Genomic DNA, 55,556 nt, shown 5'->3' with positions numbered 1-55,556 from the left:
ACAGGGTGTAGCTAAAGCAATAAGTGTGTATAATCATTTACGTCCACATGGTAGTATTAGTTACAAAACACCTATAGAATTACATAATCATAATGAACCGGTTGAAAGGAAATGGAAGAACTATTATGTAAAAAAGGAACTATTAAAAGTTGGAGTTGCTGAGGAAACATACCGATGAAAAAAATATTTCTATAGCTGAGATGGGCTATAAAATATTTTTTTCATCTGCAACCTTAACTTTGAATAGTAAACCAATGGCAGGACTAAAAACAAATCGTAAACCTGTCGTAGGATTAAATCAAAAAAACTGTCAACTATTTTTAGGACGATACACACAGTTGCAAACGAAACGACTTTTGACAGCAACAGAATTAGCAGACAAATTTTCGGTTAGTGTTCGCACCATTTACAGAGACATCAGAGTATTGGAACAAGCAGGAGTGCCTATTTTGACAGATGAAGGGAAAGGATATTCTTTAATGGAAGGTTACAAAATTCCACCCATAATGTTTTCGGAAAGTGAAGCAAATGCCTTGATTACAGTAGAACAATTAGTACTTAAAAACAGAGACAGTTCGCTTATCAAGGAATATACAGAAGCTATAAATAAAATAAAGGCAGTTTTGCGATATTCCACAAAAGAAAAAACAGAATTACTATCAAAACGAGTTGCTGTTAGTCCCGCAATATCAGACATAAATACTAGTAATTCACTAATGCTAATTCAAAATGCTTTGACAAACTTTCAAGTTCTTAATGTTAGATATAAAAGCGAAGAAAGAAACGAAAAAACGGAAAGACTGATAGAGCCTTTTGCATTGTATTACAGCTTACAAGAAAATTGGACACTTATTGCCTTTTGCAGATTGAGAAAAGATTACAGAATGTTTCGGTTGGACAGAATACTAAAAATTCAACAAACAGAATTAAAATTCACGCCTCACAAAATGACCTTACAAGAGTATTTAGCGGAAAAAGTAAAAAAGTTTAAGACCCCTGACATACTGTTGTCATAACGTGAAATTAGTTTTGTGCCATAATTTAAAAAACTTAAAATGAATTTAGTATCAATTCGCATCATTACAGCCGACATAAACAGCTTGGTAAAATTTTACGAGCAAATAACAGGTGTTTCGGTAGCACAATATACACCTGACTTTGCCGAACTACAAACAAATACAGCAACCTTAGCGATTGGGAGCACGAAAACATTGCAGTTTTTCGGTGGGGAGAGTGTTGCACAGGCTTCACAAAACCGCAGTGCCATTATTGAATTTTTGGTGGAAGACGTAGAAAAAGACTATGAAAGATTAGCTGATTTTTTACAGCCTTACATTGTTCAGAAACCTACAACAATGCCTTGGGGAAATAAATCGCTTTTATTCCGTGACCCTGACGGTAATTTGGTTAATTTTTTTACACCCGTATCAGAACAAGCAATTAAAAAATTTGAAAATAAAAAATAAGCACTAACTGCCAACATCGGTTTTGCGTCAGGGGGGGTGACGTGCTTCTATTGACTATTTTGTGTATAATTGAAGTGCGGTTCTTCGTATCGAGTGCAGTACTAAAAAACCTGCCCGAACGCAAAGCCTGAAACCGTTGGTGCAAAACTGTATGGACTCATTAAAATTGACTGTTGTGTTTCTTTTAATAAATCTTACATGCATTGGACAGAAAAGCTATGTTGAAAGCTATTATAATAAATATCGGGGAATAACATTTGTTCTCAAGCCTGACTCAACATTTGACTACAATGCAAAAGTCAACATTGGATCAATTATCTCAAAAGGAAAGGACGGAAGTGCAATTGTTATCAGTGCTGACAATTATAGGTTTGTAGACAGCAGCAAGGGAACTTACAGGATTGTCAATGATACGGTTTTTCTGTACTATGCGACAGAAGAATTGAAGGGTGATTTTAACGGCTACAATATTCGACCGAAAAAACTATTTCAGCACGGAAAATTATTATATACTATTGATCCGCAAACTGGTGAAGTTCTAAAAAATCAACGATATTATAAAATGTTGCATTGAGAATGAGTAACAGAAGTATCATGTTCAGACTGGACAGACAATAAACAGGTTTTAATAATACTCAACGCGCATAACAAAAGGCTTGGCGAAAAAACTGGCTGATGCACATGTGCAGAACATTTATAATTCTAATTATCTTTAGTTCTATATTTCAGCTTGACGAGTTTCATTTTCAGTTCTTCGCCAAGCCTCGAACGTAAGCAGCCACTATAAACAGCATAACTATAAGACAACGACAATAAAATACAATGGTATTATTTAACATAGACAATAAAGATCAGCTTTGCCATATTAAAGAACTGCCCTTCAAACTTGAAAAGGAAATTCAGACCATAACAGAACAAAATTTGACGACTATTTTCGGACTAGACTTTGTGCGCTCTGAATTTTCGCTTGGCAATTTTCGCATTGACACTTTAGCGTTTGACAAAGACACGTCTAGCTTTGTAATTATTGAATATAAACGGGACAAAAATTTTAGTGTCATTGATCAAGGCTATGCTTATTTGTCGCTAATGCTTAATAATAAAGCTGACTTTATTCTTGAATACAACGAAAACAATAATAGTACATTGAAACGCGATGATGTTGACTGGTCGCAATCGCGAGTTATTTTTATATCACCAAGTTTTACGACATATCAAAAAGAAGCAATAAACTTCAAAGATTTGCCAATTGAGCTTTGGGAAGTAAAACGATACGAAAACAAGACAATTAGCTACAATCAAATTCAAACATCAGGGTCACAAGAAAGCGTTAAGACAATCAGTCGAAAAGACGATGCCATTGAAAAAGTTACACAAGAAATAAAGGTATTTACAGAAGAAGAACACCTTGAGGGAATGCCAGACGAAATTAAGGAGCTATACGAGAAATTTAAAAACGCAATTCTTAATCTTGACAGTTTAGAAGTTAAGCCAAAAAAACTTTATATAGCTTTTGTGGCTAGTACAAATGTGGTAGACATTCGTTTGCAGAAAAATGGACTTAAAATGTGGCTTAATTTGGAACGTGGGCATCTCGATGATCCGAAAGGAATTTGTAGAGATGTTTCACAAACAGGTCATTGGGGAAATGGCGACTATGAGCTGCAAGTAAACTCTGACGACAACTTAGAATACATTTTAAGCTTAATAAGACAATCGTTAAAACGAAATAAAAAATAGCGGCTGCTAACATGGGTTTTGCCTCAGGCGGGGCGACGTGTAAACATGAAGCTTTGTGCTTCTATTCAAGTTCAGTGCTGATTAACAGATTTGTGCTTCTAAACCCGCCCGAACGAAAAACCTGAACGCTAGCAGTTAGCTTAGGACAACAGAAATCAACCAGAATTTCAATAAGAAATGACGATAATGCAACAGACAATTGAAATAGTAAAATATTCCGAAAAATATCGTGTACAGTTGTTAGACGTTTGGGAAAAATCTGTTTTAGAAACACACCACTTTTTATCTGCGACCGACTTTCACGAAATAAAAGAAATTGTTACTGCCATTGATTTTAGCGCATTTGATGTTTATTGCTTACTTGAAAGAAATAATGTAATTGGATTTTTAGGAATAGCAAACCAAAAAATTGAAATGTTATTTTTGTCGCCAGAGCAAATAGGAAAAGGACTTGGGAAGAAATTATTAAACTTTGCAATTCACTACCTAAACGCAAACAAAGTTGACGTAAACGAACAGAACACAAATGCTGTAAAGTTTTATTCAAAATTTGGTTTTAAGACATACGAACGAACAGCCAAAGACGAACAAGGGAAAAATTATCCATTATTACGAATGGAACTTAAAAAATAAAAGCCAATCTGCTAACAGCCGCTTACCTTAATTGGTGCTGACGTGCAAAATTGAAAGTTTGTGCTTTTATTTAGTATCGATGCAGGTTAACAATTTAATGTTTCTAAACCCCACATTGCTGCAAGTGACAAACCGTTGTGCATCACCATCTATGCGACTTCTAAAATCCATAACACTTTTGTTTTTTTGGACACAGTCATTTTCCCAAGATAATGGCTTAATCAAGCTTGTCTTCAATGACAAGTCTAATTTCGACATAACGACGCTGTTAGAAAACAAAATGCCAACTGTTTTCTATGTAATGAACAAAACTGACACATGGAATACTTGCCGCTTTCATATTGACCAAGACCTGTCATCCGAGGCTGTGAGAAAGGAGTTGGAAGGTGACGAACATTCGCCTTATACTTACTGCTACATATTCAAGGATACAGCAGTTAACAAGCTCTTCAATGATAGTGAAAGACAGCAATTATACCTATTTTCGAAATCAATAAAGCCAAGATTACTTGTTGATACATTTAAAGTATTCAAGCTGATTAAATCATATGAAAAGGCAAAGAATGGCTTTTTCTTTTCTGTGACTGACCCAATCTTTACCACAGACAATGAATTTGCATTTCTTGATATTACTACTTTTAAAAAAGACAAAGACACAAAGGAACTGAGATTTGCCTATTTTGGACACACTTTTTTAATTTATCAGAACTTAAAGGGGAAAGGTTGGACAAGGATTAAAAAGATAGATTACTTAGTGTTGTAAAGGCTAACGCACAACAATCGGTTTACTGTCTTGCTGGATGACCTAGTGACAATCAGCTGCAGTTCTTTATCAGTTTCAGTTTCGGCTTGACATTCATTATTCAGCTTTAGTAGTTAACTTAGTAATCATTGATTATATTCGGCTTTGGCTCTAAGCTGGACAAGCAATGAATACCAGCTCAGCAGCAAGTCCTACTCGTTGAGTGTCATTTTAATGTTAGACAGAAGCACAAAATTTTATGAAAAGAATATTGACAATTTTAATCTTTATACTCTTGACAAATTTCACATTCGGTCAGAAAGAGACAGTAACATATAAAACTGTTGCAGACAACTTTGAAGCAGACTATAATTCTGGCAACTTTGAAGCAATTTTCGCAAACTTTTCATCAGAAATGCAAACTGCATTACCGCTTGACAAAACAAAAGATTTTTTAAGTGGATTAAAGCTTCAAGCAGGAAAAATAACTAAACGTGAGTTTGTAAAATATGAACAAACTTATGCTTCTTATAAGACAACTTTTGAAAGAGGATTATTTGCAGTAAATATTTCTATTGACAATAATTCTAAAATCAATGGTTTGTTTATTAAGTTGTTCAAAGCCGATAATCTTCCAAAACTTCAAAGGAATATCACCAAGCTTATACTACCTTTCAATGAAGAATGGATAGTAGTTTGGGGTGGCGATACTAAAGAGCTAAATTATCACGTAGATAACGAAGCACAAAGAAATGCCTTTGACTTTATTATTACTGACGAAAAAGGAAAGTCATTTAAAACTAATGGAAAAACCAATGAAGATTATTATGCTTTTGGTAAAGAAGTAATTGCACCTTGCAATGGTGAAGTTGTTTTGGTTGTTGATGGAGTTAAAGACAATATGCCCGGAACATTAAACCCAATTTATGTTCCGGGAAATACTGTAATCATAAAAACTGCTAATAATGAATACTTGTTTTTTGCACATTTTAAACAACACTCAATAGTTGTAAAGCAAGGACAAAAAGTTACACAAGGACAACTTCTTGGACTTTGCGGAAATTCAGGAAACTCTTCTGAGCCGCATTTACATTTTCACATTCAAAACGTTGAAGATATAAATATAGCAACAGGGGTAAAATGCTACTTCGACATCATTCAAGTAAATGGACAAACAAAAAATGATTATTCGCCTATTCAAAAAGATAAAATAAAAAATATTAAATAAAAACGGCACACAACATTGTTAACAATAAGCGGGCTGAACAGCTTCATGTCAATAGAAGTGCAAAATTCAACTTTTGTTATTCGATTAAAGCTATGTGCTAAAAAATGTCCACCGCCAATAAACAATACCTTACAAGTAATTTAATAAAACCTCTAACTTTAAAAAAATGATTAGATGATAAATATGAAATATTTTTTAATTGCGATTTTTTTATTGTTTTGCAATATTAGTTTTAGCCAGTCTAGTAAAGCACTACACCAAATAAAGCCTAAATGGAAATTAGGTGATGTTAAAAAGATTCATGCAGAATCTTATAGTAAAGTGTTTATAAAAGACAGTCTTTTTAATAATACTGAAGCAAAGGCAGACTATTACATGAAAGTTACTGACACCACTAAAAATTATACAATACTATACTATAGTGAGCCAAACACTTTAGATATTAAAACGAATACTGCTATTACTAAAGTTGATTCAGCTGTCAATATCTTTACCAAGATTTTTAAAAATATAGAAAAAGAAACAAAATATTTTCAATATGAATTGTTAGTTGACAAGAATACAGGACAAGCTTTTAAAGTAAAAAACAGTGATAAATTATTGGAATTGATTGAAAAAGTTACATCAACAATAATTGATGAATTTGGACAAAAGATTGGAAAGACAAGCATTCAAATTGATAGTATGAAACAAAAATTAGTCAGTAATTTCAAAACAAACGAGCCAAAGATTTTAGAAACAATTATTAATGAATACAACTATGTAATGGGGGCATACTCTTTAACTTTTCCTTACAACTCATCAGTTTCTCAAAATGTAATGGTGTATGATGTAAATGCAATGAGTGAATTTGGTGATATTGAAATGCCTGCTGTGATTACAACCAGTTCAAAAAAAAATGATGATAATTTGATTGTTAACACTGATATAGATTATGATAAAGAATTTTTATTAGAACAGATAAAGAAGAAGTACAAAAACATGAATGACCTAACTACTGATGACATTTTTTTGAGTGAAAAAACTGAAACTTCATTTACAACTACAACGAATTGGATTATTTCTCAGAAATCAGATGTTGTATTTAAAACAAAAGAAGTGAAAGTGATTAATGCGACAAGTGTTACGTTTCAATAAATGAGTATTAACATAAAAATATTAATTTAAGATGTGATTTGCACATAAAATAAAAATACAATATTCCATTTCTTGCAATTCGTGCATGAGATTGTAAATATTAACTTAAGTTAGTAATTACACATTAGTTTCACCAGGACTTTATACATTTGGCTTATGAATAAAACATCATCAATTTTGCAAATATTAAATTTCAGGTTTAGCCTGAGGTATTGCTAATTCCCAACTTACACAAAGCCTAATTCGCTATCAGCAACTCAAAACACCCTTTATTATACTATTATATTAAATTTATAATGAGACTTGCTATTATGACTAAAAAAACATTAATTACGCTCTTAATTATTTTGTCGTTTTCAAAATTTACATTAGGACAAATTTCAATAAAATCTGTTTTGTTAGGTGGGCAAGTTGGCTATTACAATTCGTACATCGACTATGCTGGTATCCATCCAAATGAAAAAAAGAAAACTGCTGCATTTAATATATCAATAGGAAAAGCTTTGAAGGAAAATTCTGTGTATGGTTTAAATTTAACCTACTCCCCATCCCAAGCTGATAATTTTTATTACGGAACAAATTATATTAATCTAAAAATATACCAGTACAACTTTGGTATATTTTATAGGAAGTATAAAAAATTGGCTACTGACTTTTATTTTTTTACAGAACTTGGCGCATCTTACATAAATGCAAAGCAAACAAATACTGATACCATGGGGGCAAAATTGGAAACAATTAAACAGTTAGGTGGGCAACTATTTTTGACACCCGGACTTTCTTACAAAGTTTTAAATAAACTACATTTAGAAATTATTATTCCCAATATTGTAACAATTCAATATATTGTAACTAAAGACGAAACTTCAACTCAACAAACAAAACAAAGACAATTTTTATTTAATTCAAGTTTAAACTCTTCAGGCAATGGTTTGACATTTATAGGTGTTGGTTTTCACTTTATTCTTTAATATATACAGATCGGCAGCAAGCAATCAAAGTATTTGCAAAAGCATAGTTGGACAGTTTAATGCCAACTATCTGCTAGCATCTCAGCAGATCATGTTCCCCACGTTCGTTGTTCAGCTTTATTTCTTAACTTCAGTAATATATTTTCAAATTAGCATTTCTAAGGGTTGGGTAATCAATAAATTCCGTGTCTTTGAAAATATTTGAAAGTTTTGTGCTATACTTTTCAATTGTTTTAAATAATAAATCACTATTAAATGAAAAAAAATTAAGATTATTCAATTTTGTTTTAGTATTCCTGATTATTGGTTGTAATAACAAAGTAATACCACTGAAAAATAGCTATCAATCAACTGCTTATGAATTTTCTACAGCCTTAGACAAAGATGAAACATGGAGTGCACTAATTGATTTATTTACAACAAAAGGACTGCCCATTAAGACAATTGATAAAGCTGATGGAGTAATTACCACCGATTATGTTTCTTTCTTAAACTCGTATACATGGGAAAATAAGGATGGTAGTTTGATTAATCCTAACGCATTTGTTGTTTGTAGCAAATTTAGAGGTCCCTTCACTCTTACAACTTCTTTTACACCAACAACGCTTACTGGTCAATGGTTGGTTAGAATTAAACAAGTATCCGGCAAGACCGTTGTGAATATAAAGTTAGCGAATGCTAAAGGCACAATTGGTAGTGGTGATATTAATTCACAGGGCGATTTGACGTCAGTAACACCATATGATTTGCAAGTAGAAAGTACGGGCATATTTGAAAAGTCAGTACAGGATAAATTAAAATAAACTGATAACGCACAATATTTGCATTTATGTAAGGCTGGGAGTAATGCTAAAATTGAATATTGGTAAATTTTTCAGCAGCAGTTGCGGGCAGCAGAATCTTTATTGAACGATAGGAATGAACATAGATTTTTATTTATAAATAGGCAACGATTCCGGTACAAGTAATTCTAATTCCAGTCTTGCATATATTCGTGGTTGTTTTGTGTAACCCTTATGATAAATTGGCTTACAGAATAGGAACAGAAAAATGAAGGAATAATTTCAAGGATTCAGCAAAATTAAAAGAGCTGAATTTCTGTGCAGAATGCCGATTCAAAACAGAAGATTTGCATTTGCTAAAAACGATTTTGAATGAATGATGTTCAAATTAAAATACTTAAAGGACAACTCTGTCCATATTGTAATTGTGAAACTAAATTAGTTTCAGGTGAAGTGGTGTATCCAAATTGGGCAAATGAAAGTCCTAGGCCAAAATTTGTTGATAAAAAATATTATATGTGTGTCATGAATTCTGACCATTACGTTGGAACCTATTCAGGCAATAAAACTTCATTGGGAAGAGTTGCAGATAAGGAACTGCGTAAACTTAAAAACAAAGGACATAATACCTTTGACCCACTATGGCGAAACAAAACACATTTTAAAAATCAAAAAGAGGCCTACAACTGGCTTTCTAAAAGAATGAACATCCCTCTAGAATTTACCCATTTTGGCATGTTCACTATTGAACAATGCAAAGAAGCGATTCAACATTGTATAAATTTAATAAATGAAGAAGATGGGCGTATTTAATAATTTATTTGATGGAGAAATAAAGTAAATGAAGTTTACATCATCAATGGTGATGTTGCCCAAATGGTTTTAGATTTTGTTGATCATATGAGTCAAATTTTCTCACCTGAATTGAAACTTGACTACTAACAAAGAGTATCTGTAGTTTACTTATTAATTAAGCAATCAAGAAAGAAAGGGAATGGCGCTAGCGCTGCCGAAAATGAAATAATGGCTAAAGGTTCATATGTTGGAGTAGTAATAAAAATGAAATTATGTAGAAAAATGGATTAAGCATGAACAAACGGGAATTCCAAAAGATGCGCTAATTATAGTGTTGTATTACAATTTTTTTAACGGTGCTGCTATCTAATCGATTTGACTTGTTTTAAATTTTTTGATCACGACTCTCAATATACCCTAACTGTGTTTTATGATGTGGATAAAACAAAAATGATTTGATTTAATTTAATATTAAATTTATGTTATAATACAATTAATTAATAAATTTAGAATTTTTATATAGTGAACATATAAAGTAAAGCATAAGGGTAGCTACAACAGGTACTTGAGGACAATGACGGGTTAGGTGGTTAATTAAACATTTTGCCTCGTATTATTATTTTGGTGCATTGACAGTTTATTATTCAAAAATTCGCTACTACGCCTAGCGACAAACCGTTAGTATTTACGCCAAAAAACAATAGAATCCAGAAACTACAGAAAAACGGTGCATAACAGAAAAGCCATACAAGTATTACTATAAAAAGAAATAAAATGAATACAACAAACAAAATTTCGATTTTTTTTGTGCTGTTTTTCTTAGCATTAGGCTGCAGAATTGAGTCAAACGCTTGCACAAGGGTAGTTTACAAAGGACCAAATAACAAGATTATAACAGGCAGGTCAATGGATTTTTCAATAGAAATTCCTGCTAATCAATGGATATTTCCTCGTGGTGTGAAAAGAAGTGGTGAAGTTGGCAAAAACTCCATTGAATGGGTTTCTAAATATGGTAGCATAGGTATTAGCACATGGGATATCGCCATAGCTGATGGAATGAATGAAAAAGGATTGGTTGCAAACTTACTCTGGTTGGTTGAGTCAGAATATCCAAGCTTCAATAAAGAAGGCGGCAAGAAAGGAATGGCCATATCATTATGGGCACAATATGTATTGGACAATTTTGCAACTGTTGCAGAAGCTGTTGATGAATTAAGTAAGGAATCATTCGCTATAGTTTCTGATTTTATCCCCGGCACAGATAAATTCACCACAGTGCATTTATCCATTTCAGATGCCACCGGCGATAATGCAATTTTTGAATATATCAAAGGAAAATTGGTAATCCACCATGACCCATCATACACTGTAATGACGAATGATCCTCCATATGAACAACAATTGGCTATAGCTAAATATTGGCAAAATATTCCGGGTAAGATTTTCCTTCCCGGTTCAGTTACCGCAGCTGACCGTTTCGTTAGGGCATCATTTTTTATAAATGCCATACCGCAAACGGATAACACAAGAGTAGCCATTGCCGGTGTTTTTAGTGTTATTAGAAATGTATCGGTGCCTTATGGTTTCGCAATTGAAGGTTTTCCAAATTTATCCACTACACGTTGGCGTTCTGTTGCTGATCAAAAAGACTTGGTATATTACTTTGAAACAGCACTTACACCAAATACTTTTTGGGTTGACCTTAAAAAAATTGATTTCAGTGAAAAAGCAGGTGTAAGAAAACTGGATTTATCAAACAACAAAACTTATTCAGGTGAAGTATCAGCAGCTTTTAAAAAGTCTAAACCTTTTCAATTTTTAGGATTATGAGCCAAATTGTTCTTCATAACAAACCGAATAGATGCAGCAGCTGCCACAGCCCGTTTGTTTCATGTAGGAATGGCATATAAAATTGAAAGTTTGTGCTGATATTCAGCTTCGCTTTTGGTTGACAGCATAGTGCCGCCAAATTGTTAACTAGGAAGAGAGGCAAACCTTTAACGGTAAGCTTAAATACATTTCAATATGAAAAAAAACATATCGATATTTTTAGCACTAATCGTATGGTTTACAGTTTTGACGCAATATTGGTTAATGATAGAAAATCGAAGCGCATCCATTGGTGAAACAACACTGCGTTTTTTTAGTTTTTTCACAATTTTGACAAATTCACTTGTTGCCATATACTTCACATTAATTGTTTTTAAAAACAAAAAAGGTTTCTTCGCAATCATAGATAAGCCAGGCACTTTAACAGCAATTACAGTATATATTTCTATTGTTGGACTAATTTACCAAATTCTCCTTCGACATACATGGAAGCCGACAGGTATTCAAATGATTGTGGACGAACTGCTTCACACTTTTATTCCTATCATGGTAATTGTTTACTGGTATTTCTATGAAAACAAATCATTAATAACATACAAACAAATACCAAAATGGTTAGCATACCCCTTAATTTATCTAGTTTACATTTTGATAAGGGGAAAGATCTCTAATTTTTATCCTTATTACTTTGTTAATGCAGGAAATCTTGGATTGCCAAAAGTTTTAATAAATGCAGTTGGAATAGCTGCTTTATTCTATGCACTTTCAGCTTTGTTTATTAGAGTGGGAAAAGCCATGAAAAACAGGTCATAAAGAAGGAGCTCGCCAACATCAACTTTTTGTAAGCAGGCTACAACGCTTCAATTGATATTTTTTAGTATAATAAGTCTGTTTTTCCAAATAAACGGTATGGTCGGTAAGCTCGCCCGTGGCAAGCAGCGAAACGTTAGGTGTATGTTTTTGCTTTGATATCTCCTTATCCATTATTACTTGCAATTGTTTATTAAAGTTACTTCAGTAAATAAATAATATTAATAAATTACAATATGCAAATAGTAAATTTTATAGCTTTTATTCAAAAAAGGCAATACCTGATTTAATTAAGTTTATTTGAATTTTATTTCTTGAAGAAAGTTTTTTAAATTCAACAACAGCATCAAGTATTGAACGCTGTTAATCAATATCAAGTTTCATCCCATTAAAAGGATAATTCAATTTAATAATATTATATAAATATTCTTCATATGAAAAAATTTACTGCATCACTATTTCTTATAATAATTGTTATGCCCGGTTTTGCTCAAGTAAATCAAGATACATCCAAGCATCTTTCATTCAAAGGAGTACCTATTGATGGAACACTTAATGAATTTGTTTTAAAAATGGAAAACAATGGCTTTACACAAATCAGCATGAATGATGGAGTTGCAATTTTGCAAGGCGATTTTGCGTTATATAAATCTTGTATTGTTGAAGTGTCTACTCTTAAAACTAAAGATTTGGTTGCTAAAATAGCTGTGCAGTTTCCCTTTAGCAACACATGGGCCAATCTTTCAAATAGTTATTTTAATTTGAAAGAAATGCTGTCTGAAAAATATGGAAACTTTTCAGACAGTAGTGAGACTTTTCAATCGAGTTTTCAGCCTGAAAGCGACTTTCTGAAAATGTCTTTTGTAAAATCAGACAAATGCAAATATTATGCAACTTACAAAACTGATAAGGGTACTATACGTTTATCAATAGAACACGACCCATTGCTACGAAGTTTTGTTAAGTTAGTTTATTCTGATAAAATCAACAGTGAAACTGTTAAAAAACTGGCTTTAGAAGACTTATGAACACTTTTATTATTAAATTTTAAAATATTTTAAGTTGAGGTAATATTATAATATTTTATACTGCTGTTTCCCTTTCTTCATTGTTTCTACAAATTCATTTCATCATTTATATTATCAATCAACAACAGTAACTACCGTTGGTTTAAGTTCTCGCCTTGCGGAATGCTGTCATAGCAACATTTGCATTGCTGTTATGTTAGCCGGAATATAAACTTATTAAATGAAATATTCTTTCAATGAAATACTTACTGATGTTGATAAAAGTCTTCTCAGAACAAATACTGAAAGTGATAACATTTTCGATATTGGAACAAGAGGCTTTTATGAAAATCCTTTTACTGGAATTTTTGCTTATATCATTTCTTTAAAAATTCAATATAATCATCGTAATAAATTCATTCAATCGTTTCTATAAAGCAATAATATTTTATTGCAAGAAATAATCGAAAGTTTTTTGTATGATATTAAAGTTTTAACGCAACATAAAATGTTGGCAGGGAAGTATATTGGCCATATAATTCATAATTCAAAATACATCTTAGTTTTTGAGCACAAATTAGAACATTGGTTTGCTAATCCTATTGATGATTATGAAAAGGATATTAAGTGTTGATTTGCTCATTTAATGCCTTATTTTTTTGTTTTCATATAATCTGGTTGATACCCCTTAACATTGGACAAATGTTTGGCTAAAGTTTCGCTTAAAAATAATTTATCAAAAGATTTTATTGACAAATGAGATTTTTTTTTGTTGACGATTTTCTCAATTGTTATGTACCAGAAACATCAACAATGATGACGTAAGAGGAGTTTGACTTTTACACAAATAACTTTTCATAAAAGTTGCTGCAAAAAAACAAGTAAATCAATTTTTTTCAGAAGTTTTAAACAGCATAAAATCAATATTTCCAATCAATACTCTAAAACGAACAGTTCAACATTCCGTTTGGGGTGAGGATACAAAAAAAGCTGTAAGGCTTTATCCTTTCATTACTTATGACAATGTTGTTATTGTTTTTCGAAGTGATGGTAAATTTTCCGTTACAATTTCTTATTACAAAAATCCACAACCCCATCTTTCTAAACTACACAAAGGGTAGTGCAGACAAACTATAGAAATTGGAAGGAGAGAACATTTGGTTGTTTCGCCGGGATATATGGGAAAGAATTTAATACTGTAGAAGAATAAGTTAAAGAATGCTCAAAGCAATTGTCGATTATGTTGAACTACAATAATTAACTAAAATATTTTCAAAAACAATTCTTTACAATTGAATATCAGCATTGGTTAAGCATCAGTATCGGTTCGGGCTCAACGTTCAGATCTGCTTTTTAATTTCACCAACATATTTTTATATGACCATTTCTATAGCCGAAAATCATGGAATTTTCTCTATTGTAAAAGGTCAATACTCAGATGCAATTTTAAATAGCAACACAGCTATAAAAAAAGTATAATGACAAAAAATGCTTTCTTCGCCAAAATTAAATTGTAACCTCAAGCATCTACCCACTCTCTCAGCACATTTTATTTCCCCAAAGCCCTCAAACGACACTTTAAATACAAGGATTGAATATTTTATTGAACTTTTTTGACAAGTTACCGGCTTAAAATTAACTTCACGAGCTAAATAAATCGGAATAATCGAAAAGATGAAATTATATACCCTATTAGAGCAACAACTTAAAAAAGATCCCAAATTTGTTTCCGACAACGGCGAACTGAAAAAATGGGTAGTGTTGAATAAGGCATACTCTCTTGACGAAGAATTGCTTGCACTATTGCTCGACAATTCAGAACTGAAAAAGCATTTTTTTATTAATGTAAAAGGTACATTAGTTTTTAAACAAGATTTGTTTGTGCAATTTTTGGAGCAGAAGAATTATCTGAATAACAGCTATACGCTATACAAAAACAAAGTAGGTCTTACCGTTGATGGCAAATACCTGAAACAACGCAACGAAGTGGCTTTGGTTTGGCCATTTAAAGACTGCATTTTGGAAGGCGGGCAAACTCGTGAAGAACACAAAAGGCAGGAAATTTTCTTCAATGAAATTTTAGCACAAGATGAAATTACACAACTTTTAGAACCAAAGGTTTTCACCAATGCCAAAAGGATTGACATGAACGGTGAAAAGCCCTTGGATCAATTTAACCGAAATGAAAAAGGCACTATCATCGACAACCTAATTATTAGAGGGAATAATTTATTAGCGCTGCATTCCATAAAAAAAGAATTTGCCGGGAAAGTAAAGCTAATATACATTGATCCGCCTTATAATACGGGTAATGATGGATTTAATTATAATGACAGCTTTAATAAGTCAACATGGTTGACTTTTATGAAAAACAGACTCACAGTGGCAAAGGAACTTCTTTGCAAAGAAGGATCAATTTTTGTACAATGTGATGATAATGAACAAGCATATTTAAAAATCTTAATGGATGAAGTTTTCGGGAATGAAAATTATCGTGAAACAATTGTCGTTAAAACAAGTACACCAAGTGGCGTAAATGCAGTAAATGTTAAGAGGGGAGAAAGATTATTTAAAGTAAAAGAATATATTCTCTTTTATTCTAAAACCCCTGATTTTAGGTTTTACCCCATTTATATTAAGAGTAACTTTAATTTTAATTATAGATACGAAGTTGTAAAAACTGAAACTGGTTATATCGTAAATGATTTAAGACAAAAGTTTAAGGATGATAAAACATTTGAAAGCTATGCATTAAACAATTATGAAAATATTTATTCACTTGAAAAAAATAATAAAAAGGCTGGTGAAAAAATAAAAATTGAAATTAATAAGTCAAAAAATAACAAAGAAGTAATAGAATATATCAACTCTAAAAATCAGCTCATTTTAATATACGATGGCGGTGTCTTTATTCCATTAAAAGAAAGAATAATAGTAGAAGCTACACAAAACTTCTTTGGTACATTAATTTCTGATTTATGGGAAGATGAAATTTTTCAAACAAACCAAAATGAGGGTGGAGTTAACTTACCCGGTGGCAAAAAACCTGAGAAGTTAATAAAGCGAATTTTAGAATTAACTACAAAGGAAGATGATTTGGTTGTTGATTACCATTTGGGCAGTGGCACTACTGCAGCTGTAGCACATAAAATGAAAAGACGATATATTGGTATTGAACAGTTGAATTATCATGAAAATGATAGTGTTGTACGTTTAAAAAAAGTTATAAATGGGGAACAAACGGGTATTTCTAAAAGTGTTAATTGGAAAGGTGGTGGTTCATTTGTCTATCTTGAATTGAAAAAATACAATCAAACTTTTATTGAACAGATTGAGGATGCCAAAGACACCGAAGCTCTATTGAAAATATGGGAGCATATGAAAACCAAAAGTTTTTTGAATTACAACGTAGATATTAAAAAGCACGATGAGTATTTAAATGAATTTAAATCACTTACACTTTCAGCACAAAAACAACATCTTTGTGAGCTTTTGGACAAAAACCAATTGTATGTAAACCTTACTTCTTTAATGGATGAAGATTTTAATATTGATGCTGTTGATATTAAAACTACAAAACAATTTTACAATCTTGAAAAATAATGTAAAATGGCAACTTATATTGATGATAGAGCATACACAAATTACATACATACGCATGTTGCCATACCAAAAATTTATAATTTAATTAATTGGCAGAAAATTAATCTTGAACAAACATATGCAGAGAAAATTGATATGCAGCAAGGAATTGATTATGTATTCAAGGACGCGAATGGCCTATTAAGAACTGTTCAAGAAAGATTTAGAGAATGTAAGTACCAACAATATTCTGATTTTACCATCAGATACAGAAGGGATGGAAATTTTCATACTTCAAGAATAGAATCTGAATATTACAAAATGAAAGCTGATTTCTTTACATACGGTATTACTAATTGTTTTAAACTCAACATTAAACAATGTACTGACTTTATTAAATATGCGGTAATTGACTTACGCAAGGTTTATGATAAAATTGACAATGGTTTAATTGAAATAAAAGACAACAAGAAAAATATTTGCGAAATAATCGACAATAAAATTGTATGTCCGGTTAAATATAATCACGACGGTTCTTCCTCTTTTTTCCCATTAGAAATTGCATATCTTGTTCAATTATGGGGTAATGAAATAATAGTAGCACAAAAAGGATTTTTATAATATGCAATCGCTATATGAAACAATTATAAAGGAATTCGGTAAAAGAACCATAGCACAAGTTATGGTTCCTAATTATATAAACGATAACATAAAATCGGATTTTATTATTCGACCTTATCAAAAGGAAGCATTTCAACATTTTATTTTATGCCACACAAAAAACTTTGAAGGCAAACCCGGCAAGCCTTTCCACTTGCTTTACAATATGGCCACAGGTAGCGGAAAAACTTTGATAATGGCAGGGTTAATATTGTATCTCTACCAAAAAGGATATCGTAACTTTTTGTTTTTTGTAAACAGTAATAATATCATTCAAAAAACAAAAGACAATTTTATTAATCCGCACGCTTCAAAATATTTGTTCAACGAAAAAATTGTGATTGAAGGGAAACAGGTGCTTATAAAAGAAATCAACAACTTTGAAGAAGCTGACAATCAGAATATCAATTTGAAGTTTACCACCATTCAACAACTCCATGTTGACCTGAACAACACTAAGGAAAACAGTTTAACTTATGAAGATTTCAAAGAAAAAAAATTGGTTTTAATTGCCGATGAAGCTCACCACTTGGTAGCAGGAACGAAATCGGGTAATTTATTGGGCAGTTGGGAAGATACAGTAAAAAAAATTCATGATTCCAATCTTGATAACATTTTATTGGAATTTACCGCAACTATTGATAAAGATACCAAAGAGTTGATAAAACACTATCAAGACAAGGTTATTTTTAAGTATGATCTTGCCGATTTTCGTAAAGACAAGTATTCCAAGGAAATTAATTTAATCCGCAGCTTGTATAATGAACAAGACAGAATTATTCAGGCATTAATATTGAATTTGTACCGGCAAGAATTAGCGGCGTCCAATGGTATCAACTTAAAGCCAGTAATACTTTTCAAAGCCAAAAGAACAATAGCAGAATCCGAACAAAACAAAGTGAATTTTCACAAACTGATTGATGATTTTTCGGTAACAATGGTGGAGAAAATTAAAAAATCTTCTACTGTTCCAATTGTTCAAAAAGCTTTTCAATTTTTTCAATCAAAGGGCATTTCAATGAGCGAAATCGTAAAACGCATTCAAATCAATTTTAAACCTGAAAATTGTATAAGTGCCAATAATGATCAAGAAACAGAACAAAATCAACTATTGCTCAATACTTTGGAAGATGATAATAATCCTATCCGTGCAGTTTTTGCTGTTCAGAAATTGAATGAAGGTTGGGATGTTTTGAATTTGTTTGATATTGTTCGCCTTTATGAAGACCGTGATAGTAAAGATGGAAAGCCCGGTAAAACTACACTTTCTGAAGCGCAGCTCATTGGTCGTGGTGCAAGATATTTCCCATTTGCCTTAGAGGAAGGACAAGATAAGTTTACAAGAAAATTTGATAATGATATTGCCAACGATTTTAAGATATTGGAGGAATTGTATTATCATACCAAAGAAGACAGTCGTTACATTTCCGAATTGAAGAAAGCCCTTGTAGATACAGGTATTTATGAAGATGATGAAAATCTTGTAACCAAACAACTGACTTTAAAATTAAACTTTAAGAAAACAGATTTTTACAGAGAAGGACAGGTTTTCTTCAATAAGAGCGTTCCAAAAAGTTTTAACAATATAAAATCATTTACCGATTTAGGAGTTACGAAAACCAATTATCGGCATATGTTATCTTCGGGAGTAGGCAGAATGTCGAGTGCCTTTTTTGAAATGGTGCCCATACAATCCAACGATGAAGTAATCAAAACCCAAGATGTAAAGCTGACCGAAATTCCGAAAAACACAATACGCTTTGCATTAAGTCGAAACCCTTTTTTTTATTTTGACAATTTATCGCATTACTTTCCAAGTGTTGGTTCAATTTCCAATTTTATAGAGAGTCCAGCCTATTTAGCAGGTTTAGAAATCACTTTTGCAGGAACAGCAAACAGACTAAAAGAAATTAGCCATTTCGACCATTTGCAAGCTTTAAACGGACTTTTGCAGAACATTGAAGCAGACATAAAGACCCATTCAACCGAATACGAAGGTTCAGGCTATATTAAAGAACCAATTCATAAAGTATTCAAGGACAAAGAAATCAAGGTTTACAAACGCAGCGAAAGAGCAGACGGACAAGAAACATTGCTAGCCAACGCGCCTTGGTATGTTTATAATGCTAATTATGGTACAAGCGAAGAAAAGAAATTTGTAGAATTGTTTTCCAGACAATTTGAAGCACTTAGTCAAAAATTTGAGAACATTTACTTAATCCGAAACGAAAGAGAAATTAAAATCTTCGACAAACTCGGACGAGCTTTTGAACCGGACTTTTTACTATTCTGCAAACAACGTGATGGCGAACAAATAACATTTCAGATTTTTATAGAATCGAAAGGTGAGTATTTGAAGGAGCACGAAAAATGGAAAGAAGATTTGTTAAATGAAATCAGATTTCAACAAAAAATTATCAAAACCGATAAGGGAAAGTATTTAATAACAGCCCTTCCATTCTATAATTACAACAACGAAAATGAATTTAAAAGCACATTAGAAAAAATATTTAACCGATAGAAATAATTTGTTATTGATGCAAATGAAAAACCAAGAAGCCTAAGGAAGCATAAAATCAAAACTATATTAAGCAATAAAGCCAATAAGGTAAAACTTAACTGGGGACTGAATTTTAGATAAAGATTTCATGTGTGTATAAATAGAAAAGATGGATTCGCTATTTTGTTCATTATAATACATTCCGTGTCATTGTAAAACTTGTATCAATCAATAGAAATATTCTACTTTTGATGAAAACACAAAACTTATAATCAATGGCAATAAAACCCTTATGAAGCAATACATTAAATTGATACGTCCAAATAATTGGATAAAAAATTTCATTATTATCTTACCTGTTTTTTTTGCAGGAAGGCTATTAAGTTTAGGTGATGATGCTTTTTGGAATCTTGGTTTCACCTTCATAGCATTTTGCCTGTCAAGTTCTATGATTTATGTTATAAATGATATGAAAGATGTAGAAAAAGACAGATTGCATCCTCAAAAATCAAAGCGTCCTATAGCAAGCGGGGCAATTTCTAAAAGCAGTGCATACCTTATCATAACAATTCTGGCCTTATTGGTTTTATTAACTTTTTTTCTTTTACCTGTTAAAGTTGTTTATTATGTGTTGGCATATATTGTTATAAATCTGTTTTATTGTTTCGGCATGAAAAATTTTGCAATATTAGATGTAACCTCTATCAGCTTGGGATTTGTATTTAGAGTTTTGGGTGGGGGTGAAGCCACGAATACATTAACAACGCATTGGATAATTATTTTAGTTTTTTTATTAATGTTTTCAGTAGCTTTAGCAAAAAGAAGAGATGATTTGGTGTTAAGCCATGGTAGTAATGAAATTTACAGGCAATCGCAGTTGGGTTATAGCATACAATTTATAGATATTGCCAAAACAATTAGTTTTACTGTTACTCTGGTAGCTTATATCATTTATTCTGTTTCGAATGATGTGATTGAAAGAATAGGTTCTAACTATGTTTATATTACATCTTTGCCGGTTTTCTTGGGTATAATGCGCTACATTCAATTAACTGTTGTATATAAAAAATCCGGTTCGCCCGTAGATTTAGTATTGAAAGACAAGTTTTTAATTACAATTATTTTACTCTGGATATTTATATTTGGAATCATTATTTATGTATAAAAAACTCATACAAAACTGGGGAAATTATCCAAAAATTAGCGCAGAAGTGTTTGAGCCTTCAAGCTCGTATATCATAAATGATTTTATACGAAAAACTCCTAAGCTTATTCCCCGAGGTAATGGCAGATGCTATGGTGATAGTTCTTTACAGCATGCCATCATTTCTACATTGAAGTTGAATAAATTTTTATTTTTTGATAAGGAAAATGGAATCATTACAGTTGAATCCGGTGTTTTGCTTTCAGACATTTTAGAAGTAGTTGTTCCATATGGTTTTTTTCTTCCTGTAACACCCGGCACTAAATGGATAACTATCGGAGGGGCTGTTGCTTCTAATATTCATGGTAAAAACCACCATAAAGAAGGAGCAATATCCAATTTTATAACATCATTTGAATTAATGACCGAAGACTGTAACATAGTTCATTGCTCAAGGTCTGAAAATACTGAATTGTTTACCAATACTATTGGGGGAATGGGGTTAACCGGAATGATAACAACAGTAACTATTCAGCTGAAAAAAATAGAAACTTCATATATCAAACAAAAAACAATTAAGGCTAAAAATTTAAATGAGGTACTGAATTATTTTGAAGAATTTAATCATTATACCTATTCAGTTGCGTGGATAGATTGTTTGAAAAAAGGCAATAGTATGGGCAGGAGTATTTTAATATTAGGTGAACATGCTAAAAAAAATGATTTGCCTGACAAATACACTAATCATTTAAAAACACATTCCCATAAACAAATCAACATACCTTTTTATTTTCCGAATTTTACTTTGAATTATTTTACCATTAGTGTATTTAATGAATTATATTATAATAAACAAACATCTAAAGAAAATAATAACATTGTTCATTACGATGGATTTTTCTATCCATTAGATTCCTTGAATAATTGGAATAGAATTTATGGGAAAAATGGATTCACGCAATATCAATTCGTTATACCATTCAATAATGGTAGGGAAGGTTTAACTAAAATTATGAAAGAGATAACCAATTCGGGATGCGGTTCATTTTTAGCGGTGTTGAAAACATTCGGCAAGAAAGATGATTTTTCTTCCAGTTTAAGTTTTCCTGATGAAGGTTATACTTTGGCACTAGATTTTAAAATTTCACCAAAGGTTTTTGATCTGCTTAACAGGCTTGATGAAATTGTGTTAGCGTATAATGGGAAGCTTTATTTAACAAAAGATGCAAGAATGTCTGCGGAAATGTTTAAAAAAACGTATCCGAATTTTTCTCATGACTCAAAAAAATTTATTTCAATTCAAATGGAAAGATTGTTAAATGTATAAATTTTTTAAATTTTATATTTGAATACACGCACAAATTTCGTTTGTGTTATTTTAATATTTAAAAGAATGAGATAATAAATTTCTTAATAAATTATCTGTTTAAAATTACTAAAGTAATCATGAGTAAATCCTGCATCATACTTGGCTCTAATTCTGATATTGGTCAGGCTATAGCACACAAATTTGCCTTAAATGGTTATGCAATTATTCTGGCAAGTAGAAATATAGATGAATATCAAAAAAGACTTCAACAGGATATTTCGATTAGATATAACGTTCCGGTATCATTGGTTGAATTTGATGGAACTAATTTTAGCGAGCATGAACAATTTTGGCACTCTTTACCTGTAATGCCCAATGTGGTTGTTTCTGTTTTTGGTTATTTAGGTGATCAGGAAAAAGCTGTTGCCGATTTCAATGAAGCTTATAAAATCATCAGTTCGAATTATATTGGACATGTTTCTTTAATCAACAAATATGTTCAACAAGTTAAAGGTATCCAAACCTCAGCTATCATTGGCATTTCTTCGGTAGCGGGAGAAAGGGGAAGACAAAGTAATTACATATATGGTTCTTCCAAAGCTGCCTTTACTTGTTATTTGAGTGGTTTACGAAATGATTTAACAAAACACAATATTCATGTAATGACAGTAATTCCGGGATTTGTAAAAACAAAAATGTTAGGTGATATGAAAACGCCTGATTTTCTCACTGCTTCTCCGGAAGATGTTGCAAATAGAATCTATAATGCATTCGTAAATAAAAAAGATGTAATTTACATTTATCCAATTTGGCGCTATATTATGCTGGTTATAAAATTAATTCCGGAATTTATATTTAAAAAAATGAGTTTGTGAAGGAAAAAGGTATTGCATTTTTCGATTTAGATGGTACCATTACCTCTAAAGACACATTTATTGATTTTATTATTTTTTGTAGGGGAAGAATTTTTTTTTATTTAGGGCTAATTGCTTTAAGCCCTTTCATTCTTTTAAAACTGATTGGGATATACCCCAATCATCGATTAAAAGAATTGTTTTTTCGTTTTTATTTAGCCCATCATTATTCAGCACAAGAATTAGAAAAACTTGGCCAATCTTATTCCATGCAAAAACTTCCTTATATTATTTATAGTCAAGCTTTAGAAAAAATAAATTGGCATAAAGAAAATAATCATGAAGTAATCATTCTTACAGCTTCTTCACCATTATGGCTATCTGAATGGTGTAAACAAAATGGTTTAAAGCTGATAGGTACAAAGTTTGAAATAAAAAATGAAAAATATACAGGTAAAATTCTTGGAAGAAATTGTTATGGAATTCAAAAAGAAGAGATTGTAACGGATATTTTGAAGCAAAATTCAGGTGTAATGACTTTTGGATATGGCGACACGAAAGCCGATTTGTTATTCTTAAATAAGTTAAATTACAGGTACTATAAGCCGTATTGGATTAAGCGCTTTTTGTCAACGCATAAACCTAAAAAAGAGGAACATGGTGTTTTATCTTTAAAATGATTTTGTATATTCCTTTACTAATTGATAGTAAGCACTTGTCAATTTTTATTAAATAATTTTATTTATGAAAAAAAACTTGGCTTTATTATTCATTCTTTTTGGGAGTATAATAATATTAGTTGGTTGTGACAATATCAACTATTTTAAAAACAATAAAGCGGATTCAATTTCTACACAAATTTTACCATCACCGAAGAAGATGGCTAAGAAGAAGAAAGTTTCCGATTTAATTGGTGGAACTTATATTTTTGGTGACAATCCGGAAGTTGGTGCTGTTGGTTCTGTAATTATTTATCCTAATTCTGACAGTACTGCACTTTTTTATATGGAGCTTTCAAGGGGAGCGCCATCCTATAATTCAGGCGAATTATTTGGTGAGATACAGTTAAAAGATGATTTTGGAATTTATGATTCAAGAAAATATGAGCCGGACCTCGATTGTGTATTAAAATTTATATTTGATTTAAATAAATTGGTAGTTATATCTCAAAATGGACATGAGGATTGCGGTTTTGGTAATGCTGTTGTTGCGGATCATTTTTATTATCGTCAAAATCGCTCAATTCCTAAATATTTTATTGATGGACCTGGCGATACCATTCAATTTAAAGGGTTAACCTTAAAAAAATATCTTAAGCGTTTTAGTTTTAATTAAAATAACATACTTAATTTATTTTTTTTATCCATCCGCACCCGGTTAGTTATAATGAATAACCGGTTAATTATTATTTGTATTTTCAGCAACTTTTTGTAATAGGAAATCTTTCTATACAAGGAATGCACCAACGGTTAAATAATTATTTTTATAACAGAATTTAATTATGCAAAATTAATTGGGAATGAAAGTGATTTTAAGTTTTTAAAATGGTTGATTGTATCAGTAAATATTTTTTATGATGAATTTTATTATATTTGAAAAAAACTGCTTGTAAAACTCAATATGATGAAAACGACATTTACTTTCATAGCTGGCCTCATCGTTATTGCAACGATTTTAAGTTGTTCATCCACTGCTAATAATAGCGTCAATAATCAAACAGATAGTACCAAGCTACCTAATGTTTCTCCTGCTAATGCACTAAAGATAATAGACAGTGTTACTAAGGATATTCCTCCGATTAAAGCTGATGATATATTGTACGAAAATGATAAAGGTTATAATAAGGAAGCAGCTGAAAAAGCTAAGCAATTTGTTTTGCAAAAAATGCAAATTTCAGTTAGAAAAAATCAGGAAATTTCTGTTGGCTACGTACCCTTTGATAGCAGCTATTCAATACAGATATTAACTCCCACGGGGGGTAACCGTTCGCAGAGTAATTTTTTCCAGTATTATCCAAAAACTAAAGTTATTTTAAATGGCGTGACTTTTGATACTTTATATACACCTTGGCAAGGTGACTTAAGATCAAGGTATTATTAATGCTTCATTTTGAAGAACAAATAAAATTGTATTTTATTTAAAACGTTTTGGTGTTATAAAATGAAAAGAGGCTGCTAGTTTTAAAGCAGCCTCTCTTGTTTATATTTTGAATAATGATTGCTTATTCACCTCCATCAATGCGTACAGGATAGCTGTAGGTATCACCATAGCCCGGATAAATACCATCGAAACGAACAGTACCACTATTGCTTGAGTTTGATAATGCAGCTTTCAAATCATCAATAGTATTTACCTCAATACCATTTACAGCTGTTATGATAAAGCCTTCTTGAATGCGTGATTTTTGTATAGCACTACCTGGCTGTATTTTCTTTACCAAAACACCACCATTCAAATTATTGGCAGCAGCTGTTTTTTTATCAATGTTGGCTAGGTCAGCGCCTAAGCGATCCATAATATTGGTTGCTTTAACAACATTGGTATTGCCTGCTTTATTTTTAAGAATAACAGATACGGTTTTTTGTTCTCCATTTCTTATATAGCCTAAAATAATTTTATCACCGGGTTTATAACGAGCAATCTGTTCAACCATTTCAGGGCCTGTTGTTACAGTAATACCATTAATGCTGGTAATAATATCGCCTTTTTTAATACCGGCTTCTGCTGCTGCACCACCTGCAGGAACATCCATAACGTAAATTCCATTTGCTATATCTTTAATTCCCTCTGCTTTTTTCTGTTCTTCAGTTAAGCCTTCTCTTGGGTAAGAAATACCTAAAAATGCACGTTGTACAGTTCCATACTTAATGATGTCATTCACTACTTTTTTTACAATATTTACCGGAATTGCGTAAGAGTACCCTGCATAAGAACCGGTTGGTGATGCTATAGCAGAATTAATACCAATTAATTCACCACGGGTATTGATTAAAGCACCACCACTATTACCGGGGTTCACGGCTGCATCTGTTTGGATAAAAGATTCAATAGGGGCAGAACTTTGACGAGAATTAATACCAATATTTCTGGCTTTAGCACTAATAATGCCTGCTGTAACAGTTACGTCTAATGTTAAAGGATAACCGATAGCTAATACCCATTGACCTAATTTTGCATCATCACTGTTACCATATACTAAATAAGGTAATCCCTTAGCATCAATCTTTAGTACAGCAATATCACTGCTGGGGTCAGTGCCCACAACTGTTGCTTTATAGGTTTTGCTGTTGGGTAAGGTTATATTAATTTCATCAGCACCATCTACTACGTGGTTATTGGTAACAATATAACCATCTTCACTAATGATTACTCCACTACCACTGGCACGTTGCTCGGGAATAATTTGTGGTCCCATACCTCCAAAAAGATCACCAAACATGTTATCACCAAAGAAATCGCTAAATGGATCGTTTCTCTTAGGCAAATTATTGCTTACTTGTTTGGCTTTGGTACGTGTTTTAATATGCACTACTGCCGGTGTAGCTGTAGCACATGCTTGAGTAAAGTCAAAGCTATTGTCGGAGGCTGTATTATTGCCGCTAAAAAAACCGGCATAGTTTACAGGTAATTTTCCGGGCTCCTGAATACCGGCATATTTGTGTTGTTGATAACGGCTAAATGCCCACACACTTAAAAATGCAGTTGCAGCGCTGATAGCCACAATTGCAAGAACATTTTTTAGTTTCATAGTATACACATTAATCGTTTTTAATTGTTATTGTATAGCAAAGTAACGAAGTGGATTTAATTAGTTTTGTTAGCAAATATCCATTTAACAAATAATTTACGATACTTGTCGTATTTCCATTTCTAGCATTACAAATTTACAATAACAGGTAGGACTATTGAATAGTTGTATTGTTTAATTTTTTTAGAAAATCCATGGTGTCAACACCATCTGCATAATCAAACAAACCGGGTGTTTGTGCTTCACCAAAGCCAACATAATTCTGGCCAACTATACATTGTATGTCTGTGTTCATTTGTAAAGTTTCATACAATTCACTTGCATTATCATAATAACTGTAATGGATTTGTGCAACGGGTGAAAATAAGGCTTCTTTTTCAACCAATAGTACCGATTCATTCGTCATGTATAATTGGTTACTCATAATAAGTACTGCTAATTGATAGTCATAATTGTGTTTGTACTTATGAAAATCCATATAGTAGTCATATTTTTTTAATGCTTGTAAAAGTGGAATAAAATCATAGTTTTCCGGAACATACAATTTGGTAACATTTCTACAACCTAAGCCAAAATAAAGTTGAATATCGGTAGCTAATCGGCTTAATGCATCTTTATTTTCATTGCCTGTTAAAACAGCTACCGATGTACGATTTCGACGAATAATATTTGGATATTTTCCAAAATAATAATCAAAATAACGACTGCTGTTATTGCTACCTGTTGCAATATAGGCATCACAATTTTTTAATTGTTCAGCAAAGGAAATGGATTCTTTTAATTCCGGTGCCCATTGAATTAATTTTTCAACTAAGTGTTTAATTAATATTTCGTCTTTAGAGGATGCTTTAATAGTTGCTTTATGGCCGCTTATAAACACACACAGAAAGTCGTGAAAACCCACTAATGGTATATTGCCTGCCATAACAATACCTATATTTTTGGGGGAAGATGCAGTATTGTTGGGATAGTATTTTTTAACCCAGTTGCTTAATTTGTTGGCATTCAGAAATTGTGAATAAATGTTTTGAACAGCCGATTCAATAAATTCGGGTAAAAACCAAGGGTTTACTTGGCTTGCTCGCAGTTTAGCCGATATCCATTCAGGATTATTTTGCTGCATATAAACCCCTAATTGTTCCATTAATTGAATTCTTTGTAATAAATCCATTTGTTGAATTGCTTTTGCGTTTAAATTTGTTACATCTTTAAAACCTCAAAATTACAGTTATGGCCATTAAAATTACCGATGAATGTATTAACTGCGGAGCTTGTGAGCCCGAGTGCCCAAATAATGCCATTTATGAAGGTGGGGTAGAATGGGCTATTGCCGATGGCACTACCGTTAAAGGCAGCTACACCTTAATGGATGGAACAGTAGTGGATGCCAATCAACGTTTTGCGCCTCTTTCAACTGATACCTATTATATTGTTCCAAATAAATGCACTGAATGTCAAGGCTTTCATGAAGAGCCCCAATGTGCCTCTGTTTGTCCGGTTGATTGTTGTGTTCCCGATGAAATGTATAAAGAAACCGTGGAAAGCTTAATGGCTAAAAAAGAGCGGCTACACATTTAACAATTTTGCTGGTTTAATGTGCAAAAAATTAATTTTTTATCCGGTAAAGCTTAGTACCTTTATTGCACAATAAAAATGCTACCGTAAGGTAACATTCATTAACGGTGGGTGATATTTCCCGCCTTGAATAAGGTGAAGAAGCTATAGGTTTCTTCACCTTTTTTATGTGCCTGTATTGCAAGTATGCCAATTTAAAGTTTCTTGGTTAAGTTATTATATTTGAGCGTTTTTAATAGGCAATAAGCCATGTGTTCTAATATGCATTATTACGCATTGTAAATTAATTGGAAATAAAAATCTATGAAAAAGAAAATTGCTTTGGTTACCGGTGGTTATAGTGGTGAAGCTGTAATTAGTTACAAAAGCGCTAAAACTGTAGAAGCAAACATTAATAAGGACAATTATGAAGTTTATGTAATTGATATTGCAAAAGATGGATGGTGGTACACTGCTGATGGGCAAGCAAAAATTGCTGTAAATAAAGCCGATTTTTCAATTAATATAGCCGGTAAATGCATACAATTTGATTGTATTTTATTTTGCATTCACGGAACACCCGGTGAAGATGGTAAATTACAGGGCTATTTTGATATGTTGCAAATACCTTATACCAGTTGTGATGCCGCAACATCAGCTATAACTTTTAATAAACGGTACACCGTTGCAGTAGCTGCTTTTAGTGGCATTTCTGTTGCAAAAAGTATGCATTTGTTTAAACATACGGCCTACTCTGACCAAGAAATTTTACAACAATTAAAACTCCCGGTATTTGTAAAACCAAATAATGGTGGTAGTAGTATTGGTATGAGTAAAGTAAACAATACTCATGAACTATTGCCTGCCATTGAAAAGGCCTTTAAAGAAGATAATCAGGTTTTAGTGGAAGAATATATTGCCGGACGTGAATTTACTATTGGTGTTTTTAAAAATAAAGAGGGCAATATTATTGTGTTACCTATTACTGAGGTAATTGCAGAGAAAGAATTTTTTGATTATGAGGCGAAATATGAAGGTAAAAGTAGGGAAATAACTCCCGCACAAATACCGTTTAACTGGCAGCAGCAACTTGAAGCAACCGCTAAAAATGTATATGCCATTTTAAATTGTAATGGTATTGTGCGTATGGATTTTATATGGAATGAAGCTGTTCAAAAACCTTATTTGTTGGAAGTAAATACCGTACCCGGACAAAGTGAGGCAAGTATAGTTCCACAACAGGTGAAAGCAATGGGCTGGAGTTTACAAGAATTTTATACACAACTAATTGAGGCCGCTTTTAACAAATAGTAACCTTTTGACTAATAAAAATCCATTACATTCACAAAAAAACAAACATTGAGCGTGTTTAAGTTTATAACGCATAAACCACTTTGGGTAAATATTTTGGTAGCCATTGGATTGGTATTGGTTGCACTATTTATTTTTATTGAAATGCTTTCGTTTATTACTCAGCACAATGAAGTAGAAAAAGTACCCTCAGTACTTGGTCAAAATATTCAAGCTGCAACACAAGCGTTAACTGCCAAAGGCTTCCAGGTACAGGTAATTGACTCGGTATACGATAATACCATTGGTGCTTTAGCTGTAGCTAAACAAAGTCCTGATGCAGATGCACAGGTAAAAAAAGGCCGCACTATTTACTTAACCATTAACAGAGCGGCAGCCCCCGAAGTTACCATGCCAAATCTCGTTGGTTTTTCTTATAAAAGTGCCCAAATGTATTTGCAAACATTAGGATTAAAAATGGGCGATACAACCTATAAGCCAGATATTGCTCGAAATGCCGTATTAGAGCAGAAATTCAATGGGGTATCTATTAAACCAGGTACTAAGCTTCCTGTAGGAAGTACAATTAGCTTTGTTTTAGGCAGTGGTATTGGCAGTGGTCAGTATCAAGTTCCTGATTTAATTGGTCTAACTTTAGCGCAGGCCCGTACACAATTAAATGCACTGAATATTAACATAGGTTCTATTGTCCCTATGGATAATGTTACTGATACAACTAATGCTTACATAGTTAAACAAATACCTGAAGTATTTACCGAAGCGGGTCCGGGTAATAAAGTGCATAATCTCATTCGTCAAGGCCAGGTCGTTGATGTGTTCATTAGCAATACCCCGCCACCTGTTCGCGACTCAGCATTAAGAAACTAATCATCATAAAAAAATAGTCTATGAACGTAATTTCAGTTGATGAACTTAAATTAAAAATGGATAAAGGGGAAAAGTTAAACCTAATTGACGTGCGTGAGCCACACGAAAATGCCGACTTTAATATTGGTGGTATTTTGTTGCCTTTGGGTAAGGTGCAAACCATGCAAATAGAAAGCATTGACAACTTAAAGACTGAACCCGTAATTGTTTACTGCCGCAGCGGTAACCGCAGTATGCAGGCTGCCATGCTATTAGAACAGTTTGGTTTTGAAAATGTAACCAATTTGGCCGGTGGCATGTTGGCTTGGGAAGCTAAATTTGGCCGATAAATTCAATAAAAAGAGATTCGTGTTTACATACACGAATCCCTTTTGGTAATTTTTTAAAGTGAAATGTTTACAGCCAACATATAGTTAGTGCCCGCCATTGGGAAATAGTTATTGTCAGTATATAAATGATTATTGCTGATATAACTGTAGGTATAGCCATTGGGCTCATATAACTTGTTGAATATATTGTTTATTTGCAATATAAAATTCCACTCTTTAAATACAAAGTTTTTTACAGTATAATTGGCACGGAATGTTTCTGTAAAAAATCCGGCTAAACTTCTGGCTTCATTTTGTGTATTGTCCATATACTGTTTGCTAACATATTTGCTAAGAAAGCTTAGCGTAATATTTTTTTCGGGAATAATATTAATGGTTGCCGCACCAATCATGTCAGGTGAAAATGAAATATCTGTATTGGTATGTTGAACAGCATTTTGGCCTCCGGTATCGTAATTGTCAATATACTCGGTGAAGCTTTTAATTTTATTTCTGCTTAAACTAAAATTAGCTTGTGCATTTATCCATTTACTGAAAATATATGCACCTTGCAGTTCAATACCCATTCTATAGCTGTTAGGTACATTTACACGGGTATAAGCACCCACATCATTAATAATGCCTGTTAAAACCAATTGATTTTTGTACAGCATATAATACAAATCAGCACTATAATTAAAACGACTATTTTTTTTGCTCACACCCAATTCAAAATCGTGTAAGGTTTCTGCTTTAGGTTGTTCTTGTAAGCTGGCTTGAAAATCATCACGATTAGGCTCTTTATTTCCTAAAGCATAGCTGAAATAAGCTTGCCAAGTATTGTGGCTATAAGTAATACCGGCTTTAGGATTTACAAAGTTGAATTTTCTACTGATATCTAAGTTGCCATTGCCTTCAAAACCATTCATGGTATGGGTAACGGTACGGTATTGTACATCGGCAAAACTATACCAGTATTTAGCAAAATTGTGCTGCCATTTGGTATAAAAATTAACATCAGTTTTTACGGCAGGATAAAAATAATATTGATAATTAGGTGTATATAAGCCATATTGTGCCCAAATAACATTACCAAAATGGTTACCCTCGTAACGTGTCCATCCACCGCCAAAAGTTAATTCGTCTTTATTGGTTTTGTATTGTAAAGAACCAATCTGTCCATAAAAATGATTGTTTAGCCAACGTCTGCGAATTAAATCTGTTGAGTCTAATACGGTATTACCTATTGTAAATGGTGTTAATCCGTAATCGGCAAAGTTTTGTGCAGCTTTATATTCTTCATAATAACCACGTCCGTAGGTCATAAACAAAGCCGTATTAAAGCTCCAGTTATTATTCAACTCCTGATTAAAAAACAATTGGTAATGGTCTTGTTGGTAATTGTCTGTTTGGTTATCATAGGGTGTACCGGGTTTTTCAGTACCGGCAGGATTGTAGGTTCTATCCGTAGCTAATAAACTGTCGGGTACACCATACCAAGCTTGATAAGTTTTTTCTTTTCCTGAAAAAATATTGAATCTAATAGATGTTTTTTTGTTAATATAAGCAGTTGATAATGCGAATGATTGCAATAAGGAACTGGCACGATCAATATAGCCGTCGCTACTAATTTTACTTAATCTTGCATCAACAGTAAAATGCCCATTTAACAAGCCACTGCCAACTTTAAGCGTATTTTTCCAGGAATTAAAAGAACCGTAGCTGTTGTTTACTTCCGCATAGGGTTTTTCATGAAATTCATTGGTAGAAAGATTAATAGTTGCACCAAATGCACCTGTTCCATTTGAGGATGTTCCAACACCACGTTGAATTTGGATACTATTTAATGAGGAAGCAAAGTCAGGTAAATCAACCCAATAAGTGCCTTGGCTTTCTGCATCATTATAAGGAATGCCATTCAAAGTAACATTAATGCGTGTGGCATCTGTTCCACGTATGTGAATGTCGGTATAACCAATACCATTACCTGCATCGGAATTTACAAATACCGATGATGTTTGGTTGAGCAAAAAAGGAATATCCTGCCCAAGGTTTGTTTTGGCAATTTCTTGTTCATTAATATTGGTAACTGCAAACGGTGCTTTACTACCGGCCCTAATGGCTTTTACTTCTAATGGTTGTAAAAACAAGTTGTATCCTTTAAGGGCAATTTGTAATGTGGTGCCTTCTTTTGCAAGGTTAATGGTGTTGGTATATTTTTCAAACCCCAAACTATTTACGGTAATGCTCGATTTCCCAGGAATTAAATTCCGAATAAGAAAATGTCCGTCATCGCCGGAAGTTGTGGTGCGGTTTTGAATGGTAATAACAGCGCCTGCAATCGGTTTTTTTGTTTGTTCATCAACAATGATACCCGAAAGAGACGGGTGTTGTTTTGTTTGGCTGAATAGGCCTGAAAATGATAGAATGCATACCATTGTTCCCAAAATGAATTTCATTTTTTTAAAAATTAAAAGGTTAAAAAATTTGGGAACAGGGAAGTATTGCTAGTGGAGAGGCTGACTAAATAAGCAGTACACCTTCCCTTCGCAGGAATTACCCTGTTCAGGTTCAACGGGTATTATCTCAGCCGGATAAAAAACAAATGTGTATACCCATTTGTGCTATCCAGCACCCCGAGGAATAAAATCGACAGCAAAATTAGTTAAGAAAAATGAAAAATAGCTGTAACTTTTTTTTGGTGCGCAACGTTCTATTGAAAATCATTCGTTTTAAAACATTTAATTATGAAAAAATTGATAATTAGCTTATTTAGCATTTTTACAATTGCCCTGGTTAATGCACAGGAAGTAAAGAATTTGGTTTATGATGCCAATGCAGAAGTAAGAAAAGTGGGCGATTTTACTGGCATTGATGTGTCTGGGGCAATTACAGTTTATTTGTCGCAAGGTAATACCAATGCCGTGGCCATAAGTGCCGAAGGTGGGGATAAATCGAAAGTAATTACACAAGTTAAAAATGGCGTTTTGCACATTTATACCGAAAGTGGCTTTTGGAATAAATGGAATTGGACCGACAAAAAAATTAAAGCTTATGTTACATTAGCTAACCTTAATAAAATTGTTTTGTCCGGTGCCAGTTCATTAAATGTGGTGGATGCTGTGAAGAGCAATCAATTAAAACTTACAGCAACAGGAGCCAGTGTGGTGAAAGGGGGTTTTAATGTTGGTGAATTAAATATTGATTTAAGTGGTGCTTCCAATGCTACACTCAAAGGGCAAGTAAATAATTTAAAAATTGAAGTAAGCGGAGCCAGTGTATTAAAGGGGTATGATTTAACTGCTTCTAACTGTGAGGCTTCTGCTTCAGGTGCTTCTAATATTCGCGTAAATGTTGAAAAAGCCTTCACCAAATTAGAAGCCAGTGGGGCAAGTACTATTCGATATAAAGGCAACCCCGTTATCCAAAATATAGAATCGAGCGGCGCTTCTTCCATTAAAAAAGAAGACAAATAATAAATTTGATTTGGAAGTTCTCCTCGCTATCCTTAATTTTGCAACTCAATTAAATCGCGAGGTAGAGCAGCGGTAGCTCGTCGGGCTCATAACCCGAAGGTCGGAGGTTCGATTCCCCCCCTCGCAACCAATTTTCAAAAGCCTCATCACATGAGGCTTTTACTGTTTTAAAACGATACTATTTGATATGAAAGCGGGATTTGTTGGCATTTTTGGAAAACCCAATGCAGGTAAAAGCACTTTATTAAATGCTTTGTTGGGCGAAAAATTGGCCATTGTTTCACCTAAGGTGCAAACTACCCGGCATCGAATAAAAGGATTTTTAAACAAACCCAATGAATATCAAATTGTTTTCTCCGATACGCCCGGCATAATTGAAGCAAAATATAAACTGCATGAAAAAATGATGGCAGCTGTGAAAAGTGCTTTAGAAGATGCTGATGTAGCTTTATTATTGGTTGATGTTGCTGACGATTGGGCTGAAAATGATGCTTTGTTTGAAAGTCTTCATTTAAAAGTGCCCACTATTATTGTTTTAAACAAAATTGATAAAGTAAGTAACGAGGTATTACAAAATGCCGTTCATTTTTTTGAGCAAAAAAAGTATGCACAAAAAGTAATTGCCATTGCTGCATTGCAGCAAACCAATACTGTTAAGTTATTAGATGCGATAGTAGATTATTTGCCCGAAGGCGAACCTTTTTATCCGGAAGATGAATTAAGCGATTTGCCAACTCGTTTTTTTGTAGGCGAATTGATAAGAGAAAAGGTATATACTTTGTTTGAAGAAGAAATTCCTTACCAGGTAGCGGTAATGGTAAATGAGTTTAAGGAAAAAGAAACATTGATTAAAATTCAGGCAGATATCATTGTGAATAGAGATTCTCAAAAGTCAATTATCATAGGTCACCAAGGTAGCAAAATAAAAGCCATTGGTACCCTGGCACGAAAGGATATTGAGGCATTTTTGGGTAGGAAGGTTTTTTTAGAATTATTTGTAAAAGTGCGCCCCAAATGGCGTGATAATGAATTGTATTTAAAAGAATTTGGTTATTATTAATTTTTACACCCCGAAAAACGTGATATATGGGCTATACAGTAGCAATAGTTGGAAGGCCAAATGTGGGAAAAAGTACTTTGTTTAATCGGTTAATTGAACAACGGAAAGCCATTGTTGATGATGAAAGCGGCGTTACCCGCGACCGTCAGTATGGTATGGCTGAATGGGCAGGAAAAACATTTAACGTTGTTGATACCGGCGGTTTTGTACATAATTCAGATGATATATTTGAAAAAGAAATACGCAAGCAAGTAAAAATAGCCATAGATGAAGCAGATGCTATTATTTTTATGGTAGATGTTGCCGTTGGAATTACAGATTTGGATGATGCAATGGCCAATTTGCTTCGCGTATCAAAAAAACCGGTTTTTTTGGCAGTAAATAAAGTAGACAATAGCCAAAGAGCTTTGGAGGCAACAGAATTTTATAGTCTTGGTTTTGACGAAATATATACTTTAAGCAGCATAAGTGGTACCGGCACGGGCGAATTGTTAGATGCGGTGGTAGCCAATATACCCGACGAATTGGAAACAGAATCAAAAGAAACAAAACATATTCCTAAACTGGCAATTATAGGGCAACCGAATGTAGGTAAATCATCTTTGCTAAATGCATTACTGGGGCAGGAGAGAACTATTGTAAGCAATGTGGCCGGTACCACTCGCGATACCATTCATACCCACTATAATTTATTCAATAAAGAATGTATTTTGATTGATACGGCAGGTATTCGCAAAAAAAATACAGAGAAAGACGACCTTGAATTTTATTCCGTTATAAGGGCTATTAATGCCATGGATGAGGCTGATGTATGTTTATTACTTATTGATGCTCAAAATGGAATGAATGCCCAAGATGTTGCTTTATTTAGCTTAGCTACAAGAAAAGGTAAGGGCATAGTGGTGGTAGTAAACAAATGGGACTTAATGGAGAAAAATACCAATACTGCCCGTGATTATGAAAAGAAATTGAAAGAAAAAATGGCTCCTTTTACGGATGTTCCCATTCTATTTATTTCGGCTTTAGAAAAAACCCGTTTGCTGAAAGTGCTTGATACAGGAATTGAGGTTTTTGAAAATAAACAGCAAAAAATAAGCACATCTAAATTAAACGATGTAATGTTAAAGGCTGTTGAAGCTTACCATGCACCTGTAGTAAGGGGGCGTGCCGTAAAAATTAAATATGTAACACAGTTACCAACTGTAGTTCCTTCTTTTGCATTTTTTACGAATTTCCCCGATGATATTAAAATGCCCTATAAAAATTACTTGGAAAATCAGCTAAGGAAGCATTTTAACTTCAGGGGGGTACCTATTAGAATTTTTTTCCGGAAAAAATAAATAACAAAAAATATCGTTAAATTTTGTGTATTTACAGTGCGAACTTTATATTTGCGCAAATTTTAAAATTTTAAAAAACAAGTACAATGAAAAAATTATTAGCTCTTTTAGCTATCGCAGGTTTTGTAGCTTGCAACAGCGGCGAAAACAAAGAGGCCAAAGCCGATTCTACTCAAACCACTGCTCCTGCTGCAATGGATACAACTAAAAAAGATTCTAGCATGGCTCCAATGTCAATGGATACTGCTAAAAAAGCAATGGATACTACTAAGAAAAAGTAGTTTTCTCTCTGTTGAATATTTAAAACGCCCTTCTAAATAATGATTTAGAAGGGCGTTTGTATTTTTTATGATTGAAATTGTTGCATTATTGCTTCCATAGTTGCAGCTTCAGGGAAGAAGCCATGTAACTTAGTAATAACTGCTTCCACTATACTATCCGGGCAACTCGCCCCACTGGTAACAAGTATTTTTAAAGGGTTCTTATTAGGCAAGAAATTAGAGATAGTTTGAATTTCTTTTGTTTCCCAGTTGCAATGAATGATGGTGTTTTCATTTATAATTTTATCTGCTCCACCTATAAAATAAGTTGGTAACCGTTTTTCGCACAATTCCACCAAATGAGAAGTGTTGCTGCTTTTGTAACCACCAATTACTATTGCTACATCAGCCGGTGTATTTAGCATGCCGGTAACAGCAGTTTGATTATCATTAGTGGCATAACATAAGGTATCGCGGGTATCGGCAAATCTTTCACCAATATTATTTTCTGTTAGTTGATAGTGCTTCACCATTACTTGCTTTAGATAATCAGCTATAGCTTGTGTATCGGTTGCTAATTGAGTAGTTTGATTCACTACACCAATTTTTTGCAAATGTTTGCTAACATCAAAGCCCTCTGAATATTGCCCTTTAAATGTTTCATAAAAAGTTTCAGGTGGTTTTTGTCCGGTAATGAATTCACCCAGTAAAACAGCTTCAGCCATATCATTTACAATTACAGTGGCGGTATGGGCAGCTGCATGTGAAAAGGTGGCTCTTGTTTCCTCATGTTTAGGTTTCCCATGTATTACTATGGTATAGCCTTTTTCAGCAATCTGTTCGCTTCTGTTCCAAACCTTTTCAACAAAAGGGCAAGTGGTATTATAATGTTCGGTAACTATTCCTTTTTCATGCAATATTTTTTCAATGGCTAAAGTAGTGCCAAATGCAGGAATGAGTACAATATCGTTGGGAGTAAGTGTTTCAAAGGGAATAAGTTGATTACCTAAATTATCTTGTAAAAATTCAACACCTGCTGCCTTTAAATCTTCATTTACCTGTGGGTTATGAATCATTTCACTTAACAAAAAAATGCGTTTGCCGCTATTGGCTGCAATGGTTTCAAAGGCAATTTCAATGGCATTTTCAACACCATAACAAAACCCAAAATGTCTGGCCAAATAAATTTGTAAGGGGCCAAAATCAAGTAAAGTTGGTGAAAAGTCCTTTTTTAGTTTATCAGCTTTTTTTCTAAAGTTTTTTATGGTGCTAATAAGATTGCTTCTGTAAAAATGCGGTACATTAAACTGCTTCATGAACCTTTGTTAATAATTTTTAATAATTTGATTGATTTAGCAAAACAGCCTATTCATAACTATATTTTGCGTGCAATAGTTCAAAACTTTGGCAAATTTACCAACTTCAGCATAACATATTGGTCAAACTGTAATGGTTCGGGAACGTTTCCGTAGAAATATTATGTTGTTTTTTTAATGCACAATAGTTTTGAATACCTAATCATGTTAAATAACTTTTATTTGATTCTATGAATACAGCAATAAAAACACACAAAATTATTCAAGTGCAAAAATGGATTCTACTCGGTTTAATAATAACTTGTATTAATTTTCAACAGTTGAGGGCGCAGGATACCACAATAGCTGCATACTGCAAACAAACCCCATTTGCCATGCCCGAGGTGCAATTGCCAAACATACCAACGCAAGTCTTTAATATAATGAACTTTGGTGCAATAGGCAATGGGCAGGCATTGAATACAGCGGCTTTTCAGGCAGCCATAGAAGCATGCAATAAAGCGGGTGGTGGAACAGTTTTAGTGCCACCGGGTTTGTGGTTAACAGGACCTATAGCCTTAAAAAGTAATATTAATTTACATGTTGCAACCGGTGCGATTGTTTTGTTTACCCCTGATAGAAGTGCATACCCCATTATTCCTGCATCAAAAAATACAACCAAAAACTTTATTGTACATCCTCCCATTTACGGTTATAAACTAACCAATGTATCTATTACCGGTGGCGGCATTTTTGATGGTTCAGGTGAGGCTTGGCGTCCGGTAAAAAAATCGAAGGTATCAGAAATTCAATGGAATGAGTTTTTGTCAAGAGGGGGAGCTTTAAGCAAAAATGGACAAATATGGTGGCCATCCCAAGCGGCATTAAATGGTGAAAAATATTTGCAGCTTTTAAAAAACAAATCAGTTTTATCGCCCGACGATTTTTTACCTGCCCGCGATTTTTTAAGACCTAAAATGGTTGTATTTGTTGACTGTGATAAGATATTATTAGATGGGCCAACTTTTAAAAATTCGCCCAATTTTGTTATGAACCCGCAACATTGTACCAATTTGGTGATTAGAAACGTACAAGTGAATAATGAATATTGGGCACAAAATGGTGATGGCATTGATATAAGCTCGTGTAAGAATGTTTTGATTTATAAGTGTACCGTAACTGCCGGCGATGATGGTATTTGCATGAAGTCGAGTGGTGAAAAATCGCCCGGTGTGCCTGAATTAGCGAATGTAATTATTGCCGACTGCATTGTTTATCATGCACATGGTGGTTTTGTAATTGGAAGTAACACAGATGGCGGTATGCAAAATGTTTGGGTAAATAATTGCAGTTTTATTGGCACTGATATGGGTATTCGTGTAAAAAGTAATGCAGGGCGAGGAGGTTTGGTAAAAAATATTTATGTACAAAATATTTATATGGCCAACATAGTGAATGAAGCAATAGGTTTTGATACATATTATGAAGATATGCCTGCCGGTAAGGAAAAGTCAACGCTTAGCCAGGAGGCATCAGATAAGATCCCCAATTTTTCTAATTTCTATTTTAACAACATTTATTGTAATGGTGCAGCAAAAGCAGTTAGTATAAGAGGCATGCCCAATGCTTTCATTCAAGATCTGCACTTTCAAAATATGGTTATTGGTTCAAAAACGGGTTTTAGTTGTGAAAATGCAGCCAATTTGTATTTGAAAAATGTACATATTATTGCCAAGCAGCCTGTTTATGAAACCAATGGCTGTAAAAATATTCAAATAGAAGATTAAGTATTTTTATGGTAAAGGGATGAGCTGTACAATTTGTTCTAAGTACAGTTTATCAGTTTCGTCAAACTGGTTGACAGTATCGGCATCTACATCTAAAACACCAACCACTTCACCTTTGTGAATAATGGGTACGACGATTTCGGATTGAGAAAGGCTGCTGCAGGCAATATGCCCGGGGAAAGCATTTACATCGGGTACAATAACGGTATTGGCTTGTTGCCAGGCTGTGCCACATACGCCTTTTCCTTTTTGAATGCGTGTACAAGCTATGGGGCCCTGGAACGGGCCTAATACCAACATATTTTCTTTAACCCAATAAAAGCCTACCCACAACCAGTTAAATTGTTCTTTTAACATGGCGGTAATATTGGCTAAATTGGCAATTAAATCAGTTTCACCTTCTACTATTCCTGCAATTTGTGGCAATAAGTTATTGTATTGCTGTTGTTTATTTCCGGTAGCTTTTATAAAATTTTCTGACATATTATTTTAAAGTATCTTGATTTTCTAAAATAGGCGGTTGAATGGGAGTGCATTTATAAATAATGCCATCTGCAAATGTAAATACCGGCTTACAATTTTTTATTGTTTTCAATTCTTTGTCTTCAATTAAATCGGGATTGGCACCACTGTTTAACCAAATAACATAAATGGCCGGCGATTGAACAAATACATCTAATTCTCTTTCATGTGTAAGTTCGGGCAGTGTTTTGGCATGTTTGCCGGTGAAATAATAAATAGCTGCATTATCATTACTGTAAATGGGAATCTTAGATGTGTCGGCAAATGTACTTGTTTTTAAAAAATGCAATATTTCTGAGGCTTTCCAGTAATCTTCGGCATATCCACCAATACCTGCATCCTGGTTATTTTGTAATGAAGTTTTGTCGCTAGTTAAATTTCCTGTTAGTGCTAATAACGATAGTATGAAAAATAGGGCAATGTTTAAATGGAACTGAGCAGATTTGTTTTCTAAAACTTTGGCTGCAATAATGCTTAATAGTGTAAAAAATGCAATAACTACCGGCGATAATAAACGATTATTAATATCGTCATAATTCGATAGCGTAGAAGACACCAGAATGAACAAAACGTAAATGCTTAAGAAACTGGCAGCCGTAATGGAGACAATAGTATTGGGAGACTTATTCTTTGAAAAAACATTTAACAGCAAAAAAATTACTGACGCTACTATCAGCAAAAGGCCCATTAATAATGCCAGCCATAATGGCGGAGCATCATTCCCAATCCAACCGGTAATAACGCTGCCATACAATTGTAAATTATCTAATAAACTGGTATCGGCAGGTAATCGCTTGCCGGTTAAATAACCCGATTGTAAAAAATTGCTCAATAAATTAATAATTAAAAAACTGCTGCTAATACATCCAAACAATAAGGTATGTATCCATTTTACTTTCCAGTTTTGGGGAATGGCGAAAAAAGTAATAAAACATCCTGATGCAATAACAGTAATACCTGCATAACGAGTTATAGCTGCAATGCCGGCAATGATAGCACTGATAAATAACAGTGTAAACGTATTGTTTTTTAAATATAAAACTTGAAAAGCACTGAAAAGTGTAATTAAAAAAATAAACAATGTTTCCGACCAAAGCATACTAAAAACCTCTAGCAATGCAGGGTTTGTAATAATAAGCAGTAGTGCAATAATTTTAATGATACGATATTTCGGAACGGCTTTTTCTAAAATAAATCCTGCTAATAAAATAGTGGCAGCAAATAAAAAGCCGGTAACAATTGGAGCAATGGGAATAATGTCTTTCCCGCTTATTAACATAATAATATGCAAGAAATAAGGGAAGGCAACCGGAAACATAGTAAGTGGTTTAGCATCAAACTGCAAAAAACCATTGCCTTGCGTTAAATTCCTGGCAACACTAGTGTACATGATTGAATCCGGTGAAACGCCAATTCCGCCATGTCGGGTTAAAGCCTGCACAAAATAAAAACCCAATATTGCAGCAATAATGCTATCTAGTTGCCTAAATAAAGGAAGTAGTTTTTTCAAAAGCAAATTATTAATCAGTCAATTTCAAATTTTCTGTTGCATTGATGAAGACAAAAATAAACAGTTAAAATTAAATACTTTTTTTTATGGAAAGGTCCATTTCATTTACTTGGAATAAAGCAGATGAAATGAACGTTTCTATTCTGTTTATATTTGCAGCATGCATTATGTTACTGTAGAGGGTCTTTCGAAGAGTTTTGGTGTAAATCCTTTGTTTAAGAATATTACTTTTCACATTAACGAAGGTGATAAAATTGCCCTAATTGCCCGTAATGGGGTTGGTAAATCAACTTTACTTCGTATTCTTAGCGGGAAGGAAACACCCGATTCCGGTACTGTTTTTATACATAAAGATATTACCGTTGTTTTGTTAGATCAGGAACCTGTTTTTCAAGAAGAATTAACCGTATTAGAAAATATATTTACTTCTAACAATCCTACCATACGCTTAATAAAAGCTTATGAAGCTGCTGCAGATAGAGAGGATGGCACTGCAATGGCTGAACTATATGAACAAATGGAACTTTTACATGCCTGGGATTTTGAAGTAAAAGTGAAACAAATTCTTTCAAAATTGAATATTCACCATTTGCAACAACCCGTTAGTGTATTAAGTGGTGGACAAAGAAAACGCATTGCTTTAGCTAAAACTTTAATTGATATTGGCTTTCATCATCAACATACCTTACTTATATTAGATGAACCCACCAACCATTTGGATGTTGAAATGGTTGAATGGCTGGAAAATTATTTAAGTCAGCAAAATGTTACTTTACTTTTGGTTACACACGACAGGTATTTTTTAGACGCTGTTACCAATGAAATTTGGGAACTGGAACGCGAAAATATGTATGTGTACAAAGGTGATTATGAAAACTATTTAGAAAAAAAAGCTGCACGTATTGAAAGTGAACAGGCTAGTATTGATAAAGCCAAAAATCAATACCGAAAAGAGTTGGAATGGATGCGGAAACAACCCAAGGCTCGCACCACAAAAAGTAAAAGCAGGCAAGACAATTTTTATGATATTGAAGCAAAAGCCAAACAAAAAATTGAAGATGCACAAGTTCAGTTGCAAGTGAAAATGAGTAGGCTGGGAGGGAAGATTGTAGAAATGAAAAAAGTGTATAAGCGCTTTGGAAACTTAACTGTTTTAAAAGGGTTTGATTATACTTTTTCAAAAGGTGAGCGTATTGGTATTGTGGGTAAAAACGGTGTTGGTAAAAGCACTTTTTTAAATGTGTTACAACAATTAGAACCTGCAGATAGCGGGAAAATTAATATTGGTGATACCGTAAAATTTGGCAATTATTCGCAAACCGGTTTGGTAATCAAAGAAAACATGCGGGTAATTGAATATGTGAAAACCTTCGCAGAGAGTTTTCCTTTGGCAAATGGTGGGTCAATCAGTGCAGCACAGTTTTTGGAAATGTTTTTGTTTACACCTGAAAAACAATACACCTATTTACAATCGTTAAGTGGTGGAGAGAAAAAACGTTTGCAATTACTGGTGGTATTATTTCAGAATCCTAACTTCTTAATTCTAGACGAACCTACTAACGATTTAGATTTACCAACACTAGCTGTACTTGAGCAATTTTTAAGTGAATATCAAGGTTGTGTAATCATTGTAAGTCACGATCGTTATTTTATGGATAGGTTGGTTGATCATTTATTTGTTTTTGAAGGCGATGGTGTTATACGCGACTTCCCCGGTAATTATTCTCAATATAGAATTTGGTTGAAAGAACAGGAAAGAAAGACAGTACCACCACAGCGGACAGCCGACAAAAAGATAGCGTCAGAAACACAAACCGCTCAAATCGTTCCGGAAAAAAAGAAATTAAGTTACAAAGAGAAGCGAGAGTTTGAAATGTTAGAAAATGAAATTGCGGATTTAGAACTTAAAAAAAATGAGTTAGCCGAACGCTTGAGTGCGGGTAATCTAGATTTTTCTACCATTCAAGAAGTGAGTGAACAATTAGTTACCATTACCAATTTACTGTCCGAAAAGGAAAATCGTTGGTTGGAGTTGAGTGAAAAAATGTAAATACCTATTGTATTCCCAATAACTCTACTTCAAAAATGAGTGTACTGTTGGGAGTTATCATAGAACCTACTTGTTGATTACCATATGCCAGATTTGACGGTATAAATAGGCGCCATTTGCTTCCTACAGGCATTAATTGTAATGCTTCAGTCCAACCTTTAATTACTTTGTTTAATGCAAATACAGCAGGCTTACCCCGTTGTACGCTACTATCAAAGACAGTTTCGTTTATTAATTTCCCTTCATAATGGCAAATTACTGTGTCAGTAATTATTGGCTTTTTCCCGGTTCCCATTATTAGTACTTCATATTGTAATCCGCTGTTTAGGGTAATTACTTCCGGTCTTTGTGCATTTTTAGCTAAAAATTCATTACCTGCTTGTAAGTTTTCAGCAGCTTTTCTTTGCTTCCATTGAAACAATTTATCAGCAACACCCATATTTTTTTATTGCAAACATAAATCTAAAAAGTTACATATAACATCTGTTGAAATAAACTTAATTTTATCATGGCCATTAAAATAGGAGTGGCTTAACATTTAAAACTTAGTAATTTGAAAGTAAGGCAACCTTTATATATATGGGCCGGAATAATTATTGCCATATTAGCTATTGGCACTTTGGGTTTTATGGTAATAGAAAAGTGGTCGTTTATAGATGCATTATATATGACCATTATTACCATTACAACAGTGGGTTATCAAGAAATAAGGCCATTAAGTGATGCGGGTAAGATATTCAATATATTTTTTATTATTCTTTCATTTTCAACATTTACCTATGCATTAGCCAGTGTTACCCGTTATATAGTAAGTGGTGAAATGGCCTTACATTTTAAAAACAAAAAAATTATGAGCACATTAGATACATTAAATCATCATGTAATTATTTGTGGTTTTGGAAGGAATGGACAGCAGGCTGCGCTTACATTAATTGATCAGCAAACACCATTTGTTGTAATTGAACCGGAAGAAAAACATATTCAAGAGTTTATGTTAACTTATCCTCAACTTATTTTCTTGAAAGGTGATGCAACGGATGATATGATATTAAAGAAAGCGGGGATAGAACGAGCAGTTAGTTTAATAACAACATTACCGGAAGATGCGGATAATGTTTTTATTGTTTTATCTGCCAGATCGTTGAATAATCATTTGCAAATCATTAGTAGGGCATCGCATAATTCGGCAGTTGCAAAACTTAAAAAAGCAGGTGCCAACCATGTTATTATGCCCGATAAAATTGGTGGTAAGCATATGGCTACCATTGTTTCTAAGCCCGATGTGGTAGCTTTTATTGATTATTTAACCGGCCATGAAGATGAAAGCATGAATATTGAAGCAGTTGATTACAGCCATTTGCCTGATGCAATTAAAGATACAACTCTACAACATATTATGGAATGGAAACAAACAGGCGTAAATTGTATTGGCATTAAACAAAAAAATGGTCGATTTCTCATTAACCCGCCGGAAAACACCATTATTAGTGAAGGAATGAAACTCATTATTCTGGGGTCAAAACAACAAATTCAAAAGATGAAATCTAATTTGATGCAATAATATTTTAATGTTTAAAAATAGAATTATGAAACAAAAAAAATTGGGAAGCGTTGGATTGAACGCTTCAGAAATTGGTTTAGGTTGTATGGGTATGAGTGAATTTTATGGTCCGGCAAATGATGCGGAAAATATTCAAGTATTACATCATGCCTTGCACTTAGGGGTTACATTTTGGGATACTGCTGATATGTATGGTCCTTATACCAATGAAATATTGGTAGGAAAAGCTTTAAAGGGTCATCGCTCTGAAGTAACATTAGCCACAAAGTTTGGCATTGTTCGTAGTGGTGCAAATAATGAGAATCGTTCATTAAATGGTAAACCTGAATATGTAAAACAAGCTTGTGAAGCTAGTTTAAAAAGATTAAATACTGATGTAATTGATTTGTATTATTTGCATCGAAAAGATCCAGCTACCCCAATTGAAGAAACGGTTGGCGCTATGGCAAATTTGGTGAAAGAAGGAAAAGTAAGGGCATTGGGCCTTAGTGAGGTTTCTTTTGAAACTTTACGTAAAGCCCATTCCGTTCATCCTATTACGGCTGTACAAAGTGAGTATTCATTGTGGTCTCGTGAACCTGAGGATGGTATGTTGGCTGCCTGTAAAGAATTAGGGATAGCTTTTGTTCCATATAGCCCCTTGGGTAGAGGTTTTTTAACCGGGCAGTTTAAAAAGTTTGAAGATTTTGCGCCCGATGATTATAGAAGATTTTCACCAAGATTTCAAGGTGATAATTTTTATAAAAATTTGCAATTGGTAGATAAAATTACTTCATTGGCAAAAGAGAAAAATTGCACACCGGCACAGTTAGCTTTGGCATGGGTTTTAGCACAAGGCGATTTTATTTTTCCTATTCCAGGTACCAAAAAAATTAAATATTTGGAAGAGAATGTTGGGGCTTTGAACGTACATCTTTCTGCAGCAGATTTAGCAGCAATAGAAAATATTTTTCCGAAAAATGCAGCAGCAGGTACACGTTATCCCGAAGCAATGATGCATACCTTAAATGGCTAATAATGCTCAATAAAAAAAGCCTGTAAGCTATATGAAGCTACAGGCTTTTTTATTTGATTGAATTCCGAATTATTTTTTTAATGAAGCAATATCAATTACAAAGCGGTAACGAACATCGCTTTTTAATACTCTTTCATAAGCTTCATTAATGTAATCAATATCAATTACTTCAACATCTGAAACAATGTTGTGTTCACCACAAAAATCCAGCATTTCTTGTGTTTCTTTAATGCCGCCAATTAATGAACCTATAATACTTCTTCTGTTTGCTATTAAATTAAATGCAGGTACTTGTGATGGTGTAGGAGGTACACCAACTACAATCATGGTACCGTTGGTTCTTAATAGCGGCAAGTAAGTATTATAATCATGCGGTGCAGAAACGGTATTTAAAATAAAATCAAACGAGTTGGCTAATTGTTGCATGGTTTGTTTATCTGAAGTAAGTGCAAAATGGTGAGCACCTAAGCGTTCTGCATCAGCTTTTTTAGAGGGTGATGAACTTAACATGGTAACTTCTGCTCCAAAAGCAACGGCAAACTTAACTGCCATGTGTCCTAAACCACCTAAACCTAATACGGCAACTTTATGTCCTTTTTTTACACCTACATAACGAAGTGGAGAATAAGTAGTAATACCTGCACATAAAAGTGGTGCAACGCCGGATAATGGGAGATTAGTAGGCACTTTTAAAGTATATTTTTCATCTACTACAATTTGAGTAGAATAACCACCATAAGTGGGTTTACCTTCTTTATCTAAAGCATTGTAAGTACCAATCATGCCGGTATCGCAATATTGTTCTAAACCTGCTTGGCAATTAGGACATGTTCTGCATGAATCTACAAAACATCCTACTCCGGCCAAATCGCCCACTTTAAAATTTTTCACATGTTCGCCTACGTGGGTTACGCGTCCTACAATCTCGTGTCCGGGTACCATTGGATAAATGGAATTGCCCCATTCATTTCTAACCTGATGGATGTCGGAGTGGCAAACACCGCAATACAAAATTTCAATTTGTACGTCGTGTGGGCCCGGGTTTCTTCTTTCTAATTGAAAAGGTGTTAAGGGTGTTGTGGCTGCCTGTGCTGCATAAGCTTTTGTTGCTATCATAATCAAAATTTATTTTTGAAGAGAGAACAAAATTAATTGATAATGGTTTAACCTTTTAACGATTCAATGCCTTTCACTAAGTAATCTAATGTTTTTTTAATGCTGCATATGCTATAATCTATTGTTTAATTTGCTATATTTAAAAGTTTTTTCAAATAACAGAGGTTTTATCTTTAATTAAAAAATAAGCATATGCGAAAAATGTTTTTTGTTTCAGCAACTGCATTAATTGTTTTTGCAGCATGTAATTCAGGTAATGAATCTAATGCCTCAAAAGATTCAATGGCGGCAAAAGCTGTTGATACAGCTGCCAAAACTGCTGAAGTGGTACCACCTGTTCCAGCAATTCCGGCTGGTGCAAAAGTGTATTTTAAAAATTTAAAAGATGGGCAAACGGTTTCATCACCACTAAAAGTAGAAATGGGTGCCGATGGTATTAGTGTAGATTCTTCCGGACATGTTATACCTAACTCAGGCCACCATCACTTATTAATTGATAGCGGTGATTCTATTCCAATGGGCATTGTTGTTCCTAAAGATAGTTTACACTTACACTTTGGAAACGCACAGAAAGAAACTACCATACAACTTACACCCGGTAAGCATCGGTTAGCTTTACAGTTTGCCGATGGTATTCACCGTTCATATGGCAGCAAATTGTCTTCTGCTATCACTGTAAATGTTAAGAAGTAATTAGTTTTCTATAATTAATAAAAGCGCTTTCAATTTAATTGGGGGCGCTTTTTATTTTACAATGTATTTAAAGAAGTTTTATAAAAGCTCAATTCCTTGCTTGGTTAAAGCAATTTTCTTTTGTTTAAATAAATTGCCAATTACCATTTTAAAGGTTTTTTTACTCATTCCAAATGTTGCGTAAATGTCTTCCGGTGCCGATTTGTCGTGGAAAGGTAAAAAACCACCATGTTTTTTTAAAAGTTGAATAATGGTTTCAGCTTCATCAGCTACTTTTTGAAAACCCGGTTTGCCTAATGCTACATCAATTTTTTTATCAGGTAAAATTCTTTTAATGTATCCGGGGTAAGTTTTACCAATCGTTAAATCTTTAAACACCTCATTATCGTGTAATAAACCTAAATGCTTTTGATTAATAACCATGCTGTAGCCAATATCTGTTTTTCTATAAGCTAACAATTGTACCTGTTCTTTTTCCGCAACTGTAATTTCATCATTACTTAAGAAGCGATCAATTTTTTCTGATGCGGCAATTCGGTTGCTTTGTTCATCAATATAGATTTTAACCAGATAATTTCCTCCTTTACGCATGCCTGTAATTTGTTGCGATTTAGCAACAAATAAATCCTTCATTAATCCCCAGTTCAAAAATGCACCAGCGGGTGTGGTACTTACGCATTTTAATGCAACTATGTCCCCTACAACACCTAGAGGTTCTTGTGTGGTAGCAATTAATCTATTGTCTGAATCGTGATAAATGAAAACTTTTATTTCATCGCCAATTTTTAAATTGGCAGGCGCAAAACGTTTAGGTAAAAGAATACCTTCTTCACCATCATCTAAATAAAAACCAAATTCTACTTTTCGGTTAACTTTTAAAGTATTATATTGACCAAGTGCTATACTCATTTGTTGTAATTAGTGGGTAAAGGTAAACATGCAATGAACAAAATACTAAAAATAAATTCAGATACGATTAAGGATGTATCAATGCTGCACTGTTACTAATTAATTGTCTGTAAAAGTTATAGCAACGTGTAAAATCAGCAATGGGTAACCGTTCATTAATACCGTGATAGCCTTTGCTGTCTTGCAAGGCGGAAAAGTTTACCACACCATTACTTATTTTTCTATAGTTTCTGCTATCGGTGGCACCAATCATAATATACGGTACGGGTATAACATTACTTACAACATCTGTTATAGCTTCTTGTACAGCTAAAAATGCAGGTCCATGTACATCAGTAGCCGAAGAAGGCTCTGTATTAAAATCGCCGGTAATTTTAATTTCTACTCTATAATCATTAATAACGTTTTTCATAAACTTCAAAACGTCTTGTGTAGTTTCTCCGGTTAAAATTCTTGAGTTAACAATGGCAGTAGCAATAGTAGGAATTACATTTTCACGCACCCCACTTTCAAGTATTGTGGGCACAATGGTGGTTCTTATCATTGCATTACTTTCAGGGGAGGCGCCTAAAATTCTTTTGTCGATGGGGCCAAAAAACCATTGATTGGTAAATAGCATTTTGTTTAGAAAGTTGGAAGAAGAAGCACCTGCCCGATTTAGGAAAGTGGCAACGGGTGCTGTAATGTGAGCTTGCATTTGCTTGCTGCGCAATTGGTATAATGCTTTAGCCAAAACATCAATAGCTGTTTCTTTTGCCGGTTTTGATGAGTGACCGCCGGGTATGTTTACTTGCAGTTGAAAAGTTGCGTAACCTTTTTCAGCAACACCGATAAATGCAATAGGGCGGGGAACATCTTTTAGTTTTTCTGTACTGATTTCGCCCCCTTCATCAATTACTAAGTCGGCCCTTACCCCCCAATTTTGCAAAGTATCAACAATGGCCATAGCGCCTGTTCCGGTAGATTCTTCATTATGGCCGAAGCACAACAAAATGGTACGTTTGGGCTGATAACCTTCTTTTAAAAGTTCTTCAATGGTTTCTAAAATTGCAATTACCCCCGATTTATCATCAACAGAGCCACGCCCCCAAATTGCTTTCTCAGATACGGTACCGCTAAAGGGAGGGTATTTCCACATATTCAGTGATGCTTGTTCAACCGGTACCACATCATAATGCCCCATTAAAATAATAGGTGCCAAAGTTTGATCGAGCCCTTGCCATTTAAAAATATAACTGAAGCCATTGGCAACAGTTTTGGTAAGGTGTTGGTGAATAAGCGGATAAGATTGAGATAAAAATTCATTGAACTTTTGAAAATGTAAGGTGTCAATGTGAAGGGTATCTTCGGGTGAAATAGTAGGTATTTGAATTGCCTTACTCATGTGTACAATTGCAGAGTCGGGCAAAGGGAATTGTGGTTTGGCATTTTGTTGAGGCCAAGGCTTATGTGTTAATGTAAGAACAATTAATACTATTGCCAGCAATAAAACAATGGCAAGCACAATTTTGCTCCAATGAAATTTCATATAATTGGGTTTGGTGTTGGTATGGTAATAAAAGTATTAAAATACGTTTTTCTGTTAAGAAATTGATAATAACAAAAATCAAATTTTTCAACAAAAAATAAAATTAACGGTTTGTGTGATTGTTTCGGTTAAAGGAAACTTACCTTCGCAGCCATTTATTCATACAATTTATTTTAGTAACCTTGTTAGAGATTAAGAAAGCAACCCGCAAAGAAGTAATGGTTCATTTGTCGAAAGAAATGGATGATATAATTGAAACCTACTTAAAACCTATTGATGAAAATTGGCAACCGGCCGATTTTTTACCACAAAGCAATGATCCTAATTTTTTGGACGAAGTAAAGGAATTGCAAAAGGAATGCAAAGAATTACCGTACGATTATTTAGCTGTATTAGTTGGTGATATTATTACTGAAGAAGCATTGCCTACCTATGAAGGGTGGTTAATGCAAGTAGAGGGAATTGTAAATGATAATACGCAAGGGTGGAGCCGTTGGGTAAGAATGTGGTCTGCCGAGGAAAACAGACATGGTGATTTGCTGAACATGTTTATTTATTTATCAGGAAGGGTAAATATGCGTCAAATGCAAATCAGCACACAATATTTAATTAACGATGGAATGGATATTGGTGTGGCCAATGATCCTTACTTGAATTTTGTATATACCTCATTTCAAGAAACTGCTACGCAAATTTCGCACAGAAGAACAGCAACTATTGCCAAAAAATATGGCAATACAAGGTTATCTAAAATTTGTGGTGTAATTGCAGGTGATGAAGCGCGACATGCCAAAGCATATAAAAGTTTTATTGAAAGAATTTTTGAAATTGATACCAGTGAAATGATGTTGGCTTTTGAAACTATGATGCGCAAAAAAATTGTAATGCCTGCTCATTTTCTACGGCAACAAGGTGAAAAAATTGGAGCAACTTTCTCGCATTTTAGTGATGCTGCCCAACGCTTGGGTGTATATACTTCAAAAGATTATACCGATATAGTTGAAACATTGGTAAAAGAATGGGGCATTGAATATATGACCGGTTTAACGGATAAGGCTGAGAAAGCAAGAGATTATTTAATGAGTTTACCTGCACGACTAAGAAAAGTGGCAGAGCGAACAAGCATTAAAGCTCCATTGGAATATGAATTTAACTGGATATACCGATAACGAATCACCTCATTTTTGTAAAGCAGCATCATATTTGTGCTGCTTTTTTTTTAAAAACAAGCTTTATGATTTGCGCCATATTCAAAAGAAACGTTAAACTGCTATAAAATCAATATTTTTTGTCAATACCATTAATTTATTATTCCTTTTTAAAGTCTATAAAGTAGTTTTTTAAGTGATACTAATTTACTTTTACTTCATTAAAAATTGAGTGTATGAAAAAATTACGCCTACTAATGTTGCCTTTATTTGCTATTGCCTTTCTATTTTCCTTAACAGCAGCTAAAGCTCAGGAAAATAGTGAATGGCCAAAAGTAATATCGGCGAATGATGGTTCAACCATTAAAATTTATCAGCCTCAGCCCGAATCTTTATCCGGTGATATTTTAAAGTTTCGTTCTGCAGTTTCGGTTCAATCACCCAATGATACCGATCCAACATTCGGAACTTTTTGGTGTGTGGCAACTATAGCAACTGATCGTGATAATCGTATTGTTCATTTAATCAATACACGTGTACCTAATTTAAAATTGAGTAGCGATAGTGATGTAAATCATATTAATTATTTGAAAACTACGCTTGAATCACAATTGCCTCAGGCTGGTATAGAAATACCAATGGATGTTTTGTTGACACAATTAGATAACAATGCGGAGCAAAATAAATTGGCTCAAAATTTTGATAACAATCCCCCAAAAATTATTTATGCAAGTAAACCTTCAATATTGGTATTGATTGATGGTGAGCCTAAAATGAAAAGAAATCCTAGCTGGGGGTTAGATGCAGTTGTGAATACTCCATTTACAATTGTAAGAAATAATGATGGACAATTTTATTTGTATGGCGCAAAACATTGGTACAAAGCATCAAGTGCAACAGGCCCTTATCAACCGGCATATAATCCACCTGCCAATTTAAATAAAATTGCCAGTGCTGTAGATGCTGCTAATGATGCACAAGCCGGATATAGTAGCAGTGCGGATAAAAGTGATGATAATGTATATACCGGATATTCTGATATTATTGTTAGTACACAACCTGCAGAGCTCATTCAAACCAGTGGTCAGCCTAATATGGTACCTATTGATAATACTTCTTTATTGTATGCCGCCAATAGTAATAACGATATTTTCTTAGATACCAATACACAACAGTACTATATTCTAGTTTCCGGTCGTTGGTTTACATCAAACAGTTTGAATGGAAGTTGGCGCTATATTCCTGCTACCAATATTCCTGCCGATTTTGCCAAGATACCGGAAGGTTCACCAAAAGATAATGTTTTAGCAAGTGTACCCGGCACTTATGCGGCGAAAGAAGCAATTCTGGATGCACAAATTCCTCAAACTGCAAAAGTTGACAGGAATAAAGCTGCTGCTGATGTTACTTATGATGGCGAACCTGACTTTAGACCTATTGAAGGTACTAATATGCAATATGCTATTAATACTGCATCGTCTGTAGTTCGTTATGGTAATTTATACTATACTGTTGAAAGTGGCGTATGGTTTGTAGCACCAACACCTAATGGTCCTTGGCGTGTAGCAACTGAGCGCCCTGCAGAAATTGATATTATTCCGCCTAGTTATCCGGTTTATAACTTAAAATATGTGTACATATATGATGTTACACCCGACTGGGTTTATATGGGTTACACACCCGGATACTTAAACACATTTGTTTATGGACCAACTGTTGTATATGGAACCGGTTATTATTACAGACCATGGTGGGGTAATTACTACTATCCAAGACCATTTACCTGGGGTTTCAATATGATGTACAATCCTTGGTATGGATGGGGTGTAGGCTTTAATTATAGTTTCGGATGGTTTAATATTGGCTTTGGTACAACAATTTGGAACGGATGGGTTGGTGGTTGGTGGGGCCCCAGAATTTATCATCCCCCATATTGCTGGTCACCCAGAAATTATGGATTTTATGGCAGAAATGCAGGGTTCTATGCCAGACGTCCAATTGTAATTAACAATAATCGTTTTGTAACGAATAATATTTATAACTACCGTCATGATGTTGTAACAAGTAATAGAATTGTTTATAACAATAGAAATGTAAATATTCGTAACGATCGTTATAACTATAACAACAGCAATATTCGGAATAACAATTTTGGTAACAACAGAAATGTTAGAGGGGAACATGTGCAACCGAACATGCCAAGCAATGTAGTTAGAGAAAATAATATTTTAAGTGATAGGCAAGGTAATGTTTATAGAAATGAACAAGGCAGATGGGAGCAAAGAACACCTCAACGTCAATGGGCACCCGTGAATAATAATCATCCTGAAGTAATTCATAATTTAGAACGTCAGCAGGCAATGCAGCAGCGGGGTCAAATGCGTTTTCAAAATTTTCAAATGAACAGGCCTGCGCCGGCTCAACGTTTTACACCTGCACCATCTCGCGGCGGCGGTGGTGGTGGAAATAATAATAGAGGAAACAGATGGGGGCATTAATCATTGGAACGTGCAGTAAGGTCTTAAATTAAAAAGAGGCTGTCTGAAATAGGCAGCCTCTTTTTTGTTGGCAAAAGAAAGTATTTTTTTATTATTAATTTTCAATATGAATTATTCTTTAGCAGCAAATTATTGAATGAACTATTTCTCCATATAACTTTCTATGGGTTCACACGTGCAAATTAAATTCCTGTCACCATATGTATTATTAATGCGTGCTACAGAAGGCCAGAATTTGTTTTGCGTAACATAGTATAATGGGAATGCAGCCTCCTGGCGGCTGTAACCGTGGTTCCACTGTTCAGCTGCAATCATTAATTGGGTATGCGGTGCATTTTTCAAAGGGTTATCATTTTTGTCGGAAACCCCATTTTCAATAGCTTTAATTTCTTCATAAATGGCTATTAAGGCATCACAAAAACGGTCTAATTCAGCTTTATCTTCACTTTCTGTAGGTTCAATCATAATGGTGCCGGGCACAGGAAAGCTCATAGTAGGCGCATGAAATCCATAATCCATTAAGCGTTTTGCAACATCTTCAGCTTCAATGCCTGCGCTTTGTTTAAAGGGGCGCAGGTCAACAATAAATTCGTGTGCTGCAAAACCATTGGTGCCCGTGTATAAAATTTTGTAAAAAGGTTCTAAACGGGCTTTCATGTAATTCGCATTTAAAATTGCATATTCTGTAGCCATTTTAACGCCTTCTTTACCCAACAGTTTTATGTACCCATAGCTAATTAATAGTATAGATGCAGAACCTACCGGGGCAGCACTAACAGCGCCGGTGCCTAAGTGGTGGTTAATTGAAAT

Annotated in this window: 49 protein-coding genes, 1 tRNA gene and 1 riboswitch (1 of these 51 running past the window's edge); of the genes, 39 read left to right on the top strand and 11 right to left on the bottom strand. The window is 33.8% G+C overall.

The genetic code is table 11. The annotated features are described in order from the left end of the window. Nucleotides 1-155 precede the first annotated feature (155 nt). The 23 genes from LX80_RS10595 (at nt 156) to LX80_RS10480 (ending at nt 25,290) form a co-directional block, all read left to right on the top strand. Entirely contained in the window at nt 156-1,016 is an 861-nt protein-coding gene (locus LX80_RS10595; protein WP_245898041.1) for a helix-turn-helix transcriptional regulator, read from the top strand. Nucleotides 1,017-1,055: 39 nt separating this feature from the next. Continuing rightward, nucleotides 1,056-1,466, top strand: a complete 411-nt coding sequence (locus tag LX80_RS10590; protein WP_111296196.1) for a VOC family protein — start codon at nt 1,056-1,058, stop codon at nt 1,464-1,466. 151 nt (nt 1,467-1,617) lie between these two features. Continuing rightward, complete coding sequence (locus LX80_RS10585) at nt 1,618-2,040, top strand: hypothetical protein (protein ID WP_111296193.1); 423 nt, start codon at nt 1,618-1,620, stop codon at nt 2,038-2,040. 248 nt (nt 2,041-2,288) lie between these two features. Further along, nucleotides 2,289-3,206: a DUF5655 domain-containing protein gene (locus tag LX80_RS10580; RefSeq protein WP_111296190.1), complete on the top strand. Its 918-nt coding sequence runs from the start codon at nt 2,289-2,291 to the stop codon at nt 3,204-3,206. Between the two features lie 186 nt (nt 3,207-3,392). Next, the gene (locus LX80_RS10575; RefSeq protein WP_111296187.1) at nt 3,393-3,839 is read left to right on the top strand and encodes a GNAT family N-acetyltransferase; all 447 of its coding nucleotides are present in this window, start codon (nt 3,393-3,395) and stop codon (nt 3,837-3,839) included. Between the two features lie 280 nt (nt 3,840-4,119). Then, a complete protein-coding gene (locus LX80_RS10570) occupies nt 4,120-4,602 on the top strand; it encodes a hypothetical protein (protein ID WP_170120441.1) in 483 nt (160 codons plus the stop codon). Between the two features lie 238 nt (nt 4,603-4,840). Then, complete coding sequence (locus LX80_RS10565) at nt 4,841-5,809, top strand: DUF3887 domain-containing protein (RefSeq protein WP_111296181.1); 969 nt, start codon at nt 4,841-4,843, stop codon at nt 5,807-5,809. 183 nt (nt 5,810-5,992) lie between these two features. Beyond that, complete coding sequence (locus LX80_RS10560) at nt 5,993-6,946, top strand: hypothetical protein (RefSeq protein ID WP_146250475.1); 954 nt, start codon at nt 5,993-5,995, stop codon at nt 6,944-6,946. Between the two features lie 311 nt (nt 6,947-7,257). Next, complete coding sequence (locus LX80_RS10555; RefSeq protein WP_111296175.1) at nt 7,258-7,917, top strand: hypothetical protein; 660 nt, start codon at nt 7,258-7,260, stop codon at nt 7,915-7,917. 191 nt (nt 7,918-8,108) lie between these two features. Continuing rightward, nucleotides 8,109-8,720, top strand: coding sequence for an outer membrane protein assembly factor BamC (locus tag LX80_RS10550; RefSeq protein WP_170120440.1), 612 nt, complete (start codon nt 8,109-8,111; stop codon nt 8,718-8,720). Between the two features lie 351 nt (nt 8,721-9,071). Next, nucleotides 9,072-9,512, top strand: coding sequence for a zinc-finger-containing protein (locus LX80_RS10545; RefSeq protein ID WP_111296170.1), 441 nt, complete (start codon nt 9,072-9,074; stop codon nt 9,510-9,512). Nucleotides 9,513-10,268: 756 nt separating this feature from the next. Further along, nucleotides 10,269-11,324 carry a linear amide C-N hydrolase gene (locus tag LX80_RS10540; protein WP_111296167.1) on the top strand — a complete coding sequence of 352 codons (1,056 nt, stop codon included), beginning with the start codon at nt 10,269-10,271 and terminating at the stop codon, nt 11,322-11,324. Nucleotides 11,325-11,519: 195 nt separating this feature from the next. Further along, nucleotides 11,520-12,137: a Pr6Pr family membrane protein gene (locus LX80_RS10535; RefSeq protein ID WP_111296164.1), complete on the top strand. Its 618-nt coding sequence runs from the start codon at nt 11,520-11,522 to the stop codon at nt 12,135-12,137. Nucleotides 12,138-12,568: 431 nt separating this feature from the next. Continuing rightward, the gene (locus LX80_RS10530; RefSeq protein WP_111296161.1) at nt 12,569-13,162 is read left to right on the top strand and encodes a hypothetical protein; all 594 of its coding nucleotides are present in this window, start codon (nt 12,569-12,571) and stop codon (nt 13,160-13,162) included. 1,653 nt (nt 13,163-14,815) lie between these two features. Further along, nucleotides 14,816-16,744, top strand: a complete 1,929-nt coding sequence (locus LX80_RS10520) for a site-specific DNA-methyltransferase (RefSeq protein ID WP_111296155.1) — start codon at nt 14,816-14,818, stop codon at nt 16,742-16,744. 6 nt (nt 16,745-16,750) lie between these two features. Continuing rightward, entirely contained in the window at nt 16,751-17,344 is a 594-nt protein-coding gene (locus LX80_RS10515; protein WP_111296152.1) for a hypothetical protein, read from the top strand. Nucleotide 17,345: 1 nt separating this feature from the next. Continuing rightward, on the top strand, nt 17,346-19,904 hold the full coding sequence (locus LX80_RS10510) for a DEAD/DEAH box helicase family protein (protein WP_111296149.1): 2,559 nt from the start codon (nt 17,346-17,348) through the stop codon (nt 19,902-19,904). A gap of 271 nt (nt 19,905-20,175) precedes the next feature. Next, nucleotides 20,176-21,048: a UbiA prenyltransferase family protein gene (locus LX80_RS10505; RefSeq protein ID WP_111296146.1), complete on the top strand. Its 873-nt coding sequence runs from the start codon at nt 20,176-20,178 to the stop codon at nt 21,046-21,048. Beyond that, entirely contained in the window at nt 21,041-22,354 is a 1,314-nt protein-coding gene (locus LX80_RS10500) for an FAD-binding oxidoreductase (RefSeq protein WP_211307747.1), read from the top strand. The genes LX80_RS10505 and LX80_RS10500 overlap by 8 nt, the downstream gene beginning before the upstream one ends. A gap of 119 nt (nt 22,355-22,473) precedes the next feature. Beyond that, complete coding sequence (locus LX80_RS10495) at nt 22,474-23,211, top strand: SDR family oxidoreductase (protein ID WP_111296140.1); 738 nt, start codon at nt 22,474-22,476, stop codon at nt 23,209-23,211. After that, on the top strand, nt 23,208-23,870 hold the full coding sequence (locus LX80_RS10490; protein WP_111296137.1) for an HAD-IB family phosphatase: 663 nt from the start codon (nt 23,208-23,210) through the stop codon (nt 23,868-23,870). The genes LX80_RS10495 and LX80_RS10490 overlap by 4 nt, the downstream gene beginning before the upstream one ends. Before the next feature lie 64 nt (nt 23,871-23,934). After that, nucleotides 23,935-24,525, top strand: coding sequence for a hypothetical protein (locus LX80_RS10485; RefSeq protein ID WP_111296135.1), 591 nt, complete (start codon nt 23,935-23,937; stop codon nt 24,523-24,525). A gap of 285 nt (nt 24,526-24,810) precedes the next feature. Beyond that, entirely contained in the window at nt 24,811-25,290 is a 480-nt protein-coding gene (locus tag LX80_RS10480; protein WP_111296132.1) for a hypothetical protein, read from the top strand. Between the two features lie 121 nt (nt 25,291-25,411). On the opposite strand, the gene LX80_RS10475 is transcribed toward LX80_RS10480, so the two are convergent. Both LX80_RS10475 and LX80_RS10470 read right to left on the bottom strand, forming a co-directional pair. Beyond that, complete coding sequence (locus LX80_RS10475) at nt 25,412-26,938, bottom strand: Do family serine endopeptidase (protein ID WP_111296231.1); 1,527 nt, start codon at nt 26,936-26,938, stop codon at nt 25,412-25,414. Nucleotides 26,939-27,092: 154 nt separating this feature from the next. Continuing rightward, on the bottom strand, nt 27,093-28,109 hold the full coding sequence (locus tag LX80_RS10470) for an acyl-CoA reductase (protein ID WP_111296130.1): 1,017 nt from the start codon (nt 28,107-28,109) through the stop codon (nt 27,093-27,095). Nucleotides 28,110-28,168: 59 nt separating this feature from the next. Between LX80_RS10470 and LX80_RS10465 the strand changes: the two genes are divergently transcribed. The 4 genes from LX80_RS10465 to LX80_RS10450 all read left to right on the top strand — a co-directional run bounded on the left by LX80_RS10465 (nt 28,169) and on the right by LX80_RS10450 (nt 30,999). Further along, nucleotides 28,169-28,516, top strand: coding sequence for a 4Fe-4S dicluster domain-containing protein (locus tag LX80_RS10465; RefSeq protein ID WP_111296127.1), 348 nt, complete (start codon nt 28,169-28,171; stop codon nt 28,514-28,516). A gap of 300 nt (nt 28,517-28,816) precedes the next feature. Further along, nucleotides 28,817-29,803 carry a D-alanine--D-alanine ligase gene (locus LX80_RS10460; RefSeq protein WP_111296124.1) on the top strand — a complete coding sequence of 329 codons (987 nt, stop codon included), beginning with the start codon at nt 28,817-28,819 and terminating at the stop codon, nt 29,801-29,803. Between the two features lie 54 nt (nt 29,804-29,857). Continuing rightward, nucleotides 29,858-30,670, top strand: coding sequence for a PASTA domain-containing protein (locus LX80_RS10455; protein WP_111296121.1), 813 nt, complete (start codon nt 29,858-29,860; stop codon nt 30,668-30,670). 20 nt (nt 30,671-30,690) lie between these two features. Beyond that, nucleotides 30,691-30,999 carry a rhodanese-like domain-containing protein gene (locus LX80_RS10450; protein ID WP_111296118.1) on the top strand — a complete coding sequence of 103 codons (309 nt, stop codon included), beginning with the start codon at nt 30,691-30,693 and terminating at the stop codon, nt 30,997-30,999. Between the two features lie 53 nt (nt 31,000-31,052). On the opposite strand, the gene LX80_RS10445 is transcribed toward LX80_RS10450, so the two are convergent. After that, entirely contained in the window at nt 31,053-33,437 is a 2,385-nt protein-coding gene (locus LX80_RS10445; protein WP_111296115.1) for a TonB-dependent receptor, read from the bottom strand. 66 nt (nt 33,438-33,503) lie between these two features. Further along, nucleotides 33,504-33,627: riboswitch (TPP riboswitch) on the bottom strand. A gap of 98 nt (nt 33,628-33,725) precedes the next feature. Here LX80_RS10445 and LX80_RS10440 point away from each other — a divergent pair. The 5 genes from LX80_RS10440 (at nt 33,726) to LX80_RS10420 (ending at nt 37,135) form a co-directional block, all read left to right on the top strand. Beyond that, a complete protein-coding gene (locus tag LX80_RS10440; protein WP_111296112.1) occupies nt 33,726-34,454 on the top strand; it encodes a head GIN domain-containing protein in 729 nt (242 codons plus the stop codon). A gap of 55 nt (nt 34,455-34,509) precedes the next feature. Continuing rightward, nucleotides 34,510-34,584, top strand: a tRNA-Met gene (locus tag LX80_RS10435). Between the two features lie 57 nt (nt 34,585-34,641). Then, entirely contained in the window at nt 34,642-35,514 is an 873-nt protein-coding gene (gene era, locus LX80_RS10430) for a GTPase Era (RefSeq protein ID WP_111296109.1), read from the top strand. 26 nt (nt 35,515-35,540) lie between these two features. Beyond that, nucleotides 35,541-36,854: a ribosome biogenesis GTPase Der gene (gene der, locus LX80_RS10425; RefSeq protein ID WP_111296106.1), complete on the top strand. Its 1,314-nt coding sequence runs from the start codon at nt 35,541-35,543 to the stop codon at nt 36,852-36,854. Between the two features lie 86 nt (nt 36,855-36,940). Next, a complete protein-coding gene (locus LX80_RS10420) occupies nt 36,941-37,135 on the top strand; it encodes a coproporphyrinogen III oxidase (protein WP_111296104.1) in 195 nt (64 codons plus the stop codon). Between the two features lie 65 nt (nt 37,136-37,200). On the opposite strand, the gene LX80_RS10415 is transcribed toward LX80_RS10420, so the two are convergent. After that, the gene (locus LX80_RS10415) at nt 37,201-38,430 is read right to left on the bottom strand and encodes a 4-hydroxy-3-methylbut-2-enyl diphosphate reductase (RefSeq protein WP_111296101.1); all 1,230 of its coding nucleotides are present in this window, start codon (nt 38,428-38,430) and stop codon (nt 37,201-37,203) included. Nucleotides 38,431-38,660: 230 nt separating this feature from the next. Between LX80_RS10415 and LX80_RS10405 the strand changes: the two genes are divergently transcribed. Continuing rightward, nucleotides 38,661-40,196 (top strand): glycoside hydrolase family 28 protein, encoded by a 1,536-nt coding sequence (locus LX80_RS10405; RefSeq protein ID WP_111296096.1) that lies wholly within the window; start codon nt 38,661-38,663, stop codon nt 40,194-40,196. Nucleotides 40,197-40,202: 6 nt separating this feature from the next. On the opposite strand, the gene LX80_RS10400 is transcribed toward LX80_RS10405, so the two are convergent. Next, nucleotides 40,203-40,679, bottom strand: a complete 477-nt coding sequence (locus LX80_RS10400) for a GAF domain-containing protein (RefSeq protein WP_111296093.1) — start codon at nt 40,677-40,679, stop codon at nt 40,203-40,205. Between the two features lies 1 nt (nt 40,680). After that, nucleotides 40,681-42,228: a hypothetical protein gene (locus LX80_RS10395; protein ID WP_111296090.1), complete on the bottom strand. Its 1,548-nt coding sequence runs from the start codon at nt 42,226-42,228 to the stop codon at nt 40,681-40,683. Between the two features lie 160 nt (nt 42,229-42,388). Between LX80_RS10395 and LX80_RS10390 the strand changes: the two genes are divergently transcribed. Further along, nucleotides 42,389-44,278, top strand: a complete 1,890-nt coding sequence (locus LX80_RS10390) for an ABC-F family ATP-binding cassette domain-containing protein (RefSeq protein ID WP_111296087.1) — start codon at nt 42,389-42,391, stop codon at nt 44,276-44,278. A gap of 4 nt (nt 44,279-44,282) precedes the next feature. On the opposite strand, the gene LX80_RS10385 is transcribed toward LX80_RS10390, so the two are convergent. Then, complete coding sequence (locus tag LX80_RS10385; protein WP_111296084.1) at nt 44,283-44,717, bottom strand: FKBP-type peptidyl-prolyl cis-trans isomerase; 435 nt, start codon at nt 44,715-44,717, stop codon at nt 44,283-44,285. 114 nt (nt 44,718-44,831) lie between these two features. Between LX80_RS10385 and LX80_RS10380 the strand changes: the two genes are divergently transcribed. Further along, nucleotides 44,832-45,839, top strand: coding sequence for a potassium channel family protein (locus LX80_RS10380; protein ID WP_111296081.1), 1,008 nt, complete (start codon nt 44,832-44,834; stop codon nt 45,837-45,839). Nucleotides 45,840-45,864: 25 nt separating this feature from the next. Further along, the gene (locus LX80_RS10375) at nt 45,865-46,854 is read left to right on the top strand and encodes an aldo/keto reductase (protein ID WP_111296229.1); all 990 of its coding nucleotides are present in this window, start codon (nt 45,865-45,867) and stop codon (nt 46,852-46,854) included. Between the two features lie 69 nt (nt 46,855-46,923). On the opposite strand, the gene LX80_RS10370 is transcribed toward LX80_RS10375, so the two are convergent. Continuing rightward, complete coding sequence (locus LX80_RS10370) at nt 46,924-47,970, bottom strand: NAD(P)-dependent alcohol dehydrogenase (protein WP_111296078.1); 1,047 nt, start codon at nt 47,968-47,970, stop codon at nt 46,924-46,926. Between the two features lie 192 nt (nt 47,971-48,162). On the opposite strand from LX80_RS10370, the gene LX80_RS10365 reads away from it, so the two are divergent. Beyond that, entirely contained in the window at nt 48,163-48,663 is a 501-nt protein-coding gene (locus LX80_RS10365; RefSeq protein ID WP_111296075.1) for a DUF4399 domain-containing protein, read from the top strand. A 78-nt stretch (nt 48,664-48,741) separates the two neighbouring features. Here LX80_RS10365 and LX80_RS10360 read toward each other — a convergent pair whose 3' ends face one another. After that, nucleotides 48,742-49,572 (bottom strand): CvfB family protein, encoded by an 831-nt coding sequence (locus LX80_RS10360; protein WP_111296072.1) that lies wholly within the window; start codon nt 49,570-49,572, stop codon nt 48,742-48,744. Between the two features lie 67 nt (nt 49,573-49,639). Continuing rightward, complete coding sequence (locus tag LX80_RS10355; RefSeq protein WP_111296069.1) at nt 49,640-51,100, bottom strand: M20/M25/M40 family metallo-hydrolase; 1,461 nt, start codon at nt 51,098-51,100, stop codon at nt 49,640-49,642. Between the two features lie 182 nt (nt 51,101-51,282). On the opposite strand from LX80_RS10355, the gene LX80_RS10350 reads away from it, so the two are divergent. Further along, nucleotides 51,283-52,269: an acyl-ACP desaturase gene (locus LX80_RS10350; protein WP_211307746.1), complete on the top strand. Its 987-nt coding sequence runs from the start codon at nt 51,283-51,285 to the stop codon at nt 52,267-52,269. A gap of 215 nt (nt 52,270-52,484) precedes the next feature. After that, entirely contained in the window at nt 52,485-54,746 is a 2,262-nt protein-coding gene (locus LX80_RS10345; protein WP_111296067.1) for a hypothetical protein, read from the top strand. A gap of 141 nt (nt 54,747-54,887) precedes the next feature. Here the strand turns inward: LX80_RS10345 and gcvP are convergent, their stop codons facing one another. After that, nucleotides 54,888-55,556, bottom strand: the end of a protein-coding gene (gene gcvP, locus LX80_RS10340; RefSeq protein WP_245898039.1) for an aminomethyl-transferring glycine dehydrogenase. 2,193 nt of this gene lie beyond the right edge of the window; the window shows 669 of its 2,862 coding nt (coding positions 2,194-2,862); the start codon falls outside the window, past its right edge; it ends in the stop codon at nt 54,888-54,890.

It is taken from the genome of Hydrotalea sandarakina, from assembly GCF_003254115.1.
Lineage (GTDB): Bacteria > Bacteroidota > Bacteroidia > Chitinophagales > Chitinophagaceae > Hydrotalea > Hydrotalea sandarakina.
The sequence above is the reverse complement of the archived record's forward strand: the minus strand, read 5'-3'. Positions and strand labels throughout refer to the sequence as shown.

What these genes read in the sequence shown, in the direction of transcription:
- LX80_RS10370 (WP_111296078.1), bottom strand. Translation starts at nt 47,970, where the DNA reads ATGATAGCAACAAAAGCTTATGCAGCACAGGCAGCCACAACACCCTTA.
- LX80_RS10360 (WP_111296072.1), bottom strand. Translation starts at nt 49,572, where the DNA reads ATGAGTATAGCACTTGGTCAATATAATACTTTAAAAGTTAACCGAAAA.
- LX80_RS10405 (WP_111296096.1), top strand. Translation starts at nt 38,661, where the DNA reads ATGAATACAGCAATAAAAACACACAAAATTATTCAAGTGCAAAAATGG.
- LX80_RS10545 (WP_111296170.1), top strand. Translation starts at nt 9,072, where the DNA reads ATGAATGATGTTCAAATTAAAATACTTAAAGGACAACTCTGTCCATAT.
- der (WP_111296106.1), top strand. Translation starts at nt 35,541, where the DNA reads ATGGGCTATACAGTAGCAATAGTTGGAAGGCCAAATGTGGGAAAAAGT.
- LX80_RS10485 (WP_111296135.1), top strand. Translation starts at nt 23,935, where the DNA reads ATGAAAAAAAACTTGGCTTTATTATTCATTCTTTTTGGGAGTATAATA.
- LX80_RS10465 (WP_111296127.1), top strand. Translation starts at nt 28,169, where the DNA reads ATGGCCATTAAAATTACCGATGAATGTATTAACTGCGGAGCTTGTGAG.
- LX80_RS10415 (WP_111296101.1), bottom strand. Translation starts at nt 38,430, where the DNA reads ATGAAGCAGTTTAATGTACCGCATTTTTACAGAAGCAATCTTATTAGC.
- LX80_RS10515 (WP_111296152.1), top strand. Translation starts at nt 16,751, where the DNA reads ATGGCAACTTATATTGATGATAGAGCATACACAAATTACATACATACG.
- LX80_RS10590 (WP_111296196.1), top strand. Translation starts at nt 1,056, where the DNA reads ATGAATTTAGTATCAATTCGCATCATTACAGCCGACATAAACAGCTTG.
- LX80_RS10540 (WP_111296167.1), top strand. Translation starts at nt 10,269, where the DNA reads ATGAATACAACAAACAAAATTTCGATTTTTTTTGTGCTGTTTTTCTTA.
- LX80_RS10500 (WP_211307747.1), top strand. Translation starts at nt 21,041, where the DNA reads ATGTATAAAAAACTCATACAAAACTGGGGAAATTATCCAAAAATTAGC.
- LX80_RS10445 (WP_111296115.1), bottom strand. Translation starts at nt 33,437, where the DNA reads ATGAAATTCATTTTGGGAACAATGGTATGCATTCTATCATTTTCAGGC.
- LX80_RS10390 (WP_111296087.1), top strand. Translation starts at nt 42,389, where the DNA reads ATGCATTATGTTACTGTAGAGGGTCTTTCGAAGAGTTTTGGTGTAAAT.
- LX80_RS10510 (WP_111296149.1), top strand. Translation starts at nt 17,346, where the DNA reads ATGCAATCGCTATATGAAACAATTATAAAGGAATTCGGTAAAAGAACC.
- LX80_RS10365 (WP_111296075.1), top strand. Translation starts at nt 48,163, where the DNA reads ATGCGAAAAATGTTTTTTGTTTCAGCAACTGCATTAATTGTTTTTGCA.
- LX80_RS10560 (WP_146250475.1), top strand. Translation starts at nt 5,993, where the DNA reads ATGAAATATTTTTTAATTGCGATTTTTTTATTGTTTTGCAATATTAGT.
- era (WP_111296109.1), top strand. Translation starts at nt 34,642, where the DNA reads ATGAAAGCGGGATTTGTTGGCATTTTTGGAAAACCCAATGCAGGTAAA.
- LX80_RS10570 (WP_170120441.1), top strand. Translation starts at nt 4,120, where the DNA reads ATGCCAACTGTTTTCTATGTAATGAACAAAACTGACACATGGAATACT.
- LX80_RS10400 (WP_111296093.1), bottom strand. Translation starts at nt 40,679, where the DNA reads ATGTCAGAAAATTTTATAAAAGCTACCGGAAATAAACAACAGCAATAC.
- LX80_RS10505 (WP_111296146.1), top strand. Translation starts at nt 20,176, where the DNA reads ATGAAGCAATACATTAAATTGATACGTCCAAATAATTGGATAAAAAAT.
- LX80_RS10475 (WP_111296231.1), bottom strand. Translation starts at nt 26,938, where the DNA reads ATGAAACTAAAAAATGTTCTTGCAATTGTGGCTATCAGCGCTGCAACT.
- LX80_RS10470 (WP_111296130.1), bottom strand. Translation starts at nt 28,109, where the DNA reads ATGGATTTATTACAAAGAATTCAATTAATGGAACAATTAGGGGTTTAT.
- LX80_RS10535 (WP_111296164.1), top strand. Translation starts at nt 11,520, where the DNA reads ATGAAAAAAAACATATCGATATTTTTAGCACTAATCGTATGGTTTACA.
- LX80_RS10520 (WP_111296155.1), top strand. Translation starts at nt 14,816, where the DNA reads ATGAAATTATATACCCTATTAGAGCAACAACTTAAAAAAGATCCCAAA.
- LX80_RS10480 (WP_111296132.1), top strand. Translation starts at nt 24,811, where the DNA reads ATGATGAAAACGACATTTACTTTCATAGCTGGCCTCATCGTTATTGCA.
- LX80_RS10460 (WP_111296124.1), top strand. Translation starts at nt 28,817, where the DNA reads ATGAAAAAGAAAATTGCTTTGGTTACCGGTGGTTATAGTGGTGAAGCT.
- LX80_RS10385 (WP_111296084.1), bottom strand. Translation starts at nt 44,717, where the DNA reads ATGGGTGTTGCTGATAAATTGTTTCAATGGAAGCAAAGAAAAGCTGCT.
- LX80_RS10565 (WP_111296181.1), top strand. Translation starts at nt 4,841, where the DNA reads ATGAAAAGAATATTGACAATTTTAATCTTTATACTCTTGACAAATTTC.
- LX80_RS10440 (WP_111296112.1), top strand. Translation starts at nt 33,726, where the DNA reads ATGAAAAAATTGATAATTAGCTTATTTAGCATTTTTACAATTGCCCTG.
- LX80_RS10450 (WP_111296118.1), top strand. Translation starts at nt 30,691, where the DNA reads ATGAACGTAATTTCAGTTGATGAACTTAAATTAAAAATGGATAAAGGG.
- LX80_RS10555 (WP_111296175.1), top strand. Translation starts at nt 7,258, where the DNA reads ATGACTAAAAAAACATTAATTACGCTCTTAATTATTTTGTCGTTTTCA.
- LX80_RS10530 (WP_111296161.1), top strand. Translation starts at nt 12,569, where the DNA reads ATGAAAAAATTTACTGCATCACTATTTCTTATAATAATTGTTATGCCC.
- LX80_RS10420 (WP_111296104.1), top strand. Translation starts at nt 36,941, where the DNA reads ATGAAAAAATTATTAGCTCTTTTAGCTATCGCAGGTTTTGTAGCTTGC.
- LX80_RS10585 (WP_111296193.1), top strand. Translation starts at nt 1,618, where the DNA reads ATGGACTCATTAAAATTGACTGTTGTGTTTCTTTTAATAAATCTTACA.
- LX80_RS10345 (WP_111296067.1), top strand. Translation starts at nt 52,485, where the DNA reads ATGAAAAAATTACGCCTACTAATGTTGCCTTTATTTGCTATTGCCTTT.
- LX80_RS10495 (WP_111296140.1), top strand. Translation starts at nt 22,474, where the DNA reads ATGAGTAAATCCTGCATCATACTTGGCTCTAATTCTGATATTGGTCAG.
- LX80_RS10375 (WP_111296229.1), top strand. Translation starts at nt 45,865, where the DNA reads ATGAAACAAAAAAAATTGGGAAGCGTTGGATTGAACGCTTCAGAAATT.
- LX80_RS10355 (WP_111296069.1), bottom strand. Translation starts at nt 51,100, where the DNA reads ATGAAATTTCATTGGAGCAAAATTGTGCTTGCCATTGTTTTATTGCTG.
- LX80_RS10580 (WP_111296190.1), top strand. Translation starts at nt 2,289, where the DNA reads ATGGTATTATTTAACATAGACAATAAAGATCAGCTTTGCCATATTAAA.
- LX80_RS10575 (WP_111296187.1), top strand. Translation starts at nt 3,393, where the DNA reads ATGCAACAGACAATTGAAATAGTAAAATATTCCGAAAAATATCGTGTA.